The 56,893-nt window shown below is 71.7% G+C and carries 49 protein-coding genes, 2 tRNA genes and 1 pseudogene; 10 read left to right on the top strand and 42 right to left on the bottom strand.

The window, feature by feature from the left end:
- Window positions 1–7 precede the first annotated feature (7 nt).
- The 6 genes from ABZU53_RS05810 to ABZU53_RS05785 form a co-directional block, all read right to left on the bottom strand.
- Window positions 8–1,198: a serine hydrolase domain-containing protein gene (locus ABZU53_RS05810; RefSeq protein ID WP_355064112.1), complete on the bottom strand. Its 1,191-nt coding sequence runs from the start codon at window positions 1,196–1,198 to the stop codon at window positions 8–10.
- A 127-nt stretch (window positions 1,199–1,325) separates the two neighbouring features.
- Window positions 1,326–1,850 carry an orotate phosphoribosyltransferase gene (gene pyrE, locus ABZU53_RS05805; RefSeq protein WP_355064110.1) on the bottom strand — a complete coding sequence of 175 codons (525 nt, stop codon included), beginning with the start codon at window positions 1,848–1,850 and terminating at the stop codon, window positions 1,326–1,328.
- A gap of 214 nt (window positions 1,851–2,064) precedes the next feature.
- Window positions 2,065–2,946 carry a hypothetical protein gene (locus ABZU53_RS05800; RefSeq protein WP_355064108.1) on the bottom strand — a complete coding sequence of 294 codons (882 nt, stop codon included), beginning with the start codon at window positions 2,944–2,946 and terminating at the stop codon, window positions 2,065–2,067.
- A gap of 43 nt (window positions 2,947–2,989) precedes the next feature.
- Window positions 2,990–3,712, bottom strand: a complete 723-nt coding sequence (locus tag ABZU53_RS05795) for a hypothetical protein (protein WP_355064106.1) — start codon at window positions 3,710–3,712, stop codon at window positions 2,990–2,992.
- A gap of 92 nt (window positions 3,713–3,804) precedes the next feature.
- Window positions 3,805–6,585: a BTAD domain-containing putative transcriptional regulator gene (locus ABZU53_RS05790; RefSeq protein WP_355064340.1), complete on the bottom strand. Its 2,781-nt coding sequence runs from the start codon at window positions 6,583–6,585 to the stop codon at window positions 3,805–3,807.
- A gap of 139 nt (window positions 6,586–6,724) precedes the next feature.
- The gene (locus tag ABZU53_RS05785) at window positions 6,725–7,117 is read right to left on the bottom strand and encodes a YciI family protein (RefSeq protein WP_355064104.1); all 393 of its coding nucleotides are present in this window, start codon (window positions 7,115–7,117) and stop codon (window positions 6,725–6,727) included.
- Between the two features lie 253 nt (window positions 7,118–7,370).
- Here ABZU53_RS05785 and ABZU53_RS05780 point away from each other — a divergent pair, with 253 nt between their 5' ends.
- The 3 genes from ABZU53_RS05780 to ABZU53_RS05770 are packed head-to-tail and all read left to right on the top strand — an operon-like array spanning window position 7,371 to window position 8,919.
- Window positions 7,371–8,243 (top strand): PhzF family phenazine biosynthesis protein, encoded by an 873-nt coding sequence (locus ABZU53_RS05780; protein ID WP_355064102.1) that lies wholly within the window; start codon window positions 7,371–7,373, stop codon window positions 8,241–8,243.
- Complete coding sequence (locus ABZU53_RS05775) at window positions 8,243–8,575, top strand: SUKH-3 domain-containing protein (protein WP_355064100.1); 333 nt, start codon at window positions 8,243–8,245, stop codon at window positions 8,573–8,575. Before ABZU53_RS05780 ends, ABZU53_RS05775 begins: the two co-directional genes overlap by 1 nt.
- Before the next feature lie 32 nt (window positions 8,576–8,607).
- Window positions 8,608–8,919 (top strand): hypothetical protein, encoded by a 312-nt coding sequence (locus ABZU53_RS05770; protein WP_354856312.1) that lies wholly within the window; start codon window positions 8,608–8,610, stop codon window positions 8,917–8,919.
- Window positions 8,920–9,158: 239 nt separating this feature from the next.
- Here the strand turns inward: ABZU53_RS05770 and ABZU53_RS05765 are convergent, their stop codons facing one another.
- Complete coding sequence (locus ABZU53_RS05765; protein WP_355064098.1) at window positions 9,159–9,419, bottom strand: hypothetical protein; 261 nt, start codon at window positions 9,417–9,419, stop codon at window positions 9,159–9,161.
- A 552-nt stretch (window positions 9,420–9,971) separates the two neighbouring features.
- On the opposite strand from ABZU53_RS05765, the gene ABZU53_RS05760 reads away from it, so the two are divergent.
- Window positions 9,972–10,127 (top strand): hypothetical protein, encoded by a 156-nt coding sequence (locus ABZU53_RS05760; protein WP_355064096.1) that lies wholly within the window; start codon window positions 9,972–9,974, stop codon window positions 10,125–10,127.
- A 186-nt stretch (window positions 10,128–10,313) separates the two neighbouring features.
- Here the strand turns inward: ABZU53_RS05760 and ABZU53_RS05755 are convergent.
- The 6 genes from ABZU53_RS05755 to ABZU53_RS05730 all read right to left on the bottom strand — a co-directional run bounded on the left by ABZU53_RS05755 (window position 10,314) and on the right by ABZU53_RS05730 (window position 16,890).
- Window positions 10,314–10,390: transfer RNA gene (locus ABZU53_RS05755), tRNA-Ile, on the bottom strand.
- 61 nt (window positions 10,391–10,451) lie between these two features.
- Window positions 10,452–12,140, bottom strand: a complete 1,689-nt coding sequence (locus ABZU53_RS05750) for an insulinase family protein (protein WP_355064094.1) — start codon at window positions 12,138–12,140, stop codon at window positions 10,452–10,454.
- Window positions 12,137–13,084 carry a hypothetical protein gene (locus ABZU53_RS05745; protein ID WP_355064092.1) on the bottom strand — a complete coding sequence of 316 codons (948 nt, stop codon included), beginning with the start codon at window positions 13,082–13,084 and terminating at the stop codon, window positions 12,137–12,139. The genes ABZU53_RS05750 and ABZU53_RS05745 overlap by 4 nt, the downstream gene beginning before the upstream one ends.
- Window positions 13,085–13,138: 54 nt before the next feature.
- On the bottom strand, window positions 13,139–14,377 hold the full coding sequence (locus ABZU53_RS05740) for an FAD-dependent oxidoreductase (protein ID WP_355064090.1): 1,239 nt from the start codon (window positions 14,375–14,377) through the stop codon (window positions 13,139–13,141).
- Window positions 14,367–16,490, bottom strand: coding sequence for an MMPL family transporter (locus ABZU53_RS05735; RefSeq protein ID WP_355064088.1), 2,124 nt, complete (start codon window positions 16,488–16,490; stop codon window positions 14,367–14,369). Before ABZU53_RS05735 ends, ABZU53_RS05740 begins: the two co-directional genes overlap by 11 nt.
- Before the next feature lie 327 nt (window positions 16,491–16,817).
- Window positions 16,818–16,890, bottom strand: a tRNA-Asn gene (locus tag ABZU53_RS05730).
- 293 nt (window positions 16,891–17,183) lie between these two features.
- Between ABZU53_RS05730 and ABZU53_RS05725 the strand changes: the two genes are divergently transcribed.
- Window positions 17,184–17,597, top strand: a complete 414-nt coding sequence (locus ABZU53_RS05725; protein ID WP_354854578.1) for a hypothetical protein — start codon at window positions 17,184–17,186, stop codon at window positions 17,595–17,597.
- 82 nt (window positions 17,598–17,679) lie between these two features.
- Here the strand turns inward: ABZU53_RS05725 and ABZU53_RS05720 are convergent, their stop codons facing one another.
- The 23 genes from ABZU53_RS05720 to ABZU53_RS05610 all read right to left on the bottom strand — a co-directional run bounded on the left by ABZU53_RS05720 (window position 17,680) and on the right by ABZU53_RS05610 (window position 44,942).
- A complete protein-coding gene (locus ABZU53_RS05720; protein WP_354854580.1) occupies window positions 17,680–18,687 on the bottom strand; it encodes a sugar phosphate isomerase/epimerase family protein in 1,008 nt (335 codons plus the stop codon).
- Between the two features lie 213 nt (window positions 18,688–18,900).
- Window positions 18,901–19,404, bottom strand: a complete 504-nt coding sequence (locus tag ABZU53_RS05715) for an ATP-binding protein (RefSeq protein ID WP_355064086.1) — start codon at window positions 19,402–19,404, stop codon at window positions 18,901–18,903.
- 402 nt (window positions 19,405–19,806) lie between these two features.
- Window positions 19,807–21,921 (bottom strand): ThuA domain-containing protein, encoded by a 2,115-nt coding sequence (locus tag ABZU53_RS05710; protein ID WP_355064084.1) that lies wholly within the window; start codon window positions 21,919–21,921, stop codon window positions 19,807–19,809.
- Between the two features lie 62 nt (window positions 21,922–21,983).
- Window positions 21,984–24,839: a PQQ-dependent sugar dehydrogenase gene (locus ABZU53_RS05705; RefSeq protein WP_355064083.1), complete on the bottom strand. Its 2,856-nt coding sequence runs from the start codon at window positions 24,837–24,839 to the stop codon at window positions 21,984–21,986.
- Window positions 24,840–25,119: 280 nt separating this feature from the next.
- Window positions 25,120–26,187, bottom strand: a complete 1,068-nt coding sequence (locus ABZU53_RS05700; protein ID WP_354854588.1) for a polyprenyl synthetase family protein — start codon at window positions 26,185–26,187, stop codon at window positions 25,120–25,122.
- Window positions 26,184–27,599: a nucleotide pyrophosphatase/phosphodiesterase family protein gene (locus ABZU53_RS05695; protein WP_354854590.1), complete on the bottom strand. Its 1,416-nt coding sequence runs from the start codon at window positions 27,597–27,599 to the stop codon at window positions 26,184–26,186. Before ABZU53_RS05695 ends, ABZU53_RS05700 begins: the two co-directional genes overlap by 4 nt.
- Entirely contained in the window at window positions 27,596–28,795 is a 1,200-nt protein-coding gene (gene eboE / locus ABZU53_RS05690) for a metabolite traffic protein EboE (RefSeq protein WP_354854592.1), read from the bottom strand. The genes ABZU53_RS05695 and eboE overlap by 4 nt, the downstream gene beginning before the upstream one ends.
- Entirely contained in the window at window positions 28,795–29,649 is an 855-nt protein-coding gene (locus ABZU53_RS05685; protein ID WP_355064081.1) for a TatD family hydrolase, read from the bottom strand. The genes eboE and ABZU53_RS05685 overlap by 1 nt, the downstream gene beginning before the upstream one ends.
- Entirely contained in the window at window positions 29,650–30,258 is a 609-nt protein-coding gene (locus ABZU53_RS05680; RefSeq protein WP_355064079.1) for an EboA domain-containing protein, read from the bottom strand.
- A 65-nt stretch (window positions 30,259–30,323) separates the two neighbouring features.
- Window positions 30,324–31,352, bottom strand: coding sequence for a sugar phosphate isomerase/epimerase family protein (locus ABZU53_RS05675; protein ID WP_355064077.1), 1,029 nt, complete (start codon window positions 31,350–31,352; stop codon window positions 30,324–30,326).
- Window positions 31,349–32,362, bottom strand: coding sequence for an SCO3242 family prenyltransferase (locus tag ABZU53_RS05670; protein WP_355064075.1), 1,014 nt, complete (start codon window positions 32,360–32,362; stop codon window positions 31,349–31,351). Before ABZU53_RS05670 ends, ABZU53_RS05675 begins: the two co-directional genes overlap by 4 nt.
- Window positions 32,346–33,512, bottom strand: a complete 1,167-nt coding sequence (locus tag ABZU53_RS05665; protein ID WP_354854600.1) for an inositol-3-phosphate synthase — start codon at window positions 33,510–33,512, stop codon at window positions 32,346–32,348. The genes ABZU53_RS05670 and ABZU53_RS05665 overlap by 17 nt, the downstream gene beginning before the upstream one ends.
- 505 nt (window positions 33,513–34,017) lie before the next feature.
- Window positions 34,018–35,244 carry a Gfo/Idh/MocA family oxidoreductase gene (locus ABZU53_RS05660; RefSeq protein ID WP_355064073.1) on the bottom strand — a complete coding sequence of 409 codons (1,227 nt, stop codon included), beginning with the start codon at window positions 35,242–35,244 and terminating at the stop codon, window positions 34,018–34,020.
- A 21-nt stretch (window positions 35,245–35,265) separates the two neighbouring features.
- Entirely contained in the window at window positions 35,266–36,318 is a 1,053-nt protein-coding gene (locus ABZU53_RS05655; protein ID WP_354854604.1) for a substrate-binding domain-containing protein, read from the bottom strand.
- Window positions 36,319–36,413: 95 nt separating this feature from the next.
- Window positions 36,414–37,541 (bottom strand): ABC transporter permease, encoded by a 1,128-nt coding sequence (locus ABZU53_RS05650; protein ID WP_354854606.1) that lies wholly within the window; start codon window positions 37,539–37,541, stop codon window positions 36,414–36,416.
- On the bottom strand, window positions 37,538–39,154 hold the full coding sequence (locus tag ABZU53_RS05645) for a sugar ABC transporter ATP-binding protein (protein ID WP_354854608.1): 1,617 nt from the start codon (window positions 39,152–39,154) through the stop codon (window positions 37,538–37,540). The genes ABZU53_RS05650 and ABZU53_RS05645 overlap by 4 nt, the downstream gene beginning before the upstream one ends.
- On the bottom strand, window positions 39,151–40,329 hold the full coding sequence (locus ABZU53_RS05640) for an ROK family protein (RefSeq protein WP_354854610.1): 1,179 nt from the start codon (window positions 40,327–40,329) through the stop codon (window positions 39,151–39,153). The genes ABZU53_RS05645 and ABZU53_RS05640 overlap by 4 nt, the downstream gene beginning before the upstream one ends.
- A gap of 341 nt (window positions 40,330–40,670) precedes the next feature.
- The gene (locus ABZU53_RS05635; protein WP_354854612.1) at window positions 40,671–41,681 is read right to left on the bottom strand and encodes a YihY/virulence factor BrkB family protein; all 1,011 of its coding nucleotides are present in this window, start codon (window positions 41,679–41,681) and stop codon (window positions 40,671–40,673) included.
- Window positions 41,682–41,746: 65 nt separating this feature from the next.
- Entirely contained in the window at window positions 41,747–42,556 is an 810-nt protein-coding gene (locus tag ABZU53_RS05630) for an ABC transporter permease (protein WP_354854614.1), read from the bottom strand.
- 9 nt (window positions 42,557–42,565) lie between these two features.
- Window positions 42,566–43,357: an ABC transporter permease gene (locus ABZU53_RS05625; RefSeq protein WP_355064071.1), complete on the bottom strand. Its 792-nt coding sequence runs from the start codon at window positions 43,355–43,357 to the stop codon at window positions 42,566–42,568.
- 204 nt (window positions 43,358–43,561) lie between these two features.
- Window positions 43,562–43,756: a DUF397 domain-containing protein gene (locus ABZU53_RS05620; protein WP_354854616.1), complete on the bottom strand. Its 195-nt coding sequence runs from the start codon at window positions 43,754–43,756 to the stop codon at window positions 43,562–43,564.
- A 200-nt stretch (window positions 43,757–43,956) separates the two neighbouring features.
- Window positions 43,957–44,148, bottom strand: a complete 192-nt coding sequence (locus tag ABZU53_RS05615; RefSeq protein WP_354854618.1) for a DUF397 domain-containing protein — start codon at window positions 44,146–44,148, stop codon at window positions 43,957–43,959.
- Window positions 44,139–44,942, bottom strand: a complete 804-nt coding sequence (locus tag ABZU53_RS05610; protein ID WP_354854620.1) for a helix-turn-helix transcriptional regulator — start codon at window positions 44,940–44,942, stop codon at window positions 44,139–44,141. Before ABZU53_RS05610 ends, ABZU53_RS05615 begins: the two co-directional genes overlap by 10 nt.
- A gap of 227 nt (window positions 44,943–45,169) precedes the next feature.
- Between ABZU53_RS05610 and ABZU53_RS05605 the strand changes: the two genes are divergently transcribed.
- Window positions 45,170–45,397: a flavin reductase gene (locus ABZU53_RS05605; protein WP_354854621.1), complete on the top strand. Its 228-nt coding sequence runs from the start codon at window positions 45,170–45,172 to the stop codon at window positions 45,395–45,397.
- 86 nt (window positions 45,398–45,483) lie between these two features.
- Here the strand turns inward: ABZU53_RS05605 and ABZU53_RS05600 are convergent, their stop codons facing one another.
- The gene (locus ABZU53_RS05600; protein WP_354854623.1) at window positions 45,484–46,416 is read right to left on the bottom strand and encodes an ABC transporter ATP-binding protein; all 933 of its coding nucleotides are present in this window, start codon (window positions 46,414–46,416) and stop codon (window positions 45,484–45,486) included.
- A gap of 164 nt (window positions 46,417–46,580) precedes the next feature.
- Here ABZU53_RS05600 and ABZU53_RS05595 point away from each other — a divergent pair, with 164 nt between their 5' ends.
- Window positions 46,581–48,854: a TRAP transporter fused permease subunit gene (locus ABZU53_RS05595; RefSeq protein ID WP_354854625.1), complete on the top strand. Its 2,274-nt coding sequence runs from the start codon at window positions 46,581–46,583 to the stop codon at window positions 48,852–48,854.
- Window positions 48,818–49,831 (top strand): TAXI family TRAP transporter solute-binding subunit, encoded by a 1,014-nt coding sequence (locus ABZU53_RS05590; RefSeq protein WP_355064069.1) that lies wholly within the window; start codon window positions 48,818–48,820, stop codon window positions 49,829–49,831. Before ABZU53_RS05595 ends, ABZU53_RS05590 begins: the two co-directional genes overlap by 37 nt.
- A gap of 7 nt (window positions 49,832–49,838) precedes the next feature.
- Here the strand turns inward: ABZU53_RS05590 and ABZU53_RS05585 are convergent, their stop codons facing one another.
- Both ABZU53_RS05585 and dnaG read right to left on the bottom strand, forming a co-directional pair.
- Window positions 49,839–50,375 carry a hypothetical protein gene (locus ABZU53_RS05585; RefSeq protein WP_354854629.1) on the bottom strand — a complete coding sequence of 179 codons (537 nt, stop codon included), beginning with the start codon at window positions 50,373–50,375 and terminating at the stop codon, window positions 49,839–49,841.
- Window positions 50,376–52,278 (bottom strand): annotated as a pseudogene (gene dnaG / locus ABZU53_RS05580) (DNA primase).
- Between the two features lie 114 nt (window positions 52,279–52,392).
- Here dnaG and ABZU53_RS05575 point away from each other — a divergent pair.
- A complete protein-coding gene (locus ABZU53_RS05575; RefSeq protein WP_355064067.1) occupies window positions 52,393–53,595 on the top strand; it encodes a low temperature requirement protein A in 1,203 nt (400 codons plus the stop codon).
- Window positions 53,596–53,598: 3 nt separating this feature from the next.
- On the opposite strand, the gene ABZU53_RS05570 is transcribed toward ABZU53_RS05575, so the two are convergent.
- Genes ABZU53_RS05570 through ABZU53_RS05560 form a run of 3 tightly spaced genes read right to left on the bottom strand, consistent with a single transcriptional unit; the run spans window position 53,599 to window position 56,041 of the window.
- On the bottom strand, window positions 53,599–54,429 hold the full coding sequence (locus tag ABZU53_RS05570; protein WP_355064066.1) for a siderophore-interacting protein: 831 nt from the start codon (window positions 54,427–54,429) through the stop codon (window positions 53,599–53,601).
- A 14-nt stretch (window positions 54,430–54,443) separates the two neighbouring features.
- On the bottom strand, window positions 54,444–55,697 hold the full coding sequence (locus tag ABZU53_RS05565; protein ID WP_354854635.1) for a deoxyguanosinetriphosphate triphosphohydrolase: 1,254 nt from the start codon (window positions 55,695–55,697) through the stop codon (window positions 54,444–54,446).
- Window positions 55,694–56,041: a VOC family protein gene (locus tag ABZU53_RS05560; protein WP_354854637.1), complete on the bottom strand. Its 348-nt coding sequence runs from the start codon at window positions 56,039–56,041 to the stop codon at window positions 55,694–55,696. The genes ABZU53_RS05565 and ABZU53_RS05560 overlap by 4 nt, the downstream gene beginning before the upstream one ends.
- Before the next feature lie 247 nt (window positions 56,042–56,288).
- Here ABZU53_RS05560 and ABZU53_RS05555 point away from each other — a divergent pair, with 247 nt between their 5' ends.
- Window positions 56,289–56,789 (top strand): roadblock/LC7 domain-containing protein, encoded by a 501-nt coding sequence (locus ABZU53_RS05555; RefSeq protein ID WP_355064064.1) that lies wholly within the window; start codon window positions 56,289–56,291, stop codon window positions 56,787–56,789.
- The last annotated feature ends 104 nt before the right edge of the window (window positions 56,790–56,893 follow it).

Raw genomic sequence — 56,893 nt, 5'->3', positions numbered from 1 at the left:
CGATGCCTCAGTGGACGGTGGCACACAGCGCCGTTTCGACGCTCTCGTTCACCGCGGCGAGCATCTGCTCACCGGTCGGCAGGCCGGTCACCGCGACGACGGCGCTGCGGCCATCCTCGGTGACGAGGTTGCGGGTCTCGAAGCCCTGGATGTCGCCGCCGTGACCCCAGCCGTCGCCGCCGCAGGGCAGCTCGTGCCGGGCGATGCCCAGCCCGTACTCGTACTCGCCGGTCGGCTCGAAGCCGGGCGCGGGCACGGTCGTCATCATGGCCGCCTGCTGCGCGGGCTTGAGCAGCCTGCCACCGACGAGCGCCTCGAAGAAGGTCCGCAACTCGTCCGGGGTCGAGACCAGTTGGCCGGCGGCCCAGCCCAGGGACGGGTCCATGTCGGTGACGTCCACCCACTCAGCGTCCGGGGCCACCGCGACGTAGCCGTGTGGGTGCGTGCCCCGAAGGCGCTGCTCCCCGACGCCCGGCCAGTACGTGTCCCGCAGACCGAGCGGCCTGATGATGCGGTTGGTGATCTCCTCTCCGATGGGGCGTTCGGTGACCTGCTCGACGATGAGCCCGGCGAGCACGTAGTTGGTGTTGCTGTACTCCCACTTCGCCCCGGGCGCGAAGTGCGGGGCGTTCGTGAGGGCGGCGTCCACCAGCCGGCGCGGCTGGTAGTACGAGTGACTCTTGTCGACGAGGTCCTGCGGCTGGGTGAACAGCACGTCGTCGTAGTCGGGCAGGCCGCTCGTCTGCTGGAGCAGCTGGCGTACGGTGATCGCGCCGCCGTCGTTGCCGTTGCCCCGCACGACGCCGGGCAGGTAGTGCTCGACCGTGGCGTCCAGGTCGATGCGGCCCTCCCCCACCAACTGCAGGACGACCACGGCGGTGAAGGTCTTGGTGTTGCTGCCGATGCGGACCTGTCCGTCGCGGGGCACCGGGCCGTGCGACCGGAGGTCACTGACGCCGGCGGTGTAGTCGCGGACGCGTCCGCCGGTCCCCCGCACCGAGGCGAGCACGCCGGGAAAGCCCTCCTCGCTGACCAGGCGGTCCAGTTGCCGCTGCACGGTGTCGCGTGGGCCGGCGGGCCGACCGGATTCGGCGGCGAACGCCGGGGGTCCGGTCAGGACGGCGACGGCGGCCAGCGTCCCGGCGGCTGCCCGCAGGGTCCGGCGGCGGCGGGTGGACGTGCGCTCTTGCAGGGGCATGACGGCTCCTCGGTATCGAACTCGCTTGACGCCATCAATGGTTCAAGGATTCCGATGCCGGGACGATCCCTCCTGCTGCCCTCCTGCGGTACCGCCTGCGCTACCCCGTTGCGGCGGGGGGAGGCGGTCAGGCCGACGCGGAGGGCGCCAGATCGCGTCGGCTGAGGGCGGCGCGCAACCCCAGCCCCTCGGCGGCGAGGTTCTCCCGCCCGCCCTGCTCACGGTCGATCGCGCACACCACGGTTTCGATCACCGCGCCGCTGGCGCGCAGTTGCCGGCACGACGCCAGTAGCGCCCCGCCCGTCGTGACCACGTCCTCGATCACCACGACGCGCCGGCCGTCCACCGGGCCGCCCTCCGCCGCCTTGCCGGTGCCGTACTCCTTGGCCTGCTTGCGAACGAAGACCGTCGGCAGCCCGGTCAGCTGTGACATGACGGTGGCGATCGGTATGCCGCCCATCTCCATCCCGGCCAGCACGTCGCACTCCGGCAGCAGGGCGACCATCGCCTGGGCCACGTCGCGCAACAGATCGGGCTGCCCCTCGAACAGATACTTGTCGAAGTACTCGGGGCTCACCTGACCGGATCGCAGCCGGAACGACCCGGTCAGGTGACAGGCTTCGTACACACGACGCGCGAGGGAGGACGGCACGCCCCTCAGCCTCGCATCCGAGCTGACGCGATCAGTACCTGACCCCGTCAACGAGGAAGGGCGACGCGGGCTCGGGCGGCCGTCCACCGACGGCCCTTCGGCAGGCCGTGGCGGGCGCGCTGAGCGAAGGCTGAGTCGCAGCCCCGGCCGTACCTCGGACCGGTCCCGCTCCGCGTCGACCGACCCGGTCGACGCGGAGCGGCTTCATCGACCGCTAGAACCCACTCCACGGGCGGGCCGAGCACTTCCAGGTCTTTCCGTCGTTGTGCGAGACGCAGACCACGACGACCTTCCCGAGAATGGGCAGCCCGAGGGTGAAGATGTGGATCCTCGTCTTCAGGTACGGCACGCCCGACTTCTCGGCGATGTCGCCCAGCGCCCACCCGGCGTCCGGCCCCTGCACGCTCGCCAACCGGCGCAGCGAGTCGACGTCCTTGCCGTCGAGCAGCGTCTCGATCTCCTGCGCCGAGGGCTCGCGGTCGCCGGTCAACGTGTCCACGGCGTACGGGCCGTCGGCGGCGACGCCGTTGGCCTTCTCGAAGGCAGCCTTCATCCCGCCCACCGTGGTGTCGCCGCCGAGGTCGAGGCTGAAGGTCTGGTCGCCCCGGCGCGACTGGATGCACTCCCAGTAGGACTTGCCCGAGGCCATGCACATGGTCAGGCACCACTCCCGGCCCCCCGGCACCGACGAGGCGAACAGCAGGGCTGTCGCTGTCCCGCTGTCACCCCTGCCGTCGTACACGCCGTCGGCCAGGTCGGCCATCGTCGTGCCGAGGATCTCCCGGCCGCCCGGCATCGCGCCCACGACCGTGACGCCGTCGACCTTCTCGCCGGCGACGAGCGCCGCGAGCTGGTCGGCGGTGAGATCCCGGCCTCCGGCGTCGACGGCCAGCACCGTGTCCAGATCACCGACGGGCTGACCGGTCAGGTCCTCGAACTGCCGCAGCATCATCCCCGGAGCACCGGGCTGGTCGGTGACCGTCGTCCTGGCCGTGTCCTCGGCGGCGTGCGACGGCGCGTACGAGGCCACCAGCCCGACGACGAGTGCCGCGGTGACGACGGTGGCACGCTTGGCGATGTCCCGCAGAGCTCTCATGGCGTCCTCATCTCGGTGACCGCTGTCGGCGGAGTCGTACGGGCTACCAGCCACACGTGATCACCACACCCAGGCCGGTGGGAGAGGGCCCCCAGGTGCAGTGCTCTTCCATCCACTCACCGATGTCGTGGATCGTGTCCGCGACCCACGCGAGCGCGGACTTGATCGCGCCCAAGATGCTGAAGTAGACGACGGTGGACTCGGGCGTGCCGCCGGCCTCGTCGATGATGTCCTTCGTCGACTTGGCGGGATCCGGCTTGTCGATGGTGCCCAGCACCCGTACGCCGGTGGTGTCCTTGCCGGCGAGCAGCGCCTGGACCTGCTCCGGGGTCCGCTCCTTGCCGTCGTCGATCGCCACGATCGCGCGGTCGATCAGCACCTTCCCGCTGCCGGTGACGGCCTGGGTGATGGCGGCGATCTCGCCCAGTGTGAGGTCGTTGCCGAGCGCGGGACCGGTGAACCGCCGGGCCGTGACAGCGCCGGACGGATCGATCCAGATCTCGTCGGCCATGATCATGTCGTCCGCCCCGAACGGGTCCCAGGCGAATGTCCACTGCGCGGCGACGCAGCGGAACTGACCGTGCTCCCGACCCTCCGGTTCGGTCTCGGTGCGGGCGATCCCGCCGCGGTCGTCGAGGTACTGGACCACACAGTCGGTGCCTCTGGTCGGCGGCTTGTCGGTCTGGGCCACGGCTGCGGAGGACGTGGCCAGCACCATCGCGCCGACCACCCCCACCACCGCGAGGTTGCGTGCCAAGCGACTCATCGAATGCTCCATTCCTGGCGAGGGAAACTGGTGCCCGAAGAGTGCCGGGCCGGGCTGAAACGGCCCGGAAACGGCGCTGAAAGCGCGGGGCGTCAGGACAGCCGGGTGACGTCGAGCTGTTCGAGGTCGGCGCGCAGCGAGTCGGCGTCGGCGTCGCCGAGGTCGTCGAGGATGCTCAGGGCGCGGCGCCACGCGGCACGGGCGGCACCCAGGTCGGCGAGCGCCCGGTGGCTGCCGCCCAGATTGACGTACGTGCTCGCCACCGCGTACCGGTCGTGGACCTGCGCGAAGAGTTCGAGGGCGTGCTCGTAGCAGGCGACCGCCCGTCGGTCGTCCCCAAGCTGGTGATGGGCGTGGCCGAGGCTGTCCCACGTGTCGGCCTGTCCCTGCACGTCGTCCACCTCCTGCAACATCCGCAGCGCCTCGCCGCACGACGTGAGGGCACTGTGGTAGTTGCCGAGCAGCCCTTCCTGCCAACCGACCGCGTTGAGGGTGTACCCCTGCCCGGCCCGGTTCCCAGCCCGCCGGAACAGCGTCAGCGCCCGCCGGGAGTGGCTGAGCGCCTGGTGGTGCTGCCCCTGCCGCTCGGCCAGCTGACCGAGGTTGAGGCAGGTGTGTGCCCGCCCGGCGTCGTCGCCGACCTCGGTGAACAGGTCGAGCGCGCGCCGCAGGTGGTCGTCCGCCTCGTCGTACCGCCGGAGCCGGGAGCAGGCGAGACCGAGGCTGCGGTGGGCATGGGCCTGCCCGGCCTGGTCGCCGATGCGGGACGCGGCGGCGAGAGCGATCCGCTGCGTGCCGAGCCAGTCCTGCCAGTGCCCCTGCCGGTGCAGGAAGCCGGCCATGGCCCAGGCGAGCCGCCAGGCGTGTCCCTCGAACCCGGACCGCGCGGCGAGCGGTACGGCGGCGAGCAGAACGGGGACCTCGGCGGTGAACCACGCCGTGGCGGCCGACTTGTTCCTGGGGTACTCCGCCGTCACGCCGGGCCGGGGCGGCGGAAGGCTGATCTCGCTGAAGTGCGGGTGCAGTGCGAGGTCCGCGGCGTGTGCCGTGCGCAGGCAGTGGTCCAGCAACCGGTGCACGGCGTCCTGTCGGTCGGCCGGTGACTCCGCGTCGTCGGCGAGGCTGGCGGCGTACGCGCGCAGCAGGTCGTGGAACGCGTACCGCCCGTGGGTGTGCTCGGTGAGGAGGTTCGCCCGGGTCAGCTCGGTGAGCAGCGGACCGGTCGCCGTCGGGGTGACGCCGGCGAGGCTGGCCACGGCCGGGGCGGACACGTCCGGGCCGGGATGCAGGCTCAGCAGCCGGAACAGCCGGACCGCGGGCGGGCTGAGCGTTCGGCACGACCAGGAGAACACCGTCCGGACGTCGGTAGCCTCGTCGCCTCCGTGGAAGGCGTTCAGGTCGCCCAGCTCACCGGCGACCGCGGCCAGTGAGAGCCGCCGGTTGGTGGCGGCTCGGGCCGCGACGATGGCCAGCGCGAGGGGCAGCCGCGCGCAGCGGTCGGCGATGTCGTCGGCCGCGGCGGGCTCGGCGGCGACCTGGTGCGCCCCGAGCCGGCGGACCAGCAGGTGGCGGGCCTCGTCAGGACTCAGCAGGTCGAGCATCACCGGTTGGGCGCTCTCGGTGACGACCAGCGGGGTGAGCTGGTCCCGGCTGGTGATGATCGCGAAGCAGTCGGGTGAGCCGGGCAGCAGCGGTCGGACCTGTTCCGCGTCGCGCGCGTTGTCCAACACCACCAGCAGACGCTTGCCGGCCACCGCCGTGCGGTACAAGCTCACCATCAGGTCCGATTCGCTGGGCATCCGCGCCGCCGCAACGCCGAGCGCCTCCAGGAATCCGTGCAGCGCTCGCGCCGGTTCGGTCGGAGCGGCCGCCGGGTCGAAGCCACGCAGGTTGACGTAGAGCTGGCCGTCGGGGAAGCGCCCGGCCGCGCGGTGCGCCCAGTGCACGGCGAGCGCGGTCTTGCCGACGCCCGCGGTGCCGGACACCACCACGGCGCCGCCCCGGTCGACGAGCGCGTCCAGGGCGGCGAGTTCCGCCTCGCGCCCGGTGAACGTCGGTACGGGAGGAGGCAGTTGCACCGCCACCGCCACCGGCCGTGCCGTCGGCGTCGGGGCGGGCGCGGCGATCGCGGTGTCCTGGCGCAGGATGGCGCGCTCCAGATCCCGTAGCCGCGGACTGGGGTCGATGCCGAGGTTGTCCCGCAGGGCGTCGCGCAACCGCCGGTACGTGGTGACCGCTTCGCCCTGTCGGCCGTCCCGGTACAGGGCGAGCATCAGCTGTGCGTGCAGGTGCTCGTCGAAGGGATGCTGCCGGACGAGCCGTTCCAACCCGGGGACGAGCCGAGCATGCTCGCCGACCGACAGCCGGGCCTCGGCGAGCGCTCGTTCGGCCTCCAACCGCAGGCGTGCCAGGTGTTCCGCCTGCTCCTCGAGCCAGGCGGACCCGGCCACGTCGGCCAGCGGCGGTCCGCGCCACAGTGCCACCGCCTCCGTCAGGTGGGCCACCTGTTCCGCCCGGTCCGTCGCGCGGCGGGCCAGTTCCAGGAGGTGCTCGGCGACCTGGACGTCCGTGGACTGCGGCCCGGTGTTGAGCACATAACCGGGTCGACGCGCCACGATCGATCCGGGCTCGCCGAGCACCCCGCGCAGGTAGGAGACGTGGCGCTGGAGCGTGTTCTCCGCGGTGGCCGGCAGGCGCTCGCCCCAGACCACGTCGATGAGCCGGTCGACACTCACGACCCGGCCCGCGTGCAGCGCCAACGTCGCCAGTACCGCCTTGCGGCGCAACCCGTTCACCGCCTGCGGGCCGTCGGCGGCGACCACCTCCACCGGGCCGAGCAGCCGGACGCGTACGCCCGCGCCAGCCATCGACATCACCGAATCAGGCTAAATCCGCAGCCCGCAGGCTCGATCTGTTCGTCGCGCAATGGACACGACGCCGGATCTGCCCGGTGTACGGGCCGTTGCGGGTGTCGCCTGACGTGCCGTCGTAGCGGGTCACGCGGGTCCTCGATCAGACCCCGTCGGGCCGTCGCCCCCGACTGGCGGCCTGGCGGATCATCTCGTCCGTCTCGGGATCGGGCATGAGCTCCCGGACGTCCTGCGCGCAACGGCACGAGGCCGCGACCTTGGCAGCCCACGCCAGCGCGTCCTCGCGTGTGGCCACGTCGACGACCGCGAAACCGCCGACGACCTCCCTGGTCTCCGGGTAGGGACCGTCGGTGACTGTTCCGTCCGTGGCCACGATGCTCGCCTGCTGCCTCTCCAGCCCGGCGCCGAACACCCACACGCCGGCGTTCACGGCCTCCTCGACCACCGCGTGCGAGGCCTTGCCCACGTCGGGCCAGTCCTCGGCAGGGATGTGGTCCATCGCGCCCTCGTTGAACGAGATCAGGTACCGCGGCATAACACGACTCCCTCGTCCCGGCGGTCTCCTCCGACCGCCTCCTGTCTGTACTACGAACGGCTCGCCACGGATTCGACGCTACGCCGCGCGGCCGGATCGAGGGGTCCCACCGAGCCGCTCCCGACGGTCGTGCCCGGCGCTGTCCCGGCTACTGGTTACCGTGTCGGGAATCGAAGCATCGAGAGGCCACTGCTGGCCGCCCTCGACCTGTTCGGGCGCCGCTGGAACCTCCGGATCATCTGGGAGTTGCCCCATGGGGTTGATCGTGGTGGATGCCTGCACTCGCGACGGACGAGGCGGTAGCCCTACCGCGGTCGTGATCGACGACGCCACCCGCACCGACGACGAACGGCGCGCTGTCGCATCGACGGTCGGCACCTCCCACACCGCATTCGTCGACAGCAGCAGCGAGGCCCTGCCCCGCGTACGGTTCTTCACCACCGAGGGAGAACTCCAGAACTGCGGCCACGGCACCATCGCCGCGCAGGCCGTCCTGCTGCACCGTGCCGGCGGCACCCAGCACCACGCCCTCCAGAGCACCGGCAACCGAATCGTCGCCGTGACCGCCACCCGCCGGCGCGACGGCATCGAGGTCTGGTTCGAACAAGGCATCATCACGCTGCCGGACAGCACCGACCCTGCCAGCAGCGCCATCATCGCGGCCCTCGGTCTGACGCCGAGCGACATCGTCGCCGACGACCTGCGGGTCGCCTCGCCCGGCACGCCCCGGCTTCTCGTCCGCGTCCGCGAACGCCGGACGCTGTCAGCGATGCGGCCTGATCCGGCCCGGCTGGCAGCCGAGTGTCGGCGGATCGGCTATCTCGGCTGCTTCGCCTACGTGCTCGCGCCGACCGCGGGACCAGCCAGCGCCCGCATGTTCGCCCCCGCGATCGGTGTCGACGAGGACATCGTCAACGCCAACAGCGTCGGCTGCCTCGCCGCCCACCTGCTCGACACATCCCGCACCAGCGACATCGAAGTTCACCAGGGCGACGCGCTCGGCCGCCCGTCAGCCGTCTTCGCCACCGCGACACAGACCCGAGACGGCATCGTGGCCAGAATCGGCGGCCTGGTCCACCACCCGAGGGCCCAGCGCAACGCGTTCGACCTGAGGGAGGTGCGGTGATGCGGGGGGACGACCGCCCGCTGCCGGACCGCGCGGCTCAGACACTCGGGATGGCGGGTTGGACGCCACGCCGCCGGGTGGACGTCGGCGAGCGGAAGCAAGGGCTCGCCCCGGAGGGCTTTGCCATGCACGCTCCGGCTCGTGCCTTCCTGACCGAGTTCCGCGGGCTGGTCGTGCCGGTGAGCGGTCCCGGTCGGGACTCCGCCCGCATTGGAGTACGGCTCGCCGTCACGGCACACCTCGCCGGAGGCGGTCCGCGTACCGCCCAGCTGATCTCACGGGCTGCGCCACCCGCCTACCCGGCTGTACCGTTTTGCGAGTGGAACGGCTAGCGAACCGGCGCCGGGACCTCGCCGGATGGTTGGTGACGCCGCTGTTCACCCTCGTGGCGGCTCCAGTGTTGGCCGGCATCGTCGGCGTGTTGGGAAACTTCGGGGACCACAACGGCCCGCCGGCCCTGTGCAAGAAGGCCGTGGCCGACAACATGTGCGAGGAGACGAGCCTCGGGGTGATCGGCACGCATCTGGCGATCTCGGGTGCCATGTGGTTGCTGCTCTGGATCATCCCGTGGTGGCGAGGTCTTCGCACCGTGCGCGTTCTGCTCGCCGTCGCCGCGACCGTCGTTCTGGTACTCCTGCCGGTGCGGATGTTCGATTGGTCCATCCCGTACATCTGACAATCTGCGTCGCGTTCCGGAGGAACTGCTGGTACCTCTCGTGCCGCTCGAAACGCGGAGTTTGAGCTGTTGAGCGCAACCGGCAGGCGGGAGACGCTTGACGCAAGGAGGAGCCCGGTCGGCCCCGTCTGTCGCGTCGTAGGGTCGTCGGAGCACCAGGTCTCTCGGCTTGATCCGGAACAGGCCAGTCAGGCCTGCTCCGGTCTCCCACACGACGGTCAGTCTGGTCCGGCCGGAACCTACTCTGCCCCGATGCCGGCGGCCCGCAGGATCTGGCGGACGCGCTCACGGCTGTAGCCGGTCCGCTTGACTAGGTCCACCTGTCGCGCGCCAGCCCGGTACTCCGCGACCATGGCGCGGTGCAGCTCGGTTCGCGCGGTCTCGACCCGGGCACGGGCGTCGGCCTTGATCTGCCGGGCGGCCTGCACGGCATGTTCGTCTGCCTGTGGCAACGCCTCCTCGGCGGCCTTCAGCGCACGCATAGCCCCGTCGAGATCCACTTGGCCATCTTCGCCCGCAACGGCACAGGCCAACCATGCCGGGGGGTACAGTAGGCCAACTTGTCTGTTTACAGATAAGGCCAAGTCGAATACCGTAGTGAGTTGGCAGCGTTGATCGACATCCCTCGGTTCGCGCTGCGCACGCTCACCGGGGGACTTGATCGCACATCGGAGGTGCGACCCATGCGGGATCTACCTTTCACCCTGAAGGACTGCGGAGAACGAGCGACCCACCGAATCGAGGTCTACAGCGGCGCGGCGGACCGCAGGTCGTTAGACGCGGTGGCCTACGTCTGCCCCACCCACCCCGATCCGGCGACCCGTGCGATCGCATCGGCTGGGTTCACGGCGTCCGTCGCGCCGGTCTCAGGGCGGGCGGTCACCCGAGGATGCGGGAGTGTCCACGTGTTTCCCACTGGCATGTTGGCGGCCCCGGACCGTCACCCTCGGTGGTGTGACCGGAACGGGTGCGTCCGGCGCGGCGAGCACCGGTCACGGATCTCGGACGTCGACACCAACCGACCCGAGGCGTCGATCCTGACCGTCGGTCTGGTGCAGGTAATCCACCCGGCGGTGGAACCGGTGGTGGCGTTGACGGCCACCGACGGCACGGCGTCTGACCGTGTGGTGTTGTCGATCGGGCAGGTCCGGGTGTTGCGCTACCGGTTGGCCACGTTGTTGGACGCAGCCAAGGGCGGCAGGCGGTGACGGCACGGCGGGGCCGGCGGGTGCCAGTGGACGACGCGCGGGTTGTGTTCAGGTCCGAGACCTCGGCGCGGATGCCGTTGCAGCGGCGGCCGACCGAGGCAGGCGGTAATTGCGCCACCGGGTGGGGGCGTTGGGGCCGACCGTAGCGCTCGCACCACGCGAAGATCGGCGATCCAGTGTTTGTGCTGGTGGGGCGGGCGGGACTCGAACCCGCGACCGAGGGATTATGAGTCCCCTGCTCTAACCGGCTGAGCTACCGCCCCGACACCGCGCGGATCTTATCCCGCTCGGTGGATCACGGGCCAGCACCGGTGTGGCCCCGCCTCATCCCCGCCGCCGTCGCCACAGCAGCACGATGGGCAACGCGAGGATAACAGTGAGCAGCCAGCCCGCCACGACGACGCCCCAGAGCCATTCCTCGCCCGGCTCGGTGCCGGCGGCGACCATGACGTACGTCAGCAGCAGGCTCACCGCGCCCGCCAACAGGACGGCCACGCCGCTGACCACGATCGCCGCGATCTCCCACCAGGGGCGGTCGGCGGGCGTTGCGGCCGGCTTTTCGGCGGCCGACGGCTGCGGGATGGAGTCCGGTGTGCGGGCCGGCATGGCGATGTGCCGGTCGGCGGGCACCTGGGCGTCGATGATCGGAAGCGCCGCCGGGTGCAGGTTGAACATCGTCGGCTCGACGTGCAGCACGATGGCGTCCGAGCCGATCAGTTGCCGCGCCCCGTCGGGCCAGGCGAGCATCGCGGAGCAGTCGGCGTACCGGACGGTCAGCGGCCCGTCGGTGCCCAGGTAGGTCACCCCGTCCACGCCGATGCGGAGCGCGCCGGCACCCTGCTTCGCCGCGTACGTGGTGCCGTCGACCGTGTCGCTGGAGTGGGTGGGCGCCGCGACGAAGCCGGCCCAGTCGGCGCGGAGCCCGCCCGGCACCATGAGCAGCGCGGACGACGTCACCTCACCGGCCACCTGGCGCAGGTCGGCGAGGCTGACGGCCTTCAGCTCGGCCCGGTGCTCGTCGATGCTGAGGTTCGGCTCGCCGGTCAACACGTTGAGGGCGTACCCCGGCAGTCGCGCGGCGTCGATCTCGGCGGCGCCGAGCACGTCCTCCCGCTTGGCGATGGTGGCGTCCAGGTCGGCCTGCTCGATCCGCCCGACCCGCAGCTTCGCCAGCACGTCGACGAAGCCGCCGAGCACGGCGTCCTGCTTCTCCGCCAGCGCGTCGGCGAGCGCCCGCAGCGTGGCGTACCCGTCGCCGCGCGGCTCGTACCCCGTCGTGGTGGTGTAGGAGAGCCCGGACTCCTGGCGCAGCGACCGGTACAGCTCCCGCTCCAGCACGCCGGAGAAGACGGCCGCGGCGGTGCTGCGCCGCACCACCGAGTCGAGCACCACGGCGCGGGCGCCGTTGACGAAGTACGCCGGGGTCTGCGGCAGCGCCGACGAGACCGCCGGCACCGGCTGACGGACGCCGCTGGGCAGCGCCAGGCGTAGCCCGGCGGGCACCCGGTCGCCGGCGATCCAGAGCACCGCGTTCTCCCGGGTGAACGAGCGGGCCGCCCACTCGCGCAGGTGGTCCACGGTGAGCGCGCCCAGGCCCCACTCCGGGTAGCTGCTCAGACCGAAGTCCCGCGCGCCGTGTCGCCACAGCGGGATGTCGTCGATCGCGGCGGCGCCCCGGCTGCTCCACTCGGTGCGCAGGATGTCCTTCTCCACGTCCAGCCGTGCCACCGGCAGGTCGGACAGGTGCCCGCAGACGGCGGTCATGAACGCCGCGATGTCCGCCTCGGAGCCCTGGGTGTGGAACATGGTGAACGCCGGGGCGGTCACGCCGTTGACGTGGTAATCAGCCAGGCCGAGCGGTGCGAGCGCGAGGTGCTCGATGAGGTGGGTGATGCCGGCGCGGCTGAGCGTCTCGTCGGCGGTGCCGACCCGGAAGGTCAGTCCGGCGCGCATCGGCCCGCCGGTGGGGGCGAGCAGCGTGGGCACCCCGTCCACGTCCAGGTGCTGGATCATGACTGGCCACCCTTCGCGTACGCCTTCGCGCGGTACTTCGTGTAGCCCTTGGCGTCGTCGACGTACGTCCAGGGGTATTCGGTGCCCAGGTTGCCCAGGGCGGTGAACTGGCTGGCGGCGGCGGGCCACTGCTCGGTGAGGCTGAACATCAGCGCGAACGTCGAGCGGATCCAGACCCAGCCCGGCCGGTCGACGAAGTCCGCGTGCAGCACGGATCGCTGCCCGGCCTGCATCACCTCGTCCACGACGGGCGTGCTGCGCACGTACGCGGTGCGCTCCCGGTCGGTGTCGAAGTCCAGCCAGCGTTCCAGGTGCGCCTCGGCGACCAGCACGGCGTTGGGCGCCCCGGCGGGCGCGGCCTGCGCGCACTCGCGGGCGAAGGCGAAGGCCCGGTCCCAGTCGCCGCTCCACTTCGGGCAGAGCTGCTGGAGCAGGGCCGCCTGTGCGGGGGCGTGGTGGGGGTGGTGCTGGGCGAGTCGGTCGTAGCGGCGGCGTGCCTCGTTCTGGCCCAGTTGCAGACCCCGGGCGATGATGATCCGTTCAGTCCAGGCGGCCGCGTCGTCGGGGTACCGGGCGGTGACGTCGATGAGCACCCGCTCGGCGCGACGCAGGTGTTCATGGAACTGTTCGAACTGCGACCGGCTGACGTGTCGGGCGCGGTAGGAGCTGCGGATCCGCCAGCCGTCGCAGATGAGGTGAGTGCCGTGCAGGGTGCCCGCCAGCCTGTCGGTGGGGTCGTCGTCGTACACGCGGTGCAGGAACGCGGCGGACCCGGCGTGGTCGCCGGCCTCCCTGACGAGCAGTGTGTGAAAGGCGGGGTCCCGGTCGGCGAACACGGCCCGGACGGCGGGCCAGTCGGCGGCGTCGAGCGCCTTGCGCAGGTCGTTGACCTCGGGGTACGCGGCAGCGGCATCGAAGGTGGGCGCCGGGAGGGGGGCGGGCATGGCGGCGATCATAGGTGATCAACTACGGCCGCGGGGCCCTCGTTCGAGGCGGGCTCAGCCGGCGCGCAGCTCCTTCAGCACCGCCCCGGCGGCACGCCAGCCGCTGGCGAGAGCGCCCTGGATCGATGGACTGTCGCGGTGGTCACCGGCCACGAACAGCCCCTCCCCCATTGACACGGGCTTGCGCAGCCGCCCCTGCGGCGGCGGCGCGGCGGGCAGCGCGTCCGGGACGACCACTGTGGTGAGGTGGGTCCAGTCGGCGGTGGATCGACCGTACAGCCGGGTCAACTCGGCCCGGATGGTCGACTCGGGCGGGGCCGTCGGACCCACGACCGACGTGGCCACGAGGTGCCGTCCGGCGGGCGCGTACGTGCTGACGGCGTTGCTGAGCACCACCGTGTTCGCGACGATCTCCCGGCGGTCGCCGTCGACGAGCAGGATCGGCTCGGCGAGCGGCGGCTCGGGCGCGCTGTGGTAGTACGTGGTGTAGCTGTGCATGCGTACCGTCGCCAGGGCCGGCAGCAGCGCGGCCGCGGCGGGCGGGTCGACGGCGACCACGACGGCTCGGCAGCGGATGTCGCCGGCCTGGGTGCGGACCCGGCCGGGCGCGACCTGCGCGACCGGGGTGTCCCGGTCGAGCAGGTCGGCGGGGAGCGGGTCGGCGATGGCCCGGGGCAGCGCGGCCATCCCCTCGGCGGGCAGACCGATCCGGCCCCGGGCGAACGAGCGCAGCACCATCGCGAGCACGTGGCTGGAGGTGGCCAGCTCCCGGTCGATGAACACGCCGGACAGGAACGGCCGCAGCAGCTCCTCGATGATCGCGTCGGAGAGACCGGCGCGGCGCAGCGCCGTCTCGGCGCTGGTCTCCGGCGCGGAGAGCAGCCGGGACACCGGCAGCGTGGCGCAGCCGGTGGCGAGCGCGGCGAAGCGCAGCCGGTCGAGCAGCGAGCCCACGCCGGCCAGCGCGGTACGCGGCCCGCCGGCCGGTTCGCGCAGTGGGTTGACCAGCCGTAGCAGGTCGTCGCCCCGGCGCACCAGCACCCCGGACGTGAAGTAGCCGAGGTTGAGCCGGTCGGTGTCGAGCAGCGTGCCGAGCCGCGGGTAGGCCGTGTTGAGCACCTGGAAACCGCGGTCGATCAGGTAGCCGTCGACGACGTCGGTGGCGACCCGGCCGCCGAGCCGGCCGCCGGCCTCCAGCAGCCGCCAGGGCACGCCGGCGCGGTGCAGCCGGCGGGCGGCGGCGAGGCCGGCCAGGCCCCCGCCGACGACGACCACGTCGGTCTCAGCCAGCATCGCGCGCCTCCCGCTCGCCGTTCGCCCGGGACAAGCGGCCCGGCCACCAGATCTTCGGCCCGATGTCGTACGCGAGCGCGGGCACCAGCAGCGACCGGACGATGATCGTGTCGATCAGTACCCCGATCGCGACGGCGGTACCCAGCTCGACGAGCACCACCAGCGGCAGGACGGCCAGGGCGGAGAAGGTCGCGGCGAGCACGATGCCGGCGGAGGTGATCACCCCGCCGGTGACGGCGAGGCCGGCGAGCACACCGGCGCGGGTGCCCCGCTTGACTGACTCCTCGCGGACCCGGCTCATCAGGAAGATGTTGTAGTCGATCCCGAGGGCGACCAGGAAGACGAACGCGAACAGCGGGAACGACGAGTCCACGCCGGGGAAGTCGAAGACGTGGCGGAACAGCAGCGCGCAGAGACCGAGGGTCGCCGCGAAGCTGAGCAGCACCGTGCCGATGAGCAGCACCGGAGCGAGGAGGGCCCGCAGCAGCAGGGCCAGGATGACCGCGATGACCACCAGCACCACCGGGATGATGACGTTCTGGTCGCGCTTCGCGGCGTCCGAGGTGTCCACGTTGATCGCGGTGAAGCCGCCCACCACGGCGTCCGCGCCGGGCACCTGGTGTACGGCCACCCGCAGGTCGCGGATGGTCTGCTCGGCGCCGTCGCTGTCGGGCGGGTCGGCGAGCGTCGCCTCCAACTGCACCCGCCCGTCGACGACCTTCGGGGCGGCGTTCTCCTCGGGCGGGCCGGTCTGCGGGCCGCTGGAGAGCGGACGGACGTCGGCGACGCCGCGTACGCCCTGGGCCACCTGCGCCACCTGCCGTGCGCTCTGCTCGGTGGTGAAGATGGTTGCCGGGCTGCCGGTGCCGGCCGGGTAGTGCCGGGCGATCACGTCCTGGCCGTCCACCGAGTCGGTGCGCTGGGTGAACAGGTCGGACTGACCGAGGGTGGTGGCGCCGAGCTGGGTCATGCCGAGCGTGAGGAGAGCCAGGACGACGGCGGTGCTCAGCCAGATCGGTCGGGCGTGCCGGGCCACGAAACCGGCGATGCGACTCCAGATGCCGTGCTCGGCCCGCGGGTCGGCCTGGTCGGCTCGGGGACGTCGGGGCCAGAACGCCCACCGGCCGCCCAGCACCAGCAACGCCGGCAGGAAGGTGAGCATCATCAGCAGGGTGGCGGCGATGCCGATGGCGGCGACCGGGCCGAGCGCCCGGTTCGAGTTGAGGCTGGACAGCAGCAGGCAGAGCAGGCTGACGATGACCGTGCCGCCGGACGCGATGATGGCCGGCGCGGCGCCCCTCCACGCGGTGCGCATCGCGTCCCACGGGCGGTCGTGCCGGTGCAGCTCCTCGCGGTAGCGGGCGATCATCAGCAGCGCGTAGTCGGTGCCGGCGCCGAAGACCAGCACGGTGAGGATGCCCTGTGCCTGGCCGTTGAGCTTGACGATGTCGGCGTCGGCGAGCAGGTAGACGAAGACCGAGGCCAGCGCGTACGACATTCCGGCGGCCAGCAGCGGAAAGATCCACAGGACCGGGCTGCGGTAGACGATCAGCAGGATGATCAGCACCACCACGAGCGTGACGAGCAGCAGTGGCCCGTCGATGGCGGAGAAGACCTCGATCAGGTCGGCGAGCAGGCCGGCCGGGCCGGCGACGTCCACGGTGAGCCCGTCCCGGTCGCCGCCGGCGATGTCGCGCAACTGTTCGACGACCGAGCCGATCTCCTCGCCCTCGGCGTCGTCCACCGGCACGACGACCTGGAGTGCCTGGCCGTCCTCGCTGGGAATCGGCGGGGGCAGCGGGTTGACCACGCCGGGCACCTGGGCGAAGCGGGCAGCGTCGGCGCTCACCCGCTGCCGGTCCGCGTCGGTGATCCCCGCCGACCGCTCGTAGACGACAAGCGCCGGCACGGTCTGCCGGTCGACGAAGCCGCCGGCGAGGTCCTGGGCGCGGGTCGCCTCGGCGTCGGTGGGCAGGAAGGCGGCGTTGTCGTTGGTGGCGACCTCGCTGAGACGCCCGGCGTACGGGCCGGCCACACCGCCGATCACCAGCCAGGCCAGCACGACCGCCACCGCGACCAGTGTGGCCCGGCCGAAGCCGCCTCGTCCGGACATTGCGCTCACCCCAAGAATCGACGCATCAATCGACGCAGCTGGAGTCTAGGTCGACATCGACCATCCTGCCGGGCACGGGAGCCGCAAGCGGCCCAAACCTCCCATTCCGCCCCGCGCCCCGCGCCGTGCGCCGCCAAGATCGTCGCAACAACGGGGATGTTGCTGCCTCCGGCACGCGGGAGGCAGCAACATCCCCGAAGTTGCTGCCACGATCGCGCGGGCAGGGGTTCGGGCCTGCCGAGAGGAGTTGCCGGGGCCGGAGGGCGCGGGACGTGGGGACAGCAGAAACGCCCGTCGGCGTGCTGCCGACGGGCGTTGGTGGAGAAGCTCCCCCGATTGGACTCGAACCAATAACCTGCCGGTTAACAGCCGGCTGCTCTGCCAATTGAGCTACAGGGGATCGTGCACCGCCTGGAACCGGATCTCGCCGGTGCCCTGCGACGGGACAAGAGTACAGGACATCCCCCGGTGGTGGTCCAGTGGGTTGCACCCGCAGCCGCCTTGATCCAGATTCGCAGGTCAGCGCCACGGCCTGATCGCAATCGGGGCAAATCGCCATCCCGGCACAAGCAGGCTTGAGCGGGGAGCAGGATGGGTAGTTAGCTGCGGACAGAGGACGCAGGCGCGAATTTGTCGCGCCCGACGGGGCAACCCGGCGGGGGCGACGGCGCGTCAGGTACGGAAGGAGCCGCCATGCGCGGAAAGATCATGTTTCTTGGCGGGCTGGCTGCGGGATTCGTCCTGGGCGCCCGTGCCGGCCGGGAGAAGTACGAAGAGCTCGTGGTTCGGGGCCGCAAGGTGCTCGACCACCCGACCGTCCAGGAGGCGGCCGGGGTCGCGCAGGCCCAGGCCAACCGGCTCTACAGCGAGGGCAAGGACAAGCTCGGCCAGTCCAAGCTGGGCGAGAAGCTGGGCAACGGCAGCACCGGCAAGCAGGAGCTGACCGCCGCCGACGACGCGTTCGCCGGCACGCCCGCCACGGTGGGCGCCAAGGCGGGCTCCGGCTCGACGGGCAGCAGCACGGTCGGCACGACCTCCGGGTCGCCGTCGGCCACCACCCCCCGCACCAAGCCGTCCGGCTCGGGCACCAACGGCAGCACGCTCTGACCCATCCGCACGTACACGGGCCGGTCGCCTGACGGCGACCGGCCCGTGGTCTGTCCGAACGGCAATCTGCTCCGAGCTGTGGTCAGTCCTTGCTGCTGAACGCCGCGTCGAAGGCGGCGCTCGGGGCGTCGAAGGCGAGCCGGCGGACGAACTGCAGTGCCTCCGGGGCGCCGACCAGGCGATCCATCCCGGCGTCCTCCCACTCGACGGAGATCGGGCCGGTGTAGCCGATCGCGTTCAACGCCCGGAAGCAGTCCTCCCAGGGCACGTCGCCGTGCCCGGTGGAGACGAAGTCCCAGCCGCGACGCAGGTCGGCCCAGGGCAGGTGCGAGGCGAGCCGGCCGCGCCGGCCATCGCCGGTACGCACCTTCGCGTCCTTGCAGTCCACGTGGTAGATCCGGTCGGCGAAGTCGAAGATGAAGTTCACCGGGTCCAGCTCCTGCCAGACGAAGTGCGACGGGTCCCAGTTCAGCCCGAACGCGGGCCGGTTGCCGATCGCCTCCAGCGTCCGCTTGGTCGTCCAGTAGTCGTACGCGATCTCGCTGGGGTGCACCTCGTGCGCGAACCGCACCCCGACCTCGTCGAACACGTCGAGGATCGGGTTCCACCGATCGGCGAAGTCCTGGTAGCCGCGCTCGATCATCGACGGCGGCACCGGCGGGAACATCGCCAGGGTGTGCCAGATCGACGACCCGGTGAAACCGACGACGGTCTTCACCCCGAGCTTCGCCGCGGCCCGCGCGGTGTCCTTGATCTCCTCGGCGGCCCGCTGGCGGACCCCCTCGGGCTCCCCGTCGCCCCAGATCCGGGCGGGCAGGATGTCCTGGTGCCGCTCGTCGATCGGATGGTCGCAGACCGCCTGACCGACGAGGTGGTTGGAGATCGTGAAGACCTCGAGGTTGTGCTTCGCGAGCGTCTCCCGCTTGCGGTCGACGTACGAGTCGTCGGCGAGCGCCTTGTCGACCTCGAAGTGGTCGCCCCAGCAGGCGATCTCCAGACCGTCGTAGCCCCACTCGGAGGCGAGCCGGCAGACCTCCTCGAACGGAAGGTCGGCCCACTGGCCGGTGAAGAGCGTGATGGGTCGCGCCATTGTCCTTCTCCCCTGATGTGATGGGGATTCCGTTGTGCGGACCGGGGCGAGGGTGACCGGTCAGACCGGTACGTGGCACCGAGGCGGAACACCGGTGGATGCCGAGCGCACCTGAGCCCGGCGGGTTGCGCCTCCCACCGGGTCACCGGCCACCGTCACGGTCGCCACCTCCACCCTATTTCCGTTGGGCCCCATCGCGAAAGCCCCGGATCGTCACTCGGCCGCTTCTTCGGGCGCGGGCAGGACCGCCCGGACGGTGAACCCGCCGCCGGGATTCGGGCCGGCGGAGAAGGTGCCACCGACCCGCTCGGTGCGCCCGCGCACCGCGGCCAGCCCCCGCCCGGCGCCCCGGGTCTCCCCGGCCGGCGTCGCGGCATCGGCGCCGTCGTCGCGTACCTCGATGGTGACGCCCTCGGCGTCGTAGCGCAGCCGGACCGCCACCGCCGCGCCGGGGGCGTGTCGACGCGCGTCGGCCAGCGACTCCTCGATGATCCGGTACGCCGCCACGTCGACCGCGCCGGGCAGCGGCCGGGGTGCCCCGCCGAGGCTCCAACGCACGGGCTGGCCTGCGGCGAACTCCTCTGCCAGCGCGTCGAGACGGTTCAGGCTGGGAGCCGGCCCGGTCAACGGGTCGGGCTCCTCGGCCCGGTGCAGCGCGCCGCGGAGGCGGTCTCCCTGCGACCGCACCACTCGGCGCCATCGCGCGAAACGCCCCATGCTGGTCAAGGTACGGCAGCCGGCTGAGAGTAGGCCTCCGGCGTCCAGGCAACGCGCCCAGCGGCTCCGGCGGCTCCGACCACCCCGGCCGCTCCGGCCGCTCCGGCGCTCCGGCGCTCCGGCGCTCCGGCCGCTCCGGCCGCTCCGCGATGGATTGTCGAGAGGGGTATACCTGTGAGTCATAAATATGACTCACAGGTATACCCCTCTTCGGTGACATTGGCCTCGGCAAGGACGCGCCCGGTGAGGCGGAGCGCGTTCGCCGACGCTGCGGTTGCCACCAGGAGCGGGTGGCGTCGGGAGCGGGTGGCGTCGGGAGCAGGTGACTCGCAGGCGCCGCCGGCCGTGACCGGCGGCGCCTGCGCGTTCAGTGAGCCCGGTGGGCTCGGCGCGTTCGGCAGGTCAGGGCAGGGTCCACTTCTGGTTGGCCGCGCCGTTGCAGGTCCAGAGGTGGACGATGGTGCTGTCCGCCGAGTTGTTGCCGGAGACGTCCAGGCACTTGCCCGAGGCCGTGTTGCGCAGGCTGCCGTCGGACTGGGCCGCCCAGTTCTGCGCGCCGGTGCCGTTGCAGGTCCAGAGCTGGATCTTGGTGCCGTCGGCGGTGCCGCTGCCGGACACGTCGAGGCACTTGCCGAGCGCCTTGATCGTCGAGTTCGGCGTCACGGTCCAGGTCTGCGCCGTACTGCCGTTGCAGGTGTAGATCTGGATCTGGGTGCCGTCGGCAGTGGCGCCGCTGCGCACGTCCAGGCACTTGCCGGCGAGGCCCTTGACCGGGCCGACCCCGGTGCTGCCGCCGGTCCCCTTGACCAGGGTGAAGTCGTCCACGTCGAAGAGCCCGGTGCCGCTACCGCCAAACGTGAGGTAGAGGTTCTGGGTGCCGGACGGGACGTTGGACAGCGCCGCGGTGACGTTGGCGAACGTCGTCCAACTGCCGGTGTTGGGCACCGTGACCGTGCCGAGCACCGGACCGGTGGCCGAGCCGGTGCGGACCTGGATGGTGCCGCCCGCGCCGCCGGAGACGACCCGGGAGGTGAACGAGGTGACGCCGGTCAGGTCCACGCCGTTGTACGCGGCCCAGTCACCCGGGTCGATGTAGCCGACGGTCTGACCACCGTTGGCACCCGCCTTGGTGAACGCGGAGACCCCGTTGGCCGAGCTGAACGACTCGGCCTGGATGGTGGTGTTCCCGCTCGGGGGAGGCGTGGTGCCCAGCTCCTTGATCCGGATGTTGCGGAACGAGGCGTCGTCGCCGGTGCCGTGGTTCTGGATGCCGATGTGGCCGGCCAGCGACCGTACCGGATTGGTGTTGGTGAAGTCGTTGATCTTCACCCCGTTGAGGAAGATCTGCAGCCGCTCGCCCTCGACCAGCAGCTCGTAGGTGTTCCACTCCCCCGGCGCGTTGAGCGCCGCGTCGCGGGCCGCGAGGTCCGCGGACTTGAAGGTGTAGACCGAGCCGGTGGTGCGGTCCGCCGCGTCGGTGGCGTCGATCTGGATCTCGTAGCCGTTGTCCACCGCCGACCACGGGTCGCTCGACGGCGGGAAGCCGATGAACACGCCCGAGTTGTCGTCACCGGCCAGCTTCCAGTCCAGCTTCAGCGAGTAGTTGGTGAACTGCTTCGCGCTGTACCAGTACAGGCCCATGCCGCCCACCGAGGTGAGGGTGGCGTCGGAGTTGGTGAAGTTGCCCGGCCCGGCCTGCGACCAGCCGGTGGTGGAGCCGTTGTAGAGCGGGGTGTAGCCGGTCTCGGGCCGGCAGTCGGCCTTGCTCCGGCCGGCCGCGTACCGGATGCCGCCGAGCAGGTGGGCCCGGAACGCCGGCTCGGCGTACGACGCCTGGGTGTGCCCGCCGCCGGTGTAGAAGGACCGGCCGCCGCTGTAGCTCTTGCACCAGGAGTGCGGGTGGTCGGCGCCCATGCCGCCCCCGGAGTACGACGATTCGTCGAGCGTGGCCAGCACGTGTGCGGTGGACCGGGCGTTGGTGCGGTAGTTGTACCACTCGTCGGTGCGGGTCCAGGTCTGCGGCAGGTGCCCGGTGGCCGCGTTCCCCCGGTCCTCCACCTTGACGTTGGCCTGCTGGATGGCCGGGTGCGAGGCGAACCACGCGCCGACCAGGTTGCCGTAGAACGGCCAGTCGTACTCGGTGTCGGCGGCGGCGTGCACACCCACGTACCCGCGGCCGGACCCGATGTACGACTCGAAGGCGGTCTGCTGGGTGGCGTTGAGCACGTCGCCGGTGGTGTTGAGGAAGACGACCGCCTCGTACTGGGCGAGGTTGGCGGTGGTGAACGCGGCGGCGTCCTCGGTGGCGGTCACGGTGAAGTTGTTCGCGGCGCCCAGGTCACGGATGGTCTGGATGCCGACCGGTATCGCGTCGTGGCGGAAGCCGGCGGTCTTGGAGAACACCAGCACGTCGTACGGGGCGTCGGCGGCGCTGGCCGGGGTGGCCGGGGTGGTGCAGGCGATGACGGCGAGGACGGCGGTGGTCGCGCCGAGGACGGTTCGCAGGAGTCTGCGCATGGTCGCTCTCCTTCGGGACGGTGGGGAGGGGCTCCCGTGCGGTGGGAGCCCCTCCGCTCAGCTCAGGGCAGGGTCCACTTTTGGTTCGCGGCGGCGGTGCAGGTCCAGAGGTTCACCACGGTGCTGTCCGCGGAGTTGCTTCCGGAGACGTCCAGGCACTTCCCGGACGCCACGTTGCGGAGCGTGCCGTCGGCCTGCCCGGCCCAGTTCTGCGCCCCGGTGCCGTTGCAGGTGTAGAGCTGGATCTTGGTGCCGTCGGCGGTGCCGGCACCGGAGACGTCCAGGCACTTGCCCAACGACTTGATTGTGGAGTTCGGCGTGACCGCCCAGGTCTGGGCCGCACTGGCGTTACAGGTGTAGATCTGGATCTGCGTGCCGTCGGCGGTGGCGGCGTTGCGCACGTCCAGGCACTTGCCGCCCAGACCCTTGATCGGACCGGTCCCGCCGGTGGGGGCCGAGCCGGTGGTGAAGGTGAACGCGTCCAGGTCGTAGAGCGCGCCGGTGCCCGTACCCGCGAAGGTCAGGTAGAGCGTGGTGGTGCCGGTCGGCGGGTTGGTGATCGCCCCCGTGACAGTGGTGAAGGTTTCCCAGCCGCCGGTCACCGGGACGGTCGCGGAGCCGAGCACCGTGCCGGTGGCCGAGCCGGCCCGCACCTGGAGGGTGCCGCCGGCGCCCGCCGAGGAGACCCGGGCGGTGAACGAGGTGACGTTGCCGAGCCGGTACGGCTGGAACGCGATCCAGTCGCCGTTGTTGATGTCGCCGACGGTCTTGCCGCCCTCGGCCGGGGTCTTGCTGAACACGTTGATCCCGGACGAGCTGCCGAAGAACTCGGCCTGGCGGTGACGCGGCGGCAGCGTGTGCTGGGTGTGCGTGGTCAGCCCACCGGCGTCGGTGTACTCGGCGTCGAAGATGGCGAAGATGTTCGCCGCGTCGTCGTGCTCACCGTCGACCGGGATGGTGATCGAGCCGGAGCAGCCGGTCTTCGAGGTGATCTGGTGCCCGTGCTGGTCGTGCCCGAGCACGTAGGTCATCTTGACCTTCGTGCAGTCGATCGTGCCGTCCTCCGGGTCGGTCACCGTGATGCTGTACGGCACGGTGTCACCGAAGCTGAACAACTGCCCGTTGCCGGGGTTGTTGATGGTCACCGTGGGCGCGGTGTTGCCGACGCTGATCTGCACGCTGGCGCTGCCGGTGGCGCCCTGCGGGTCCCGTACGGTCAACGTGGCGGTGTAGGCGCCGTTCGTGCTGTACGTCTTCGTCGGGTTCGCCGTCGTGGAGGTGGTGCCGTCGCCGAAGTTCCACGAGTAGGTCAACGCCCCGCCCTCGGGGTCGGACGAGCCGGCCGAGGAGAACACCACGGTCAGCGGGGCCGCGCCGGAGGTCTTGTTCGCGCTCGCCGCGGCGCTGGGCGCCCGGTTGCCGCCGCCGACGTAGTCGAAGCGGTAGAGCGCCGAGTTGGCGTCACCGTTGAAGTAGCCGGTGCCGTAGTCGAGCACGTAGTACGAGCCGTCCGGGCCGAAGGCCGAGTCCATCACCTGCTTGCCGACCCAGGGAAAGGCGTCGATGGTGCCCCGGGATCCGTCGGAGTTGACGTGGATGGGCTTGATCCAGCCCCGGCCGAACTCGGTGGCGAAGAACTGGCCGTCGAACGACTGCGGGAACTTCGTGGTGGAGGTCGACGAGGCGTTGTAGCGGTAGACCGGGCCGGCCATCGGCGACTCGGAGCCGCCGCCGAACTCGGTCGGGGTGCCGGCGTCGCCGGCGTACCGGATCCAGGCCGGCTGGGCCGGCGGCAGGGTGGTCAGGCCGGTGTTGCGGAACGAGTTGTTGGTCGGCCCGCCGGCGCAGTTGTACTTCGCTCCGCTGGCGTTGGTGGCGAAGTCCCACTCGTTGTACGTCTCGGTGGTGGTGTTCGTGCCGGTGCAGTACGGCCAGCCGAAGTTGCCCGGCGCGGCGACCCGGTTGAACTCGACCTGGCCCGACGGCCCGCGGGTGGAGCTGGTGCTGCCGGCGTCCGGCCCGTAGTCACCGACGTAGACGACCCCGGTGCCCTTGTCCACGCTGATTCGGAACGGGTTGCGGAACCCCATCGCGTAGATCTCCGGCCGGGTCTTGGCCGCGCCGGGCGCGAACAGGTTGCCCGACGGGATGGAGTACGTCCCGTTCGCGTTCACCTTGATCCGCAGGATCTTGCCGCGCAGGTCGTTGGTGTTGCCGGCGCTGCGCTGCGCGTCGTACCCCGGGTTGCGGTTGGTCCGCTCGTCGATGGGCGAGTAGCCGGCGGAGTCGAAGGGGTTGGTGTCGTCGCCGGTGGACAGGTAGAGGTTGCCGGCGGCGTCGAAGTCGATGTCCCCGCCGACGTGGCAGCACAGACCGCGGTCGGCCGGTACGTCGAGGACGTCGACCTTGCTGGCCTGGTTGATCGTGAAGTCGCTGTTGAGGGTGAACCGGGAGAGGCGGTTCACTCCCTGCCAGGCCGAGAAGTCGGTGCCGGTCGCGGGCGCGTCGCCGGCGGGGGTGGACAGCGGCGGCGCGTAGTAGAGGAAGATCTGCCGGTTGCTGGCGAAGTTCGGGTCGACTCCGACGCCCTGCAACCCCTCTTCGTCGTGGTTGTAGACCGACAGGGTGCCGATCACCGACGTGGTGCCGTTCGCGTCGGTGCGGCGCAGCGTGCCGTTGCGGGCGGTGTGCAGGACCGAACGGTCCGGCAGCACGGCCAGCGACATCGGCTCACCCATGTCGGACACGCCCCGGGCGAGTTCGACCTGCTGGAAGTCGGTGGCGTTGATCGTGTGCGCCTGGGCCGGTGTCGGGCTGGCCGCCAGCGTGACCGTGCCAGCCGCGGCCACGAGGAGCAGGGCCGATCCGGTGGAGAGCCATCGTCGGGATCGACGAGGGGGTGCGTCCTTGTTGGACATCTGTGCTGTCCCTTCCTGACGAATGAAGCCAGGCCGGGCGCGCGCCGTCGCGCCGGATGCCGTAGCGGTGGTGGGGTCGATGGGTTACCGCGCCGCCGGTTCACCTCGACGAAACAATGTCGTGTTGGCCCCGACACTAAGTCGCGCATGTCGATGTGTCCATACCTTCCGACGATCCAGCATCAACTTTCGTCGATTTGATCGAAAGTTGCCGGGTTGGGACCCCAGAAAGGGCGTCGCGTGCCGCACCCGACGAGGGGCGGCACGCGACGCCGACACGTCACGACTGTCGACCGGTCACCTGACTGGCCAACCCCACCAACGCCGCCCGTACCGAATCCGGGAGCGGGATCGCCGCCAGCGCTCCCGTCGCCGCTTCCTTGCGGATCCTGATCATCTGTTCGATCCGGTCCCGCGCGCCGGTGGCCTCGATGATCTCGCGCAGCTCGACCGCGCCGTCCGCGTCCAACTTCGGGTTGCCGAACAGCTCACGCAGCCGCAGGGTCTGCGACCGGTCGGCGGCGCTGCGGGCCAGCGCCATCATCACCGTGGGCTTGCCCTCGCGCAGGTCGTCCAGGATCGACTTGCCGGTGACCGCCGGATCACCGAAGACGCCCAACACGTCGTCGCGGAGCTGGAACGCGTCACCCAACGGATCACCGAACTCGCCGAGAGCCGCGATCAGCTCCGGCCCCGCCCCGGCCAGCGCCGCGCCGATCTGCAACGGTCGGGTGACCGTGTACCGGGCAGCCTTCATCCGTATCACGGTGAGCGCGCTGGCCACCGAGCCGTCACCCACCCCGGAGACCAGGTCGAGGTACTCCCCCGCGATCACCTCGGTACGCATCAGCGCGAACACGGCGTAGCCCCGGTGCACCTGCTCGGTGTCCAGCCCGCACTCGTGGAACATCTGATCCGACCAGGCCGCGCAGAGGTCCCCGCAGAGCAGGGCGGTGTTGCGCCCGTACGCCTCGGGGTCGCCGCGCCACGACGAGCGGGCGTGCAGGTCGGCGAAGAGGCGGTGCACCGACGGTTCGCCCCGGCGGCGGTCGCTGCCGTCCAGGATGTCGTCGTGGATCAGCGCGAACGCGTGGAACAGCTCCAGCGCCGCCGCGGCCACCACGATCGGGCGGCCGTCGGCAGCCCCGGCAGCCCGCCAGCCCCAGTAGCAGAACAGCGGACGCAGCCGCTTTCCGCCGGCCAGCACGAACCGTTGCAGCGCGGTGAACACCCCGCGCGGCGCTCCGTCGGGCCAGTCCGGGCCCTGCCGGTCGAGGAAGGCGGCCAACTCCGCGTCGAAGCGCTCCCGCAGCCTGCTCGCGTCCGTCGGGGCGACGGTGGACGTCACGATCCCACCCCGGTCCGGCCACCGTCGCCGTTGGCCAACCCGGCCAACTCCAGCAGCAGCGCCTTCACCTCGGTGGCCGCGACCCGGTCCCGGGCAGCGGACGGGTCGGAGCAGAGCAGCACCGGGGCGTCCGCCGGGTCGCTGGGCAGCCGCCCGTGTGAGCCGCGTACCGCCTGGGCGCCGGCGTCCAGGCCGACGGCGCTCATCAGGTAGCGCATGCCGAGCTTCTTGCGGGCCAGCGCCACGCCTGCGCGCGCCTTCGCGGCACCGGGGTTGGCCGGGTCGAAGAACAGCTCGGCGGGGTCGTACCCCGGCTTGCGGTGGATCTCGACCAGCCGGGCGAAGTCCGGCGCGCGGGCGTCGTCGAGCCAGTAGTAGTAGGTGAACCAGGAGTCCGGCTCGGCCACCAGCACCAGCTCGCCGGCGCGCGGGTGGTCCAGCCCGTGCGCGGCCTTGCCCTCGGCGTCGAGCACCTCGGCCACCCCGGGTAGCCCGGCGCAGAGCTTCGCCACCGCCGGCACGTCGGCCGGGTCCTTGACGTAGACGTGCGCGACCTGGTGGTCGGCGACCGCGAACGCTTTCGACGTCCACGGGTCGAGGTACTCCATGCCGGCCTGGGTGTGCACCCGCAGCAGCCCCTCGGCACGCAGCAGCCGGTTGACGTCCACCGGCCGGGACACGTCGGTGATGCCGTACTCGGAGAGCACCACCACTGTCGCGTCGCGGGCCCGTGCGGCGTCCAGCAGCGGGCCGAGCACCGCGTCCAGCTCGGCCGCCGCGGCGGCGGCCTGGGCCGACGAGGGGCCGAAGCGTTGCAGGTCGTAGTCCAGGTGGGGGACGTAGACCAGGGTCAGGTCGGGTGACACGTCGGCCAGGATCTGCTCGGCGGCCTGGCAGATCCACCGCGACGACGGCAGCCCGGCGGTCGGCCCCCAGTAGGTGAACAGCGGGAAGGTGCCCAGCCGCCCGGTGAGCGCGTCGTGCAGCTCCGGCGGGTCGGTGTAGCAGTCCGGCTCCTTGCGGCCGTCGGCGTAGTACACCGGTCGCGGCGTGACGGTCCAGTTGACGTCCGCGCCCATGGCGTACCACCAGCAGACGTTGGCCACGGTGTAGCCCGGTTCGGCCCGACGGGCCGCCTGCCAGAGCTTGTCCCCGCCGACCAGCGCGTTGTGCTGCCGCCACAGCAACACCTCGCCCAGCTCCCGGAAGTACCACCCGTTGCCGACGATCCCGTGCCCGCTGGGCTGCTCGCCGGTGAGGAAGGTGGACTGCACCGAGCAGGTCACCGCGGGCAGCACGGTGCCCAGCTCGGCCCGGAAGCCGCCGTCGGCGACGCCGCGCAGCCGAGGCATGTGCGCCAGCAGGCGGGGGGTCAGCCCCACCACGTCGAGTACCACCAGTCGTCGGCTCATCGCGTCACTCCCGCGGTCACGGTGTGTTCCGGGGTCAGCCCGAGGCCGACCAGTTCGTCTCGGGCGAAGGCCAGCTCGGCGGCGATGCCGGCGGCCAGCTCCGCGTCGGTGCCCGGCCGCCGCGCGGCCGGCAGAACCCCCCAGGTGTACGTCTCGACGTCGAGGTGGTCGCACCCGGCGGTCGGCCCGCTGTAGAGCGCTCTCAGGGCGGCACGCAGGACGGGCAGGGTCGAGCCGAGCGGTTCCTCCGGTGGGGCGTGCAGCGGCACGTGGTAGTGCACCCGCCACGGGCCGGGCAGCTCCCGGTCCAACGCCTCGTCCAGGTCGTCGGCCGCGTACGCCGCGTCGGCCGGGTCGGCCAGACCGGCGCAGCCGGCGCTCCGGGTCTGGTGCAGGAAGCGCGGCTCCACCCAGCGGCGCAGCGCGTCCGCGCCGCCGGCCGGGTCGGCCGCCTCGACGGCGGCGGAGACCTGCACCTTCACCACGGGCAGTCCGGCCGCCCGCAGTCGTTCCAACGCCTCGGCCGGCTCCTCCCAGGCGCACGCCAGGTGGGCCAGGTCGAGGCAGACGCCCAACCGGTCGGTGTCGATGCCGTCCAACAGCGTGGCTGCCTGCCCGGTGCTCTCCACCACACAGCCGGGCTCCGGCTCGAAGGCGACCCGCACCTCGCGGCCGGTGTCGCGCTGCACCGCGGCGAGGCCGGCTGCGAGCTGGTCCAGCCGGCGTCGGGCGGCGTCGGCCCGCTCGGTGTCCCAGGGCCGCCGCCAGGCCAGCGGCAGGGTGGAGATCGAGCCCCGGGCGGCGTCGTCGGGCAGCAGGTCGGCGAGCACCCGGGCCAGATCCACTGTGTACGTCAGCCGCTGCTCGGTGGTCCAGTCCGGGTGGTACACGTCCTGCTTGACCACCGGCGCCTGGAAGGCCGCGTACGGGAAGCCGTTGAGGGTGACCACCTCCAGCCCGCGCGCGTCCAGCTCGGCGCGCAGCCGCAGACGCAGCGCCGGGTCGGCGGCCAGCTCGGCGGCGACCGGGGCGGCCAGCCACAGGCCGAGGCCGAGCAGGTCGCTGCCGAGCGCTTCCCGCACCGGCACGGCGTAGGTGTCCAGTTGACCGAGGATGCCGGCGAGGTCCTCGGCGGGGTGCACGTTGGTGCAGTAGCCGAGATGGACCGTGTCGCCGCCGGCATGTCGCAGCCGCATCAGCTGCCGCCGCGCAGGATCGAGTTGCCGGTCTGCGGGTCCACGGCGGTGACGTCGAGGTCGCTCAGGTCGAGCCGACCGGACTGGCCGTAGAACTCCACCGGGTTGCGCCACAGCACCCGGTCGACGTCGTCGTCGCTGAACCCGGCGAGCAGCATCGCCTCCGCGGTGGCCCGGGTCAGCAGCGGATCGGAGCGACCCCAGTCGGCGGCCGAGTTGACCAGCATCCGCTCCGTGCCGTACTCGCGCAGCAGATCGACCATCCGCTGCGGCGTCATCTTCGTGTCCGGGTAGATGGAGAAACCCAGCCAGCAGCCGCTGTCCCGGACGAGCTTGACGGTCACCTCGTTGAGGTGGTCGACGACCACGCGACCCGCGTCGATGCCGGATTCGGCGACCACGGCGAGGGTGCGCTCGCAGCCGCGCGCCTTGTCCCGGTGCGGGGTGTGCACCAGCGCCGGCAGGTCGTACGCCACGGCGAGGGCGAGCTGAGCGGCGAACGCCTCGTCCTCCTCCGGCGTCATCGAGTCGTACCCGATCTCGCCGACCGCCACGACCGCGTCCTTGTCCAGGTAGCGGGGCAGCAGGTCGAGCACCGGGCGGCAGCGCGGGTCGTTGGCCTCCTTGGGGTTGAGCGCGATCGTGGCGTGGTGCCGCACCCCGAACTGCCCGGCCCGGAAGGGCTCCCAGCCGATGAGCGAGTCGAAGTAGTCGATGAACGAGGCGGCGCTGGTACGCGGCTGGCCCAGCCAGAACGCCGGCTCCACCACCGCGCGCACCCCGGCGGCGGCCATCCGTTCGTAGTCGTCGGTGGTGCGTGAGGTCATGTGGATGTGGGGGTCGAAGATGCGCATTCACGCCTCCCGGGGCAGTGCGGCGGTGAGCCGGTCGAGCAGGTCGGTGGCGTCGGCGGGCATCTCCCGGCCGGCGGCGTGCCGCTCGGCGGTGAGCGCGGCCAGCATCGCGGCCAACTCCCCGTCGGCGCGGGTCTCCAGGTCGGCGACCACGGCCAACGGCACGCCGCTGAACACGCACTTGAGCACCGCCTGCCGCCAGGCGGCCGGGTCGAGGTGCCGGGCGTACGGGCCGAGGGCGGCGGCGATCAGCCGGGTGTCGTTGGTCCGGATCGCGTCGTGCAGCAGCGGCACCCCGGCGGCGCCGATCGGCAGCAGCGGCAGGGCCCGCAGCACGGCCCGCCGCTCGGCCGCGTCACCGTGCTGGTAGAGGCTCTCGGCGTACGAGGCGTGCTCGCCCGGCAGGACGGTGAGCAGCAGCACCCGGGCCGCGTCGTCGGCGGTCCAGCCGGGGGCGTCGGGCAACGCGGCCCGACCGCAACGCCGGCCGACGGCGGGAAAGAGCCGGGCGATCGCGGTGGGCTCGGCCGCGACCTGGCGCAGCGCCTCGTCCAGCCAATCGGGATCGGGTACGCCCCGCAGCGCGGCCCGTAGTGAATCCGGTGTCATCCCGTCTCCTCCCCTTGTGCTGCTGCGCCGCTCCGCGGGTGCCCGAGCGCGTCCTTTGCTCTGCTTCACTCCACGCGACGGTTGGTGTCCCGATCTGTTGCGTCCGTTGAAGCAGAGCAAAGGGCGTCGGCGGGTACCTCTTGTCGCCGGCGGTCACCGATTGTCGAAGTGGCCGCCGCGCGCAGGAAATCAATGGACCGGGCGGCCACGTCCGGTGCGGCGTGCGAGTCGCGGGGCAACTCGACGGCGACCAGCCCGCGGTAGCCGGCCTCGGCCAGGGCCGCCAGCACCGGCGGGAAGTCGATCTCACCGGTGCCGAACTCCAGGTGCTCGTGCACGCCCCGGCGCATGTCGTCGATCTGCACGTTGACCAGGTGGTCGGCCACCTCGGCGACACACTGCGGCACCGGCCACGGCTCCAGGCACCGGCAGTGGCCGATGTCGAGGGTGATGCCGAAGCGGGCCGGCGCGTCGAGCGCCGCGTGCAGTCGACGCCAGTCGGTGATGCTCTCGACAAGCATGCCCGGCTCCGGCTCGAAGCCGAGGGTGACGCCCGCGCTGTCGGCGGCGTCGATCACGCTGGCGCAGCCGGCGACGAGCCGGTCCCAGGCGCACTGCGGTGACACCGTCTCGGGCCGCACGCCGGCCCAGAACGAGACCGCCTCCGCCCCCAGGTCAGCGCCGATCCGCACCGCCCGGCGAAGGAACTCGATCCGCCGGGTGGGGTCGTCGTGCAGCAGCGTCGGTGCGTGCTTGTGCCACGGGTCGAGCAGGTAGCGGGCCCCGGTCTCGATCACCACCCCCAGACCGAGCGCGTCCAGCCGCCGGGCGACCGCAGCGATCCGGCGGGTGAGCCCGGGTGCGAACGGGTCCAGATGGTCGTGGTCCAGGGTGAGCGCCACGCCGTCGTAGCCGAGGTCGGCGAGGACGGCGAGCGCGTCGTCGAGCCGGTGGTTGGCGAAGCCGTTGGTGCCGTACCCGAGGCGCAGCGTCGTCGCGTCGCCGCTCGGCGGCACGACCGTCCCGTTGCCGGACTGCGCGGGTCGAGGCCGAGCGGTTCCGGACTGCGCGGGTCGGGGCCGGGGCACGGTCATGTCGGGGAGACCTTCCGGGCCAGCCGACGGCCCAGCGGCGCCGCCGCCGCGACGGCCAGCCCGAGCAGGCCGGCGCCGCCGCGTGCGGTGAGCGCTCCCTGCAGGGCGGGCAGGCCGGTGATCCCCGCGCCGACCGCCGCGCGGACCTTCCCGGCCGAGGGATCCCGGACGACCTGGGCCTGGGCCGCGCCGTAACGGGCGGCGTACCACCCGGCCAGCAGCGCGGGCAGCGCGACGGCGAACCCGGCCGACCGGGCCCGGCCCCCGCCCACGACGGCCCGCCCGTCGGCCCCGGCAGCTTCGGCGCCGGGGACGACAGCGGTACGGGTGCCAGGGACGGCAGCGCCACGGGTGCCAGGGACGGCAGCGCCACGAGCGGCGGGCACGACAGCGCGACGAGCGCCGGGGACGGCGATGGCGGCACTGGCGGCGACCAGGGCGGTGCCGGCCAGGGTCCGCATCGGCAGGGCCGCGTCCGTGCCGGTGACCTCGCGCCGGGACAGGGTGGTGACCGTCCAGGTGTGGGCCGCCACGGTCGCCGCCGAGGGGAGCGCCCGCCACAGGTGGCCGCCGGATGCGCCCAGCAGCACGTCCAGCCCTCGGCAGGCGGCCATCACGGCGGGGCCGGCGGCGGTGTTCTTGGCCAGCAGGTCGTACCCCCAGATGCTGGCGGCCAGCGGCACCGCGAGCGCGGCGGCGCGGCGACCGCCCACGGCGGCGGCCAGGCCCACGCCGGCGGCGGTGAGGCCGGCCGCGAGGCCCAGCGCGGCAGTCGGGGTGACGCGGCCGCTGGGGATCGGCCGCTCGGGGCGTTCGACGGCGTCCAGCTCCCGGTCGGCCCAGTCGTTGGCGGCCATGCCGGCCCAGTAGAGCAGCACCGACGCGCCGGCGAGGGCGGGGGTACGCGGGCTCAACGCGCCGGCGGCCGCCGCGCCGGCGACCACGTCACCGGGGACCGAGAGCGCGGCCGGCGCCCGGACCAGCTCGGCCACGTCAGCCAGCGTGGTCATGGCCACCGTCCAGGCCGGCGTGCAACCGCTGGGTGAAGTCGGTCAGCCGGGCCCACTGCTCGGCCAGCGAGTGGGTGGGCGAGCCGAGCGGGTCCTTGAAGAAGAAGCCCAGGTCGGCCAACGGCCCCACGTGCCCGGCGGCGTGCGCGGCGGCGGTGAGCCGGGCGAGGTCGAGCACCAGCGGCGCGGCCAGCGCGGAGTCGCAGCCGTGCCAGGTGAACTCCATCCGCATCCCGGTGCCGAGGAAGCCGGCGAACGTGATCAGATCCCAGGCGGTCTTGAAGTCGCCCAACTCCTCGACGTACTCGATGCGGGTGTTGCCCTGCGGGACGTAGCCCAGCGTCTCGCCGAGCACGCGCTGCTTGCTCTGCACCTTGGCCGCGTTGGCGGCCGGGTCGGCGAGGGTGGCGCCGTCGCCGCCGCCGAGCAGGTTCATCCCGGACCAGGAGCGCACGGCGAGGTTGCGCATCGCGAACATCGGCGCGAGCACCGACTTGACCAGGGTCTCACCGGTCTTGCCGTCGTGCCCGGCGTACGGCAGGCGCCGCTCTTCGGCCAGCGCGGCCAGCGCCGGCAGCCGCAGCCCGGTGGACGGGGTGAAGTCGACGTACGGGCAGTCGGCCAGCAGCGCCGCGTACGCGTACAGGGAGCTGGGCGGCAGCACCTCGTCCGGGCCGGCGAGCGCGGCACGCAGCGCGGCCGGGTCGGCGTGCCCGGGGTGCGGTCGAGGTGCGGGTTCGGTGGCCGAGACGTTGACCACGACCACGCGGTCCAGCCGGTTGCGCGCACGGAAGGAGGTGAGGTCACCCACGACGGTCGCGACCCGGTCGGCCTGGGTGCCGCCGAGCGGGGCCGGACGCAGTTCCTGCTCGACGGCGGCCAGCTCGTCGGGGAGCGCGGCGACCAGCCGACCGGGTATCACACCGGTGTCGGCGAGGGCCTCCGCGCGCTTGCTCAATGGGGTGGTGGCCACATCGTGCCCACCGAAGACCAGGTCCGCGAAGGACGGGAGGGCGGGACCGCGCAGATCCGGCAACTCGGTGACGCAGCCGGTCGGCCCGGCCAGGCCGGCCCGCAGCGCGAGCCCTCCGACGATGCTGGTGGTCGCGACCGAACCGCGTGCTCCTACCAGCCAGACACCCGTTCGCATGGTGCTCCTTCCCGTCCAGGAGGAACCGTCGGTGTACTTAAATATAGGAATATCAGAATATTTTTCGAAAAGCTACGGCCTTGGCGGATGGGCCCCGCCCGCCCGACCCGTACCGGAACGACACCGGATCCGGCGTCGGCGTCGGCGGCGACGACGACGGACCGGTTTCCGGTACGGGTGCGGGCAGACGGGGCTGGCAGGCAGGGTCGGTCGGCGTCTCGACCCTGCCTCCCCCGCATCCGGCCGGCCGGGGCGTTGGCGTGCCCCGACCGGACGTCTCAGGTGGTGGCGGTCCTCCGGTGCGGCCGGGGAATCCCGGTCCGGTCGCACCGGACGACCGTCCTGCTCGTGCGCCACCGGGCCACACGGCCCGGCTGCACACTCTCCGGAGCCGACCTCGTCCCGACCGCGGGGCGCAAACCGCGGTCGGTCCCTCGCCGGTCGGCTCCGGAAAGCCGGTCGGGCGACGGCGGCGCGAACACCGCCGTCGCGGATGGTCAGGGGGTCAGACGGCCACCGCGGTCAGCGCCGGTTCCACGTCGGTCCAGGACGAACCGACGTCCGCCGAACGGGTCACCGCGTCCAGCACGAGCTGGACCTGCAACGCGTCGGCGAAGGAGGGCGCCGGGTCGGTGCCGGTGGCGATCGCCTCGATGAGATCGCGCATCTGATGGGTGAAGGAGTGCTCGTAGCCGATGATGTGGCCGGGCGGCCACCACGCCGACATGTACGGGTGGTCGCTCTCGGTCACCAGGATCCGGCTGAAGCCCTGTTCCAGGGTAGGCCGGGTGGCGTCGTAGAACTCCAACTCGTTGAGGCGCTCCAGGTCGAAGACCACGCTGCCCAGCGAGCCGTTGATCTCGACTCGGAGGGCGTTCTTGCGGCCCGTGGCGAAACGGCTCGCCTCGTACGTCGCCAGGGCGCCGCCGTCGAGCCGGGCCACGAAGATCGCGGCGTCGTCGACGGTGACCGGCCCGGTGGCCGAGCCGTTGCCGTCGACCGATCCGTTGCCGTCCACCGTGGCCGCCAACCCGCTCGACCCGGCCGGCAACGGCCGCTCCTTCACGAACGTCTCGGTGATCGCGCTGACGCCGGTGATCCGCTGACCGACGACGAACTGCGTCAGGTCGATGATGTGCGCACCGATGTCACCGAGCGCGCCGGAGCCCGCCCTGTCCTTCTGCAACCGCCAGACCAGCGGGAACTGCGGGTCCACGATCCAGTCCTGCAGGTACGTCGCTCGGACGTGCCGGATCACCCCGAGTCGTCCGTCGGCGACCATCTGGCGCATCATCGTGACCGCGGGGACCCGGCGGTAGTTGAACCCGCACATCGATCGCACCCCGGCGGCGCGGGCGGTGTCCGCCGCGGCGGTCATCGCCCGTGCCTCCGCCACTGTGTTGGCCAGCGGCTTCTCGCACAGGACGTGCTTGCCGGCGGCCAGTGCGGCGAGGGCGATCTCGGCGTGACTGTCGCCGGGTGTGCAGATATCGACCACGTCGATGTCGGCGGAGTTGATCACGTCACGCCAGTCCGTCGTGTACGCGTCCCAGCCGAGCCGGTCGGCGGCCTCGGCCACCTTCGGTGTGTCGCGGCCGCAGATCAGCGCCATCCTGGCCCGTGCCGGCAGGTCGTACACGCGGTTCACGGTGCGCCACGCCTGCGAGTGCGCGGCGCCCATGAACGCGTAACCGACCATGCCGATCCGCAGTTCTCTGTCTGTCGTGGACAAGGTGGGTCTCCCCCCGGTATGTCAGAACCCGAGCTTGTCGTAGCTGCTCGCGTTCTCCTTGGTGATCGTCTCGGAGGCGAGGGTCATTTCCTTGGGCACCTGCAGCTCCGTCAGGTCGCCCAGGCCCCGACCCTGCGCGATGAGCCGCGCCAGCGAGATCGCCGAGGACGCCATCGACGGGTTGTAGGTCACCGTCGCCTTCAGCACCGAGTTATCGGCCTTGATCGCGTCGATCGCGAGCTTGGAGCCGGCACCGCCAACCATGAAGAACTCCGACCGGTTGGCCTGCTTGATGGCCGCGAGCACACCGATGCCCTGGTCGTCGTCGTGGTTCCAGATCGCGTCGATCTTCGGCAACGCCTGGAGGAGCTGGGCCGCCTCGCGCTGGCCGCTGTCCGGGGTGAACTCGGCCGAACGACGGTTGGTGACCTTGAACCCGTACGTCGCCAGGGCCGCCTTGAAGCCCTCGCTGCGCTCGACGGTCAGCGGGATCTCCAGACCGGCGATCTCACCGATGACCGGGTTGGTGACGCCCTTGTCCTTGAGCTGCTTGCCGATGAAGTGCCCGGCCGAGACGCCCATGCCGTAGTTGTCACCCTTGATCACCAGCCGGGAGGCCAGCGCGTCGGGGAACGCCCGGTCGAGGTTGACGATCGGGATGCCGGCCTGCATGGCCTGGAGGGCAACGGCGTTGACCTCCTTGCCGTCGTGCGGCAGCACGACGATGATGTCCGGCTTCTGGGCGATCAGGGTGCCGAGCGTGGAGCGCTGGGCCTCCGAGTTCGACCCGCCGTCGACCTCCTTGAACTCCACGTCCGAGTACGCCGCGGCCTGGGCCTTGGCGTTGGCGTGGATGGCGCCCATCCAGCCGTGGTCGGCCGCCGGGGCGGAGAAGCCGATGACGACCTTCTTGCCCGGGGCGTTGTTGCCCTCGGCGTTGCCGGCGGCCTTGGTCTGGGTGCTGGCGGCCGGTGTCTCGTTGCTGGTGCAGGCGGTCAAGAGGGTGGCGGCGCCGACCGCGGCTCCACCGAAGAGCAACCGGCGGCGCGACAGGTCGCGACTGTGCTGGGTCATGAACGACCTCCTGGGAGCGTTTTTTAGGGATGAGGGTGTGCGAGGCCCGGCCACTGTCGAAGATCTCGACGTCGCCTGGACAACGGTGCGGTGCGTCAGGTTGCGGTGGTGACCCTGTTCCGCGCGAGGAGCCGAGTGACGGACTTGAACTGGAACTGCTGGATCAAGACGGCGGCGACGATGATGCCGCCCTTGACCATGTTCTGCGCCTCGATGGAGAGGCCGTTGATGGCGAAGAGGTTCGTGATCGTGGCGAAGATGATGACGCCCAGCAGCGAGCCGACGATCGTGCCGCGCCCCCCGCTCAGCAGCGTCCCGCCGATGATCGCCGCGGCGATCGCGTCCAGCTCGTACAGGTTGGCCATCGCCGCCTGCGCCGAGGTGGCCTGCGAGGTGAGCATGATGGCGGCGATGCCGCAGCACAGACCGGAGAGCGCGTAGAGCAGCATGGTGTGCCGGCGCACGTTGATGCCGGCCAGCCGGGCCGCCTCCGGGTTACCGCCCACGGCGACCGTCCGCCGGCCGAAGGTCGTCCGGTTGAGCAGGACCCACCCGGCCACCACCACCGCGCCGAGGATGTAGACGAGGATCGGGATGCCGATCACCTTGCGGGCCGCGATGTCGTTGATGAACGTGCTGCTCGACACCTGCGTCTGCTTGTTGGAGATCGACGCCGCCAGGCCGCGCGCGGCCACCAGCATCGCGAGGGTCGCGATGAAGGGCACCAACCTGCCGTACGAGATGAGGACGCCGTTGACCAGGCCGACGCAGATGCCGACCACGAGGGCCGCGAAGATCATGCCGCCGGCGCCGTAGCTCTGGGTGGCCACCGTGGTGCACCAGACCCCGGCCAGCGCGACGATCGCTCCGACCGACAGGTCGATGCCACCGCCGATGATCACGAAGGTCATGCCGACCGTGACCACGCCGACGACCGAGGCGAGCTGGAGGATCGCCAGCACGTTGTTCCAGACCCAGGTGGGGTCGCCGTACAGCTCGGGCTTGGTGACCGCACCGACCACGATGAGCGCGGCCAGCACGCCGATCAGACCGAGGTTGCGCTTCGCGCCGTCGCCGCCGTCGCCCCGCCACCAGGAGAGCTTGCCGGTGGATGCGGCCTTGTCGCTGGTCACCGCCGTCTCCGCGGGGTCCACCGGCGGCGACTGCGCCGGAAGCTGTGGGCGTTCCGGTGTCGCGGTGGGTGTGGGAGTCGCGTCGCTCATGCCGGTGCGCCTTCCATCAAGGACCCCGCCATCACGAGGTCAAGCACAGTGTTCTCGTCGAGTTCGCCGGCCGCGGCTTCGCGGACGACCCGGCCCTCCCGCATCACCAGCACCCGGTCGGCGAGGCCCAGCACCTCGGGTACCTCGCTGGAGACCAGCAGCACGCCGACGCCCTGCGCGGCCAGTGATCGGATGACCTGGTACAGCTCGGCCCGGGCGCCCACGTCCACGCCCCGGGTGGGCTCGTCGAGGAGCAGCAGCTTGGTGCCGCCGAGCAACCATCGGCCGACCACCACCTTCTGCTGGTTGCCGCCGGACAGGGTGCGTACCGGCCGGTCGACGTCCCGGGGCCGCAGTTCCAGGGTCTCGGCGATCCGGTCCGCCTCGGCGCGTTCCGCCGCCGCGTTGGTGAAGCCGAGCCGCGCGTACCGGCCGAAGGTGGCGAGTGTGACGTTGCGGTAGATCGGCTCGCCGAGCAGCAGCGCCTGGCTCTTGCGCTCCTCCGGGGCCATGCCCATGCCGGCCCGCACCGCCGCACCGACGCCGGGGCGCAGCACCTTGCCGTCCATCCGCACCGTGCCAGCCTCCGCCAGCCGGGCGCCGTAGATCGTCTCCAGCAGCTCGGACCGGCCGGAGCCGACCAGGCCGGCGATGCCGACGATCTCCCCGGCCCGCACGTTCAGCGAGACGTCGGCGAACTCGCCGGTGCGGGTCAACCCGTCCACCTGGAGCAGGTCGGCGCCGGCGGTGTCGTCGGCCGGCCGGTCCGGGAAGACGTACTCGATGGTCCGGCCGGTCATCCGGCTGACCAGGTCGCGGGTCGGGGTGTCGCGTGCCGGCAGGTTCGCCGCCGTGGTCCGGCCGTCCTTGAGTACGGTGACCCGGTCGCCGATCTCGCGGATCTCCTCCAGACGGTGGGAGATGTAGATGACGGCGATGCCCTGCGCGGCCAGCTCGCGGATGATCCGGAACAGGTTGCCGACCTCGTCGTGCGCCAGCACCGCGCTCGGCTCGTCCATGATGATCAGTCGCGCCTCGTGCGACAGCGCCCGGGCCATGCTGACGATCTGCTTGCCGGCCGCCGGCAGGGAGCGGACCATCCGCCCGGGCGGGATCTCGCCGTGACCCAGCCGGCTGAGGATCTGCCGGGTGTGCCGGGCCATCCGGCCGCGCCGGACGAAGCCGAGGCTGCGGTACTCGTGCCCGAGGAACGCGTTCTCCGCGACCGAGAGGTCTTCGACGAGGTCGAGTTCCTGGTAGATGGTGGCGATGCCGGCCTTCATGGCGGCCTGCGGGTTGGCGAAGGTGACCGGTTCGCCGCGCCACTGGACGAGCCCGGAATCCGGTTGGTGCACTCCGGCCAGCACCTTGATGAGGGTGGACTTGCCGGCGCCGTTCTGCCCCAGCAGGCAGTGCACCTCTCCGGCGCGTACCTCGAGCTGCACACCGTCAAGGGCGCGTACGCCGGGGAAGGTCTTGACCACGTCGGTGAGGCGCAGGACCACCTCGCCCGCGACGGTGTCGGGCGGAGCTTCGACCAGCGGCGCGTCGGCGTCGGCCGACCCGGTGGTGGCGGTCTCGTCGGACAGGGCCACGGTCTCCTCCTCGCTCATGATGCTTCCCCGAAGGCGACGTCGCTGGCGAGCACGGCCGCGCCGGCGACGCCGGCCCGACCACCCAGCTCGGACAGCACGACGGGCAGGTTGCCGGTGGCCAGCGGCAGCGACCGGCGGTAGACCACGCTGCGGATCTCGGCGAGCAGGATGTGCCCGAGTTGGGCCAGCCCACCGCCGATCACGATCATCGACGGGTTGGTGAAGCTCACCAGACCGGCGAGGACTCCGCCGACCCGTCGCCCGCCGTCGCGGATCAGCTGGATACAGGTCACGTCGCCCTCGACCGCGCCCTCGGCGACGTCCAGAGCGGTCACCACGCCGCGCAGGCCCAGCCGCTCGGCCAGTGCCGGCGACGCCCCGCTGCGGGCGGCGGCGGTCGCCTCTTTGGCCAGCGCGGCACCACTGAACAGCGCCTCCAGACATCCGACGTTCCCGCACGAGCACATCGGCCCGTGCGAGTCGACCTGGATGTGGCCGATGTCCCCGGCGCAGCCGTCGGTGCCGCGGTAGACGTCGCCGGTCAGGTAGATGCCGCAGCCGATACCGGTGCCGATCTTCACGAAGAGGAAGTCGTCCACCGAGTGGGCGACCCCGCCGTGCCGCTCACCGATCGCCATGATGTTGACGTCGTTGTCGACCACCGCCGGGCAGCCGTGCTCCCGGCTGAGCAGCTCGCGGACCGGAAACCGATCCCAGCCCGGCATGATCGGCGGCGAGACCGGGACGCCGTCGCGGAAGCTGACCGGGCCGGGCACACCGATGCCGACCGCGTCCAACCGCTCGTACGCGCCGTCGACCCGGGCCTTGTGCAGCAGCTCGTTGACCCGTTGCAGGGTCACTTTCGGTCCATTGCGGATGTCGGCCGGCTCGGCGTAGTGGGCCACCGGTTCGAGTCGACCGTTGACCACCTCGACGTCCATCGAGCTGGCGCCCAGGTCGACGGCCGCGAAGCGCAGTTTCGGGTTCAGCTCGACCAGGGTGGAGCGACGCCCGCCCCGGGAGGCGGCGAGCCCGGCCTCGGCGACGTAACCCAGGGCGACCAGCCGGTCCAGCTCGGCCAACAGGCGCGGGCGGGGCATCTGGAGGCGGTCGCCCAGCTCGGCGCGGGACACGGCTCCCTCGTCGCGGAGCAACCGCAACAGTCGGACGTGCAGGGGCTCGACGGTCCGCACCGGGGAGTTCACCTCTTCATCGAACTCGTTCACATCGACGCAACGCCGAGGTGTTGTGTCCGACACAGTAGGAGCGTTCCGCACCGCCTGTCCAGAGCTTCGACCGTTCCGGTGGCAACTTTTGTCCGTAAGAGCAAAAGCTAATAGTGGATCAAGAAAAGGGCCTGCGGAAACGAACCGGGGGGCGGGAGCGCCTCGCGCTCCCGCCCCCCGGGCGGTGATGGACGTCACACATCTGGTCGAGGCGTGCTGGGACGATGCCGGGCCATGGGCCGCCCGCAAGCAGGTGCAGAACCAGGTCGGGGCGCTGCGGCTGCGGGAGCGGCCGCTGTGCGATCAGGTCAGCGCTTGGCAGCCGAATTCCGCTTCTTCCTGAGCTTGCGGTCGTCGCGCAGTTCGAGGTACGGCTCGTCGTCGACGGCGTGGCCGGCCGAGATGGCCCGGCCGCGCTCCAACTCCGCGTCGAACTCGGCGCCCAACAGGATCGCGATGTTGCTCAGCCAGAGCCAGACCAAAAAGATGATCACGCCGGCCAGCGCACCGTACGTCTTGTTGTACGAGCCGAAGTTGCTCACGTAGAAGGCGAAGAGACCGGAGATCACCAGCCAGATCACCACGGCGAGCACCCCACCCGGGCTGACCCAGCGGAACCCGCCGTGCCGGGCGTTCGGCGAGGCCCAGTAGAGGATCGCGAACATCAGGCTGACCAGGAGCAGCAGCACCGGCCACTTGGCGACGTCCCAGACCGTGACGGCCGTCGAGCCGAGGCCGACCACGTCCCCGACCACCTCGGCGAGCCGGCCGGTGAAGACCACGATCACCGCGCAGGCCAGCAGGAGCACGCCGATCACCGCCGTCACGCCGACCCGGATCGGCAGCGTCTTCCAGATCGGCCGGCCCTCCGGCACGTCGTAGATCGTGTTCGAGGCGCGCATGAACGCGGCGACGTAGCCCGACGCGGACCAGAACGCCGCCAGCAGACCGATGATCGCCGCGACGCTGGCCAGGCCTCCGCTGTCCCGCGCCTGGTTGATCGCATCCTCGATGATCTTCTGGATGCTCTCGTTGGGCACCGCCTGGTTGACCGTTTCCTTGACGCCCTCGGTGGCGCTGGTGCCCAGCAGGCCGAGGATGGAGATCAGCACCAGCACGCCCGGGAAGATGGACAGCACCCCGTAGTAGGTCAGCGCCGCCGCCCAGTCGGTCAGGCTGTCGTCCTGGAACTCGGTGACCGTGCGGCGCAGCGCAGCCTTCCAGCCGCTGCCGGGCAGATCGGTGGGGCTGTCCGGCCCAGCGTCGGGCCCGACCGGCCCGCTGCGCTCACGGTGGGCGGACGTCTCGTCGGAGGCCATCGCCCCTCCTCTTGGTCGGCGGTGTCGCCCCCAGGACATGCCCCGCGAACAGCGGCTGATAACCCCTACGGGTAGAGCAACCTGCCCATCCGGCGCGACGCCACCAGCAGGCCGACCGCCAGCATCGCCAGCAGGTAGAGCACGTCGAGCAGCCAGAGCCAACCCCCGGTGCCGAGCGCGACGCCACGGATCAGGTGCACGGCCCGGTACAGCGGGGTGACCTCGACCAGCCAGTGCAGCAGGGTCGGGTACGCCTGCGCCGGCACGAAGGTGCCGGAGAAGAGGAACAGGGTGAACTGCGCGGACGCCACCAGGTCGAAATCCTGCCAGCTGCGCATGAAGGTGGAGATCGCCATGCCGAGCGCCCCGAACGCGAACCCGACCAGCACCGCGGCGGGCAGCGCGGTGAGCGCGTGGACGACGCTGGTCAGATCCAACGCGACCATCACCCCGAGGAACGCGGCCGAGTAGGCGCTGCCTCGCAACATCGCCCAACTCAGCTCACCGAGGGCGATCTCGAACGGCCGTACGGGGGTGGCGATCATCCCGTCGTACAGCTTCATGTACTTCATCTTGCCGAAGAAGTTGAATGTGGTCTCGGCAAGCGCCCCGGTCATCGCGGACGCGGCCAGCATCGCCGGCGCGACGAACGCGGCGTACGACACCAGCCGCCCGTCGGGCAGCGGCAGGTCACCGACCAGCGACCCGACGCCCACGCCGATGGAGAGCAGGTAGAGCAGCGGCTCCACGAAGCCGGAGAGCAGCAGCAGCCAGTAGACCGACTTCAGCGCGGCGAGATTGCGCTCGATGACCGACCCCGACCGCCGGGACGCGGCGGAGACGTCGACCAGCCGGGGCAGGACCAGCGTGACCACGAGATCTCCCTAGACGACGAGCTTGCGGCGGAAGGCGCGCAGCGCCAGCAGCCAACCGACGGCCGCCCACGCAGCCAGGTAGAGCAGGTGCCCGCCGATCGACCACTGCGGGGCGACACCGAGCGTCGCCGCACGACAGAGGTCGACGGCGTGCCACAGCGGAGTCGCGTACGCCAGCCAGCGCAGCGCCTCCGGCAACGACTCGACCGGGAAGAACACGCCGGCGAACAGCGTCATCGGGATGACCGCGAACCGGAACAGCATCGCCAGCCAACTGTCGCTGGACACCACCGCGGCGTACGCGAACGTCGGCGTGGCCCCGGCCAGCCCGAGCAGCGCCACCACCGGCAGGGTGGCCACCGCCCACGGCGACCGCAACGCCCCGAACAACCCGGTGACCAGCAGGAAGGCCGCGATCGTCGTGAGCACCCGGAACAGCACGAAGGCCAGGTGCCCGGCCAGGATGTCGCCCACCCGTAGCGGCGACGCCGTCTGCGCGAAGTAGATCTTGACCCACTGGAAGTTGCTGAACACCGGCCACGTCGAGTCGCCCACGGTCACCTGGAGCGCCGTCGAGGCGAACAGCCCGGGGACCAGCCAGTCGAGGTAGCGCACCCCGTCGACGCCTTGGTCGATGTACGCGCCGACGCCCAGCCCGAAGCCGAGCACGGTCAGCACCGGCAGCAGGAACGACGAGAACACCCCCGCCCGCCAGGTGCGACGAAGATTCACCAGGTAGTGCTCGAACACCGCGTACGCCGGCACCCAGGGCAACCGCGTCCGCTGCGCCACACTCACCATGACCACCCCCCGTCCCCGACCTTCCTACCCCCGGGGTACGACAGGCCGCCGGTCACCCTACGGCGACCCCGTCGACGTGTCGCCCGGGTTTCCGCCGGGTCGCGCGCCACGCCCACGGCCTGCCGGCGCGATGATCCACTACAGATCGGCGATGTGGCGCCATCCCGTCGCCCGGACACCGCCGTATCGCCGATCCGGAGTCGATCACATCGCCCGGACAGCGTCGGACCCGACGAACGTGCCCCACGCGTCGGGCGTGAAGACGAGCACCGGGCCAGCCGGATCCTTCGAGTCACGAACGGCCACCAGCCCCGGAAGGTTGTCGGCCACCTCCACGCAGTTACCGCCATCCGGGCCGCTGCGGGTGCTCTTGCGCCACCGGGCGCCGGTCAGCTCCATGTCTCCGCCACTTCCTGCGCTCCCGTCGGATGACTGCTGCTGCGGTAGTGCCTCATGGCAGATCAACTCGGGTTCCTGGAAACCGGGGTATCCCGGTCCCGCGGACACCCCGGTTTTCAGGAAGCCGAGTTGACCTTGGGACTGGGCAGGCCCAGGCGGTCGGACCGCGCGACCGCCGAGGGATTTACCGGGCCGGGGACCTACCGGACACCGGCACCGAGCCCGACGAACGCGCGCCACGCCTCGGGCTCGAAGACGAGCACCGGGCCAGCCGGATCCTTCGAGTCACGAACGGCCACCACCCCCGACAGATTCTCCGCAACCTCCACACAGTTGCCGCCGCTGCCGTTGCTGCGACTGCTCTTGCGCCACCGGGCGCCGGTCAGCTCCATGTCTCCGCCATTTCCACGATCAGTTCGAGGGACTGCTGCTGCGATAGTGCCTCACCCCGGATCGACTCCCACACCTCGACCATCTGCCGCACGTACTCGGCGCGGTCGATGACCTGCCCGTGGCGCTGCCCGTCCAGGTAGACCACATCTTCACCGGTCGCGGTGGTGGCGATCACGAAGGGGCCATCGAGCCCAGCGTAAGCACCGGCGGACAGCGGCACTACTTGGATTCTGACCCGGGGCAGGGCCGAGCCGAGCTTCGCCAGGTGCCGCAACTGCTCGCTCATCACCTCCGGCTCGCCGACGCTGCGGCGCAGCGCGTACTCGTCGACGACCACACTCAGCAGCGGTGGCCGGTCCCGGGTGAGCACGGCCTGCCGGTCGAGCCGGGCTGTCACCTGCTGCTCGACCTCATCCGCCGCGAAGAGCCCGGCACCGGCCAGGATGGCGCGGGCGTAGCCCTCGGTCTGCAACAAGCCCGGCAGGTAGAGCGGCTCGAACGAGCGCAGTGCGGTGGTCTCCTGCTCGATGCCCGCCCAGTCACGGAACCACGGCACCACGGCCTCGCGGCTGATCCGCCGCTGGATGCGCTCGAAGCGCCCGTCGGCAGTGAACACGGCGTCGCACCGGCGCGCGAAGTCCAGACTCGGCCGGCGCTCGGAGGTCTCCACCTTGGCGACCAGTGCCCCGGAGTAGCTCAGCGCCTCCGCCAGCGTCGCCTGGGACATGCCACTGGCAGCCCGGGCCAGCCGTAGCTCCTCCGCGAAATGCTCCAGCATGGACGAACTCTCCACGGACACCCTCCGTACATCCTCGTACCGTGCCGGGCCGATCACCGTACGCGCTGGTCGTCGGCGCGCGGAACCCCCCACGGTAGTCGCGTCCTCAGCAGACTGTCACGCAGCGGGACCGCTCACGGGATCGGACGGCGGGCGGAACCAGGCCGGGGGCGCCCCGTGACCCCCGATCCGGGGCGCTCCCATCCATCGAGCACGCCGGTCCACGAGAAAGGGAGGCTCCGATGCCCCGCTACCGCTCGCACGTGGCGGCGCGACCGTCGTGGCGCTGCCGGGTCTGCGGTGCCGCGTGGCCCTGCTCCCCGGCTCGCCTGGCACTGCTCGGCGAGTACCGCGAGAACCGGACCGGCCTGCTCATCTACCTCGCGACGCTGCTCGACGAGGCGACCGGAGACCTCCCCGGCACCGACCAACTACGCGACCGCTTCCTCACCTGGGCAAGAGCCCGATGAACGACACCTAGAGCAGATCTTGGACAGTTTCCGTTAGCAGCTAACGGAAACTGTCCAAGATCTGCGAAGCGAGCGGCGGCACGGGCTCAGTCGACCAGGGTGCGGCCGGTCAGGTGCAGGAAGACGTCCTCCAGGCCGCTGCGCCGCACCAGGACGTTGGCCGGGTTGAGCCCCAGCGCGCCGACCTCGGCGACCGCCGCGTCGCCGTCGGGCACGTAGAGCAGGACGCGGTCGGGCAGCACCTCGACCCGCTCCCCCACACCGTCGAGCTTGCCGGCGAACGGCTCCTGCGACTCGGCGGCGAAGCGCAGCTCGACCACCTCGCGGGTGGAGTGCTCCTCGATCAGCGCCCGGGGTGAGCCCTCGGCGACGATCCGCCCGCCGTCCATCACCACCAGCCGGTCGCAGAGCTGCTCGGCCTCATCCATGTAGTGCGTGGTGAGCACCAGCGTCACGCCCTGCTGCTTGAGCCGGAACAGTCGCTCCCACACCAGGTGCCGCGCCTGCGGGTCGAGCCCGGTGGTCGGCTCGTCGAGCAGCACGATCTCCGGGTCGTTGACCAGGGCGCGGGCGATGGTCAGCCGGCGCTTCATCCCACCGGAGAGCGGCTCGACCTTACTGTCGGCCCGCTCGGTGAGCTGGACGAAGTCGAGCAGCTCGGCGGCCCGTTCCCGGGCGACCCGGCGCGAGATGCCGAAGTAGCGGGCGTACACCGTGAGGTTTTCCCGGACGCTCAGCTCCGGGTCGAGATTGTCCATCTGCGGGCACACGCCGAGCCGGGCCCGGATCGCCGGCCCGTCGCGGACCGGATCCAGGTCGAGGATGCGCAGCTCACCGCCGCTCGGCGGAGAGATGCAGCCGACCATTCGCATGGTGGAGGACTTGCCGGCGCCGTTGGGCCCGAGGAAACCGAACGCCTCACCCGAGCGCACCTCGACGTCGATGCCGTCGACGGCGGTGAAGTCACCGAACCGCTTCACCAGCCCACGAGCCTGAATCAGTGGTCGCCCCGAAGTCACCGCCCGACCCTAGCGGCCGGATCCGACAGCTTTCCACGGAAATTCGGGCCCAGCGTGCAGATCCGGCATGCGAAAGGCCGCGGCACGGGCCGTGAACACCCCGAGGAGACACGAACACTCTTCGCTGCCCCACCCACCAGCCAATCGACGTGTATCGTCCGATCGTGTCGCCCATCCGTTCGCCCGACGGTTCGTCGCCACCCTCACGACCAGCCAACTCTCCCGTCAGTGAGCCCGGCCCGGCCGAGAACGGGTCGCCACCTCGCCCCAGAGCGCCCCACGCCAGCTCAGCCGACACCAGCACGCCCGAAGGCACCGATTCGGCCGAGCGGCTCGGCGATGATGCTCGGGCCGTTGACGAGCGCGCCACCCGGGAGCTGGCCGCCCAGTTCGAGGACGAGAAGCCGGGCCGGGTGCTGTCCGGGCCGGCCGGCCTACTCTTCACCGCAGCGGCGCTGGCGGTCGGCCTTCTCGCCCTGTGGCAGGTCTTCCGCCCTCTGGCGCAGGGCAGCAAATACTATTTGATCATCTTCCTGGCGGGCATGCTGCCGCCGGTCTTCCTGGTCCACCCGGCGGGCCTGCGAATGCCGGCCTGGCGGCGGCGCAGAAGCGACAGCGACAGCGACGGCAGCGCTCTGGCGCGGCCCACCGCCGTGGACTGGGCACTGGCCGTCCTGGCGGTGGCCGCCTGCCTCTACCCCGTCCTACCGATCCCCCTGGGTACGGGTGGCGGCGGTTACAACGCCTTCCTCGACCGGCAGGGTCTGCTGGCACCCCCGGATCTGGTGCTGGGCACCATCCTGCTGCTCCTGCTGCTCGAAGCCTGCCGGCGCACCACCGGGTGGATCCTGCCCGCGGTCTGCCTGCTGTTCCTCGGCTACGGCTACTACGGCGGGTTGCTGCCGCAGTCCTGGCCGGTAGCCCACGCCGGGCTCGACTTCAGCCAACTGGTCGACGCGTTCTACAACTCCGACAGCGGCTTCTACGGCACCCCGCTGGACGTGGCGGCCTCGTACATCGTGCTGTTCACCATCTACGGCGCGGTTCTGGAACTGTCCGGGGCGGGGCGGTTCTTCGTCGAGCTGTCGGCGGCGGCGTTCCGCCGCTCGCGCACCGCCGCCGGGCGTACGGCGGTGGCCTCCGGCTTCCTGCTCGGTACCGTCTCCGGGTCCGGGGCCGCCACGACGGTGAGCATCGGGGCGGTCACCTGGCCGCTGCTGCGCCGCGCCGGCTACCCGGCCGAGCGCGCGGGCGGCATGCTGGCCGCCGCCGGTGTGGGCGCGATTCTCTCCCCGCCCACCCTGGGCGCGGCGGCGTTCATCATCGCCGAGTATCTGGGCGTCTCGTACCTGCAGGTGCTGAGCTGGGCAACCGTGCCGACCGTGCTCTACTACCTCGGCATCCTGCTCTCCGTGGAGATCGATGCCCGCCGCTCGGGCGTACGCCCGGTGGTGATCGACGTCGGCTCTCCGTGGCGCCTGCTGGCCCGGTTCGGCTACCACTTCGCCTCGCTGATCGCCATCGTCGTGTTCCTCGCCGTCGGCATGTCCGCGACGAGGGCGGTCGTCTTCGCCACCCTCCTGGCCGCCGCGCTCTCCTTCCTGGACCGTACGCACCGGCTCACGCCACCCCGGCTGATGACCGCGCTCGTCACCGGGGTGCGCGGCGCGCTCGCCGTGACCGCCGTCTGCGCCGCCGCCGGCATCATCACGGCGACCACCACCAAGACCGGCCTCGGGCCGCAGGCGGCGGCGCTGCTGGTCGGCGGGGCCAAGGCGGCCACCTCCAACCCGACTGTCGTGCTGGCGCTCACCGCGCTGCTCGCTGCCGTCGCACTGAGCCTGCTGGGCCTGGCCGTGCCGGTCACCGCCTCGTTCGTGATCGGTTGGGTGATCGTCGGCCCGGCCCTGCTCGACCTGGGCGTGACAGCGCCCGCCGCGGCGATGTTCGTCTTCTACTTCGCGGTCCTGTCCGAGGTGTCCCCGCCCACCGCGCTCGCGGCAGTGGCCGCCGCCGCCGTCACCGGCGGCCGGTTGGTGCCGACCATGTGGCAGACCCTGCGCTACGCCCTGCCGGCCTACCTGATCCCGATCGCGTTCGTGATCACGCCGGCCGGCCTCGGTCTGCTGGGCATCGGCGGCGTCCTGCGGATCGCCTTCGCCGCCGTGGTGACGGCGCTCAGCGTGTCCGTGCTGGCCGTCGCCGCCGGTGGCTGGCTGCCCGGCGTGGGTCCCGCCGGCGCCCCGGAACGCGTGCTCGGCGCCATCGCCGGCGTCACCCTGCTCTGGCTCGAACCCGTGCCGGTCGCGGTCGGCGTGGCGCTGGCCGCCATCGCCGCAGCGGGAGTGCTCGTCCGACGCGGATCCACGGGCCGACCGCGAACACCAACAGAGGAGAAACTGTGCGACGAATCGACGTACGACTCGCGGCGGGCCTGAGCGTGCTCGCCCTCGTCACGACCGCGGGCTGCGGTGGCCAGCAGGGCGGCGCCGCCGAGGACGACACGTCCAGCGCGGTCACCTGCGAGGTGGCCCGGGAGACCCGGGTCGGCATCGCCACCGGTAACGCGACAGGCGTCTACTACCCGATCGGCAACGCCCTGGCCGGGCAGTTGTCCGGGTCGACCGGCGGCAAGCTCACCGGCACCGCCGCCGAGACCGGCGCCTCGGTCCAGAACGTCGAGCAGTTGGTCGGCGGCCAGTACGACGTGGCGTTCTCGCTGTTCGACACGGCGGTCAACGCGGTCGAGGGCAAGGGCAGCTTCTCCGCGCCGCAGCCGGTGCAGGCGTTGGCCCGCCTCTACGACAACTACACCCAGGTGGTGGTCCGTAAGGACTCGGGAATCACCTCGGTGGCCGGCATGCGCGGCAAGCGGATCTCCACGGGCTCCCCGAAGTCCGGCACCGAGGTGATGGCGAACCGGCTGCTGGAGGCCGCCGGACTCGACCCGGCCAAGGACGTTCGGGCCCAGCGGCTCGACCTGACCAAGACGGTCGAGGGAATGAAGGACGGCAGCATCGACGGCTTCTTCTGGTCCGGCGGTCTGCCCACCGGCGGCCTGACCGACCTGTTCACCACCGCCGGCGACACCGTGCGGTTCGTCGACATCGCGGCCCTGCTGCCGAAGCTGACCGCGCTGAGCCCCGGCTACCAGGCCGGCACGATCGGTCGGGACGTGTACCGGACGGCGACCGACACCCCGACCATCGTCGTACCCAACGTGCTGCTGGTCCGCGAGGACCTGGACGCCAACGTCGCCTGCGCGATCACCCGGACGGTGTTCGACAAGCGCGACGTCCTGGCCCAGGCCAACCCGGCGGCCAAGGGGATCTCGCTGGAGAAGGCCCGCAGGACCCTGCCGGTGCCGCTGCACCGCGGCGCCGAGAAGGCGCTGAACGACCTCGGCGCGAAGTGACGGCCGGTCAGCCGTCGGCCGGCGCGGTGGCGGCGCGGGCCGCGGCGACCAGCCGGTCGGTCTCGGCGAGCAGGGCCGCGTCGTCCGCCGGTGTGCCGGGATCGAGGCGGACCGTCCAGGTCAGACCGTCCACGCCGGCCACCCGCCGGGCCGCGACCCGGGCCGCGCCGCCGGGCACCGGCTGGTGTTCGGTGTACGCGACGGAGCGCGTCACCCGTGCCCGCACCTGGTGCGGCAGCTCACCCGGGTCGAGCAGCAGGTACGTCTCAGCCGGCCCGTCGGCGACCACGGTGTAGCCGTCGCGCTCGACGACCGTCTCGGCGGGCGTGACGGTCAGCTCCCGACCGGACCAGACCGCCTTGAGCACGTCGTGCCAGCCGATGCGGTGCCCCCGGCCGGGCAGCCACAGCCCGAGGTTGCTGGCCACGACGACCCCGTCGCCCTCGCCGTTGCCCGCCGCCGACCAGGCGAGCACCCGCTCGTCGGCGGCCAACGGTGGCCGGTCGGCCGGCGGCAGCTTCGGCTTGCGGCTGAACAGTCCCATCTAGAGCCCTCCCGCGGCCTGCTCGCGCAACGCCCGGGCATGCTGCTCCAGCGACAGCAGTTCGCCGAAGGCGGCGAAGTACTCGTCCTTGTTGTTGACCGGGTTGATCCGCTGGATGCGCGACTTGAGGTCGCGGATGCGGGCCGTCACCGACCCGAACTGCACGCGGGCCATGGTGATCGAGACGTAGCGTGGGTCCGCTTCACCGTCGATCCGCAGCGGCTCGACGGCCAACTCGCCGACCAGCGCCGCCGAGGCCAGGTCGTCGCAGGCGTCACGGACCTTCTCGATCCAGACGGCGCCGCCGGTCGCCGACGCGGCCCCACCGGCCGCCGCGACAGCAGCCCGCACGGCGACGTGCACCGGGTTGCGGTATTCCGTGGCCTCGACGGCGTCGAACATCGGCCCGGCCAGCACCGGCTGTTGGAGGGCGAGCTTCAACGCCTCGCGCTCGACCATCGACAGCGGGCTGTCCAGTGCCGGTTCGGGGCGAGCCGACTCGGGCCGGGCGGCGGGTGCGGCATCCCGGGTGCCGGGCGGCGGGGTGTTGGCGGCGGCGAGCACCGCCCGCTGCACCGGCTCGATCTCCATCCCGAGGTCCATGGCGAGCTTGCGGACGTACTCCGGACGCTTCTCCCGGTCCTTGAGTCGCGCGACCAGCGGCGCGGCGTGGCGCATGGCCTCGACCCGGCCGTCGACGGTGTCCAGGTCGAAGCGGCTGATCACGTGTCGCAGCGCGAAGTCGACAAGGGGCTCGCGCCGGGCGACCAGGTCGCGGACCGCCAGGTCGCCCTTGGCCAACCGCAGGTCGCACGGGTCCATGTTGTCCGGGCTGACCGCGATGAACGTGCGCCCGACGAAGCGCTGGTCGTCTTCGAAGGCGCGCAGCGCGGCCTTCTGGCCGGCGGCGTCGCCGTCGAAGGTGAAGATGATCTCGCCGGCCACCTCGTCGCTGTCGAACAGGAGGCGGCGCAGAACCGAGATGTGGTCCGCGGCGAAGGCCGTGCCGCAGGTCGCCACCGCCGTCGTCACCCCGGCCAGGTGGCAGGCCATCACGTCGGTGTAACCCTCGACGATCACCGCCCGGCCCTGCTTGGCGATCTCCCGCTTGGCCTGGTCGATGCCGTAGAGCACGTGCGACTTCTTGTAGATCGGCGTCTCGGGGGTGTTCAGGTACTTCGGGCCGTCGTCGTCGTCGAAGAGCTTGCGCGCGCCGAAGCCGATCACGTCGCCGGCGAGGTCCCGGATCGGCCACAGCAGCCGGCGTCGGAACCTGTCGATCAGCGTGCCCGAGCGGGACTCCCGGGACAGCCCGGCGGTGACCAGCTCCTGATGGGTGAAGCCCTGCTGGCGCAGGTGCTTGGTGAGCAGGTCCCAGCCATCCGGCGCGAACCCGCACCCGTAGCGCTCGGCGGCGGCCCGGTCGAAGCCCCGTTTGGCCAGGAACTCCCGGGCCGGCCGCGCCCCGGCGGTGCTGAGTTGCGCCCGGTAGAAATCGACCGCGGCGGCGTGCGCGGCGACCAGGCGCTGCCGTTGCCCCTGCTGCGGGCGGGGACGCGGGGTGCTCCGGTCGTCCTCGACGTAGCGCAGCTGGATGCCGGCACGCCCGGCCAGCCGCTCCACCGACTCGACGAAGCTGAGGTGCTCCGCGTCCATCAGGAACTTGATCGCGTCGCCGCCGGCCCCGCAGCCGAAGCAGTACCAGACGTTGCGGGCCGGCGAGACGTTGAACGACGGGCTCTTCTCGTCGTGGAACGGGCACAGGCCCTTGAGGTTGCCGCCGCCAGCTGACTTCAGGGTGACCGTCTCGGAGATCACATCCCCGATCGAGGTGCGTTCCCGGACCAGTGCGATGTCCTCGTCCCGGATCCGCCCAGCCATGCGCCACCCCCTCGGCGTACATCCTGCCCTGCCGGGCCGAGGACACGCCGGCCGGGGGACACCGGTGTGGCGGGGGCCGCCGTCGGGCTCACCCGTTCCGGCCCGGCCGCCGGGACCGCGCGGGGACCATGACCAGATGCGCAGGGTACGCGGTGACGGCGCTCGCCGGCGGAGCCGGATCCTCGGGCGGCTGGGGCTGCGTGGCGTGGCGCCCGCCCAGGACGAGGCCGGCCACCGGCACGCCACCTGGCTCGAACTCTTCCTCGACCTCATCTTCGTGTACGCGCTGGCGGCCGTCGTACGTCGGCTCGGCGACGACCCGACCCCGGCGCCGACGGCCGTGCTGGCCGTGATCGGGCTGTTTCTGGTGGTCCAGTGGTGCTGGCTGGGGCAGGTCTTCTACGACAACCGGTTCGACCCGGACGACGCGCCGCACCGGCTGCTGGTGCTGGTCGCCCTGGTCGGCGCCGGCGCGATGACGCTCGGCGTCGACGAGGTGCCGGAGAGCGTGCTGCTTCCGGTGGGATACCTGGTCGTGCGGGGTGTGCTGCTCCTGCTGTATCTGCGGGCCCGGCCGACCAGCCCGATGGCCCGGACGGTGACCACGATCTACCTGCTCGGCTTCGGGACGGGCTGGCTCATCTGGCTGGCCTCGCTGGTCGCCCCCACCGGGTCGCGCCCGACGCTGTGGATCATCGCGATGGTCATCGAGCTGGCCACCCCCTGGGTCGGCCGACGTTGGCTGAACGACTGGCCGGTGGACAACCGGCACCTGCCGGAACGCATCGGCCAGTTCACGATCATCGTGTTGGGCAGCGCGATGGCAAACCTGCTCTTCGCGGTGCCGGATCACCCTCCACCGCACATGATCCTCACGGCCGGGTTGGCCTTCCTCATACCGGCGGCCGTCTGGTGGGCGTACACCGCCTTCGTCACCACCCGGGTGCTGCAGAGCCGACTGCGCGGCGGGCAGGCGTACGGCTACCTGCACTTTCCGCTCGGCGGTGCGTTGTTGCTGCTGGGCTGGGCCCTCGGCCAGGTGGTCCGACTCGTCGACGACAACGTGCGCCACCTGCCGCTCGAACTGCGACTGGTGCTGGCCGCCTCCGTGATCGTCTGGACGTTGTGTGGGCTGGCCCTGTCCTGGTTGTGGTGCCGGCCGAGCGCGGGCCGGCTGGCGATCACCGGGTACGGGATTGTCTCGGTCGGCGTGGTCACCACCTGGGTGCACGAACCGAAGCTGATGCTGCTGTTGCTCGCGGTGGCGATCGTCGGGTACGCCGTGCTGCTCAGCCGGGCCCTCGGCAAACTCGACGAGGACCCGGCAGTCGGCGCCTGACGCTCAGGCAGCGGCCGGCTCCTCCGCGGCGACCTGCCGGTTCCAGTCCGCCTTGGTGGAGCGCCAGCCCTCGTCGTCCATGCCGCGCCGCCAGTAGCCGGAGATGGAGAGACGGTCGGCGGGCACGCCCCGCTCGCCGCGCAGCAGCCGGCGCAGCTCCCGGACGAACGTCGCCTCGCCGTGCACGAAGGCGTGCACGGAACCGGGCGGGAACTCCAGCTCCCGCACCGCCGCCACCAGGGCGTCGCCCACCGGGCGGTCACCCCGGTGCAGCCAGGTCAGCTCCACGGCGCCGGGGCTGAGCAACTGCTGCTCCTCCGCCGGGTCGGCGATCTCGACGAGGACCCGGGCCGGAGCGCCCAACGGCAGCCGTTCCAGGGCGGCGGCGATCGCCGGCAGGGCGCTCTCGTCGCCGACCAGGAGGTGCCAGTCCGCGTCCGGGTCCGGCGCGTACGCCCCGCCGGGGCCGACGAAGTGCACCGGGTCACCCGGGCGCAGCGCCGCGGCCCACGGGCCGGCCAGCCCCTCGTCGCCGTGGTGCACCACGTCCACGGTCAGCTCCCCGGCCAGCGGGTCCCACCGCCGCACGGTGTACGCGCGCAGCCGGGGCCACTGCTCCCGGGGCAGGTCCCGGCGGATCGCGGCGAGGTCCAGCGGCTGCGGGTACGCGACGCCGGGCGCCGGAAAGACCAGCTTGATGTAGTGGTCGGTGAACTCGCCCACCGGCAGGCCGGTCAGCTCGTCCCCACCGAGGACGAGCCGGATCAGGTGCGGGGTGGGTCGCTCGGTGCGCAGCACCTGGACCGAGGTGACGTTCCTTGGGCGTTCCGTCATGCACTTAGGTTAGCCTAAGTTGCTGTGGTCGCCTCCGGCGGTGCGCCGCCGCCGACCAGACGGGTGTGCCAGCTCATCGCCGCCGGGTCGGTGAGCGAGGCGATCTGGTCGATCACCACGCGCAGCCGGGCGGCGTCGTCCGGCGCGGCCCGCCACAGCGGGGCGAACACCGGGTCGAGCCCGTCCGGGGCCCGTCCGACCAGCGCCGCCGCCAACTCGGCCAGCATCGTCCGCTGCCGCTCGTAGCGACCCCGGAAGCCGGTGCGCCGCATCACGTAGCGCAGGGCGATGCCCTTGAGCAGCGCGCACTGGGCCCGGACCCGTCTCGGCACCACCAGATCGGCGGCGTAGCGGCGGTGCGGCCCGGGGCCGTACCGCTCCTCGGTGGCCGCCACCGCCGCCGACACGAACCGACCGGTCAGGCCGCTCGTGGTGGCCTTCAGCGCGACCTGGGCGCGGTGGCTGCCGTCGTAGCCGACGAGGGGGGCGAGCAGCGGGTCAGCCAGCAGCTCGACCAGCACCTCGGCCAGGTCGGCCGGAGACTCCCCGGAGTAGGCGGCGGCCACGTCGGCGCAGAGCGCGGCCCGCTCGTCGGCGTCCGCGAGCAGCGGGCGCAGCGCGACGTACCCGCCGTGGATGCCGTCCTCCACGTCGTGCACCGAGTACGCGACATCGTCGGCCCAGTCCATCACCTGCGCCTCCAGGCAGCGCCGGTCGCCGGGCGCACCGGCCCGGATCCAGCCGAAGACCGCCGCGTCGTCGGCGTACACCCCGAACTTGCGCTGCCCGTCGCGGCGCGGCCAGGGGTACTTGCCGATCGCGTCCAGCGACGCCCGGGTGAGGTTCAGCCCGGCCGACGAACCGTCCGGGGCGAGCACCTTCGCCTCCAGCCGGGTCAGCACCCGCAGCGTCTGAGCGTTGCCCTCGAAGCCGCCGCAGGGCGCGGCCAGCAGGTCCAGCGCCGCCTCGCCGTTGTGCCCGAACGGCGGGTGCCCGAGGTCGTGGGCGAGCCCGGCGACGTCCACCACGTCCGGGTCGCACCCCAGCCGGGCGCCCATCTCCCGGGCGATCTGGGCCACCTCCAGCGAGTGGGTCAGCCGGGTCCGCAGGAAGTCGTCGGTGCCGGCGGTGTGCACCTGGGTCTTGGTGGCCAGCCGGCGAAACGCCGCGGAGTGCAGCACCCGGGCCCGGTCACGCTCGTACGGCGACCGGCGGTGGCCGGTGTCCTTGGGCGGCTCCTGGACCAGCCGGGCGTCCGCGGGGTTCACTTTTGGCGCAGAACGCAGAACTCGTTGCCCTCCGGGTCGGACAGGACCGTCCAGTCGACGTCACCCTGGCCGATGTCGACGTGCCGGGCGCCCATGTCGACCAGACGCTCGACCTCGGCCTCCTGGTCGGCCGGGCGGAGGTCGAGATGCAACCGGTTCTTGCGCTCCTTGCCGTCGGTCACCGGCACGAAGACCAGCCCGGGAAGGCGGTCGGCGGACTGGCGGATCTCCACCTCGTCCGGTCTCTCGGTGACGACCTGGTATCCGAGCGCCTCGGCCCACCAGCGGGCCAGTCGGGCCGGATCGCGGGCATCGATGGTCAGGTTCTCCCAGACGCTGGTCATACAACCACCTTTCCCGTCGACGGCGGACACAGTCGGCCGTGTGAGCGAGCCAAGGTTACGCCCGCCGATGCCGCTCGGCCTGCCCGCGACGCAGCACCGGCGCGCGCGCAACCGCCGATCGGTCCCCAGTTGTGGACCGATCGCCCTGGGTTACGGGCTCGCGGGCGGAAGTGGCCACCGGTAGCGTTCCCAGCGCGGAAAGTGACCAACCGACCGAGACGCGGAGCCGACCGCTAGGGAGACGCTCGTGGATGCAGACACGGTGGTGGGAACGGAACTGCTCGGGCTGCGTCGACGCCGGCCCGAGGTCGCCGGCGCCGTGCTGGCCGGCACCGACGGGCTGCTCATCTCCAGCGACCTGCCGAGCACCGACGCCACCCACCTCGCCGCGCTCGCCGCGGCCAGCTACGGGCTCGGTCACCGGGTCGCCGACACGGTCCGGCGGGGCGAGTTCCGCGAGTCGGTGGTGTGCACCACCGACGGCTGCGTGATCACCTACCCGGCCGGGCGCAGCGCCCTGCTGACACTGGTCACCGGGTCGGCGGCGAAGGATCTGGAGGGGCTGCACGAGGAGGCCCGGGTGGTGGCGCACCGGGCCGGCCGTGTGCTGGACACCCGGGGCGGCGGGATCGGCGCCACGGCGGTACCCGACGCGCACGCGCCGCTGGCCGTGCGTACCCCGATGGCGACCCTGCCGACGCAGCTGCGCCGCTCGGCCCGACCCACCTGGCGTCGCCCGCCGATCTGAGCGCCATCGACGGCCCGGCCCGCCGCAGATCTGGGCGCGCTGGCGGCGGCCCGGCCTGCCGCCGATCTGAGCGCGCTGGCGGCGGCCCGGTCGTCCGGGCCGCC

Source organism: Micromonospora sp. NPDC005194 (assembly GCF_040608335.1).
Taxonomy (GTDB): Bacteria; Actinomycetota; Actinomycetes; order Mycobacteriales; family Micromonosporaceae; genus Micromonospora.
The sequence above is the reverse complement of the archived record's forward strand: the minus strand, read 5'-3'. Positions and strand labels throughout refer to the sequence as shown.

Bases quoted from the DNA above. Each gene is read 5' to 3' on its own strand.
- ABZU53_RS05720 (WP_354854580.1), bottom strand. From the start codon at position 18,687: ATGGCGCGACCCATCACGCTCTTCACCGGCCAGTGGGCCGACCTTCCG.
- eboE (WP_354854592.1), bottom strand. From the start codon at position 28,795: ATGCGGCTGCGACATGCCGGCGGCGACACGGTCCATCTCGGCTACTGC.
- ABZU53_RS05620 (WP_354854616.1), bottom strand. From the start codon at position 43,756: ATGGAGCTGACCGGCGCCCGGTGGCGCAAGAGCACCCGCAGCGGCCCG.
- ABZU53_RS05785 (WP_355064104.1), bottom strand. From the start codon at position 7,117: ATGCCGCGGTACCTGATCTCGTTCAACGAGGGCGCGATGGACCACATC.
- ABZU53_RS05650 (WP_354854606.1), bottom strand. From the start codon at position 37,541: ATGAGCGACGCGACTCCCACACCCACCGCGACACCGGAACGCCCACAG.
- ABZU53_RS05750 (WP_355064094.1), bottom strand. From the start codon at position 12,140: ATGATCCAGCACCTGGACGTGGACGGGGTGCCCACGCTGCTCGCCCCC.
- ABZU53_RS05575 (WP_355064067.1), top strand. From the start codon at position 52,393: ATGCGCAGGGTACGCGGTGACGGCGCTCGCCGGCGGAGCCGGATCCTC.
- ABZU53_RS05570 (WP_355064066.1), bottom strand. From the start codon at position 54,429: ATGACGGAACGCCCAAGGAACGTCACCTCGGTCCAGGTGCTGCGCACC.
- ABZU53_RS05605 (WP_354854621.1), top strand. From the start codon at position 45,170: ATGCCCCGCTACCGCTCGCACGTGGCGGCGCGACCGTCGTGGCGCTGC.
- ABZU53_RS05645 (WP_354854608.1), bottom strand. From the start codon at position 39,154: ATGAGCGAGGAGGAGACCGTGGCCCTGTCCGACGAGACCGCCACCACC.
- ABZU53_RS05780 (WP_355064102.1), top strand. From the start codon at position 7,371: ATGGGGTTGATCGTGGTGGATGCCTGCACTCGCGACGGACGAGGCGGT.
- ABZU53_RS05625 (WP_355064071.1), bottom strand. From the start codon at position 43,357: ATGGTGAGTGTGGCGCAGCGGACGCGGTTGCCCTGGGTGCCGGCGTAC.
- ABZU53_RS05665 (WP_354854600.1), bottom strand. From the start codon at position 33,512: ATGCGAACGGGTGTCTGGCTGGTAGGAGCACGCGGTTCGGTCGCGACC.
- ABZU53_RS05680 (WP_355064079.1), bottom strand. From the start codon at position 30,258: ATGACACCGGATTCACTACGGGCCGCGCTGCGGGGCGTACCCGATCCC.
- ABZU53_RS05810 (WP_355064112.1), bottom strand. From the start codon at position 1,198: ATGCCCCTGCAAGAGCGCACGTCCACCCGCCGCCGCCGGACCCTGCGG.
- ABZU53_RS05670 (WP_355064075.1), bottom strand. From the start codon at position 32,362: ATGACCACGCTGGCTGACGTGGCCGAGCTGGTCCGGGCGCCGGCCGCG.
- ABZU53_RS05695 (WP_354854590.1), bottom strand. From the start codon at position 27,599: ATGAGCCGACGACTGGTGGTACTCGACGTGGTGGGGCTGACCCCCCGC.
- ABZU53_RS05745 (WP_355064092.1), bottom strand. From the start codon at position 13,084: ATGCCCGCCCCCCTCCCGGCGCCCACCTTCGATGCCGCTGCCGCGTAC.
- ABZU53_RS05635 (WP_354854612.1), bottom strand. From the start codon at position 41,681: ATGGCCTCCGACGAGACGTCCGCCCACCGTGAGCGCAGCGGGCCGGTC.
- ABZU53_RS05560 (WP_354854637.1), bottom strand. From the start codon at position 56,041: ATGACCAGCGTCTGGGAGAACCTGACCATCGATGCCCGCGATCCGGCC.
- ABZU53_RS05705 (WP_355064083.1), bottom strand. From the start codon at position 24,839: ATGTCCAACAAGGACGCACCCCCTCGTCGATCCCGACGATGGCTCTCC.
- ABZU53_RS05585 (WP_354854629.1), bottom strand. From the start codon at position 50,375: ATGGGACTGTTCAGCCGCAAGCCGAAGCTGCCGCCGGCCGACCGGCCA.
- ABZU53_RS05655 (WP_354854604.1), bottom strand. From the start codon at position 36,318: ATGACCCAGCACAGTCGCGACCTGTCGCGCCGCCGGTTGCTCTTCGGT.
- ABZU53_RS05740 (WP_355064090.1), bottom strand. From the start codon at position 14,377: ATGCTGGCTGAGACCGACGTGGTCGTCGTCGGCGGGGGCCTGGCCGGC.
- ABZU53_RS05800 (WP_355064108.1), bottom strand. From the start codon at position 2,946: ATGAGAGCTCTGCGGGACATCGCCAAGCGTGCCACCGTCGTCACCGCG.
- ABZU53_RS05795 (WP_355064106.1), bottom strand. From the start codon at position 3,712: ATGAGTCGCTTGGCACGCAACCTCGCGGTGGTGGGGGTGGTCGGCGCG.
- ABZU53_RS05710 (WP_355064084.1), bottom strand. From the start codon at position 21,921: ATGCGCAGACTCCTGCGAACCGTCCTCGGCGCGACCACCGCCGTCCTC.
- ABZU53_RS05715 (WP_355064086.1), bottom strand. From the start codon at position 19,404: ATGGGGCGTTTCGCGCGATGGCGCCGAGTGGTGCGGTCGCAGGGAGAC.
- ABZU53_RS05790 (WP_355064340.1), bottom strand. From the start codon at position 6,585: ATGTCGATGGCTGGCGCGGGCGTACGCGTCCGGCTGCTCGGCCCGGTG.
- ABZU53_RS05685 (WP_355064081.1), bottom strand. From the start codon at position 29,649: ATGCGCATCTTCGACCCCCACATCCACATGACCTCACGCACCACCGAC.
- ABZU53_RS05775 (WP_355064100.1), top strand. From the start codon at position 8,243: ATGCGGGGGGACGACCGCCCGCTGCCGGACCGCGCGGCTCAGACACTC.
- ABZU53_RS05725 (WP_354854578.1), top strand. From the start codon at position 17,184: ATGCGCGGAAAGATCATGTTTCTTGGCGGGCTGGCTGCGGGATTCGTC.
- ABZU53_RS05735 (WP_355064088.1), bottom strand. From the start codon at position 16,490: ATGTCCGGACGAGGCGGCTTCGGCCGGGCCACACTGGTCGCGGTGGCG.
- ABZU53_RS05615 (WP_354854618.1), bottom strand. From the start codon at position 44,148: ATGGAGCTGACCGGCGCCCGGTGGCGCAAGAGCAGTCGCAGCAACGGC.
- ABZU53_RS05675 (WP_355064077.1), bottom strand. From the start codon at position 31,352: ATGACCGTGCCCCGGCCCCGACCCGCGCAGTCCGGAACCGCTCGGCCT.